Source organism: Actinoplanes sp. NBRC 101535 (genome assembly GCF_030269225.1).
GTDB lineage: Bacteria > Actinomycetota > Actinomycetes > Mycobacteriales > Micromonosporaceae > Actinoplanes > Actinoplanes rectilineatus.
The window spans coordinates 169,903-226,204 of the sequence record NZ_BSSY01000013.1 but is presented as its reverse complement, the minus strand read 5'-3'; the positions used below and the strand labels follow the sequence as shown (position 1 = coordinate 226,204).

Annotated in this window: 57 protein-coding genes and 2 riboswitches (2 of these 59 running past the window's edge); of the genes, 20 read left to right on the top strand and 37 right to left on the bottom strand. The window is 70.4% G+C overall.

Annotated elements, in window-relative coordinates; translation table 11 throughout:
* The 8 genes from QSK32_RS31360 to QSK32_RS31325 all read right to left on the bottom strand — a co-directional run.
* Positions 1 to 673 carry the 5' portion of an NADPH:quinone reductase gene (locus QSK32_RS31360; RefSeq protein WP_285473904.1) on the bottom strand. Its footprint begins 344 nt before the window's first position, so only the first 673 of its 1,017 coding nucleotides appear in the window; it begins with the start codon at positions 671 to 673; its stop codon lies off the left edge, out of view.
* Between the two features lie 30 nt (positions 674 to 703).
* Positions 704 to 1,207, bottom strand: coding sequence for a GNAT family N-acetyltransferase (locus QSK32_RS31355; protein ID WP_285473903.1), 504 nt, complete (start codon positions 1,205 to 1,207; stop codon positions 704 to 706).
* Complete coding sequence (locus QSK32_RS31350) at positions 1,204 to 1,392, bottom strand: HipA N-terminal domain-containing protein (RefSeq protein ID WP_285473902.1); 189 nt, start codon at positions 1,390 to 1,392, stop codon at positions 1,204 to 1,206. The genes QSK32_RS31355 and QSK32_RS31350 overlap by 4 nt, the downstream gene beginning before the upstream one ends.
* The gene (locus tag QSK32_RS31345) at positions 1,389 to 1,652 is read right to left on the bottom strand and encodes a helix-turn-helix domain-containing protein (protein ID WP_285473901.1); all 264 of its coding nucleotides are present in this window, start codon (positions 1,650 to 1,652) and stop codon (positions 1,389 to 1,391) included. Before QSK32_RS31345 ends, QSK32_RS31350 begins: the two co-directional genes overlap by 4 nt.
* Before the next feature lie 122 nt (positions 1,653 to 1,774).
* Positions 1,775 to 2,818, bottom strand: a complete 1,044-nt coding sequence (locus tag QSK32_RS31340) for a S66 peptidase family protein (protein ID WP_045740593.1) — start codon at positions 2,816 to 2,818, stop codon at positions 1,775 to 1,777.
* 39 nt (positions 2,819 to 2,857) lie between these two features.
* A complete protein-coding gene (locus QSK32_RS31335; protein WP_045740592.1) occupies positions 2,858 to 3,574 on the bottom strand; it encodes a zf-HC2 domain-containing protein in 717 nt (238 codons plus the stop codon).
* Positions 3,571 to 4,092 carry a sigma-70 family RNA polymerase sigma factor gene (locus QSK32_RS31330; RefSeq protein WP_045740591.1) on the bottom strand — a complete coding sequence of 174 codons (522 nt, stop codon included), beginning with the start codon at positions 4,090 to 4,092 and terminating at the stop codon, positions 3,571 to 3,573. The genes QSK32_RS31335 and QSK32_RS31330 overlap by 4 nt, the downstream gene beginning before the upstream one ends.
* 145 nt (positions 4,093 to 4,237) lie before the next feature.
* Positions 4,238 to 5,299: a neprosin family prolyl endopeptidase gene (locus QSK32_RS31325; RefSeq protein WP_245673831.1), complete on the bottom strand. Its 1,062-nt coding sequence runs from the start codon at positions 5,297 to 5,299 to the stop codon at positions 4,238 to 4,240.
* Positions 5,300 to 5,697: 398 nt separating this feature from the next.
* Here QSK32_RS31325 and QSK32_RS31320 point away from each other — a divergent pair, with 398 nt between their 5' ends.
* The gene (locus QSK32_RS31320) at positions 5,698 to 6,171 is read left to right on the top strand and encodes a cysteine dioxygenase (protein ID WP_045740590.1); all 474 of its coding nucleotides are present in this window, start codon (positions 5,698 to 5,700) and stop codon (positions 6,169 to 6,171) included.
* Here the strand turns inward: QSK32_RS31320 and QSK32_RS31315 are convergent.
* From QSK32_RS31315 to QSK32_RS31295, 5 genes are all read right to left on the bottom strand, one after another.
* A complete protein-coding gene (locus QSK32_RS31315) occupies positions 6,158 to 6,727 on the bottom strand; it encodes a hypothetical protein (protein WP_285473900.1) in 570 nt (189 codons plus the stop codon). The two genes, QSK32_RS31320 and QSK32_RS31315, sit on opposite strands and share 14 nt — an antisense overlap.
* 20 nt (positions 6,728 to 6,747) lie before the next feature.
* Positions 6,748 to 7,845, bottom strand: a complete 1,098-nt coding sequence (locus QSK32_RS31310; RefSeq protein WP_045740589.1) for an AAA family ATPase — start codon at positions 7,843 to 7,845, stop codon at positions 6,748 to 6,750.
* Complete coding sequence (pnuC, locus tag QSK32_RS31305; RefSeq protein ID WP_285473899.1) at positions 7,842 to 8,444, bottom strand: nicotinamide riboside transporter PnuC; 603 nt, start codon at positions 8,442 to 8,444, stop codon at positions 7,842 to 7,844. The genes QSK32_RS31310 and pnuC overlap by 4 nt, the downstream gene beginning before the upstream one ends.
* 45 nt (positions 8,445 to 8,489) lie before the next feature.
* Positions 8,490 to 8,852, bottom strand: coding sequence for an Atu4866 domain-containing protein (locus QSK32_RS31300; RefSeq protein WP_045740587.1), 363 nt, complete (start codon positions 8,850 to 8,852; stop codon positions 8,490 to 8,492).
* 93 nt (positions 8,853 to 8,945) lie between these two features.
* Positions 8,946 to 9,506, bottom strand: coding sequence for a TetR/AcrR family transcriptional regulator (locus QSK32_RS31295; protein WP_045740586.1), 561 nt, complete (start codon positions 9,504 to 9,506; stop codon positions 8,946 to 8,948).
* A 204-nt stretch (positions 9,507 to 9,710) separates the two neighbouring features.
* On the opposite strand from QSK32_RS31295, the gene QSK32_RS31290 reads away from it, so the two are divergent.
* Both QSK32_RS31290 and QSK32_RS31285 read left to right on the top strand, forming a co-directional pair.
* Positions 9,711 to 10,613 carry an ABC transporter permease gene (locus tag QSK32_RS31290; protein ID WP_045740585.1) on the top strand — a complete coding sequence of 301 codons (903 nt, stop codon included), beginning with the start codon at positions 9,711 to 9,713 and terminating at the stop codon, positions 10,611 to 10,613.
* Positions 10,606 to 11,376 carry an ABC transporter ATP-binding protein gene (locus QSK32_RS31285; protein WP_045740584.1) on the top strand — a complete coding sequence of 257 codons (771 nt, stop codon included), beginning with the start codon at positions 10,606 to 10,608 and terminating at the stop codon, positions 11,374 to 11,376. Before QSK32_RS31290 ends, QSK32_RS31285 begins: the two co-directional genes overlap by 8 nt.
* 31 nt (positions 11,377 to 11,407) lie before the next feature.
* On the opposite strand, the gene QSK32_RS31280 is transcribed toward QSK32_RS31285, so the two are convergent.
* Positions 11,408 to 12,427, bottom strand: a complete 1,020-nt coding sequence (locus QSK32_RS31280; RefSeq protein ID WP_045740583.1) for a coiled-coil domain-containing protein — start codon at positions 12,425 to 12,427, stop codon at positions 11,408 to 11,410.
* 4 nt (positions 12,428 to 12,431) lie between these two features.
* Positions 12,432 to 12,567, bottom strand: a riboswitch (cyclic di-AMP (ydaO/yuaA leader).
* 207 nt (positions 12,568 to 12,774) lie between these two features.
* Positions 12,775 to 12,911: riboswitch (cyclic di-AMP (ydaO/yuaA leader) on the top strand.
* Positions 12,912 to 12,916: 5 nt separating this feature from the next.
* On the opposite strand from QSK32_RS31280, the gene QSK32_RS31275 reads away from it, so the two are divergent.
* Positions 12,917 to 13,945: a coiled-coil domain-containing protein gene (locus tag QSK32_RS31275; RefSeq protein WP_045740582.1), complete on the top strand. Its 1,029-nt coding sequence runs from the start codon at positions 12,917 to 12,919 to the stop codon at positions 13,943 to 13,945.
* Between the two features lie 67 nt (positions 13,946 to 14,012).
* Here QSK32_RS31275 and QSK32_RS31270 read toward each other — a convergent pair whose 3' ends face one another.
* From QSK32_RS31270 to QSK32_RS31250, 5 genes are all read right to left on the bottom strand, one after another.
* Positions 14,013 to 16,376 (bottom strand): glycoside hydrolase family 65 protein, encoded by a 2,364-nt coding sequence (locus QSK32_RS31270; protein WP_045740581.1) that lies wholly within the window; start codon positions 16,374 to 16,376, stop codon positions 14,013 to 14,015.
* Between the two features lie 42 nt (positions 16,377 to 16,418).
* On the bottom strand, positions 16,419 to 17,153 hold the full coding sequence (locus QSK32_RS31265; RefSeq protein ID WP_045740580.1) for a beta-phosphoglucomutase family hydrolase: 735 nt from the start codon (positions 17,151 to 17,153) through the stop codon (positions 16,419 to 16,421).
* 67 nt (positions 17,154 to 17,220) lie between these two features.
* Complete coding sequence (locus QSK32_RS31260; protein WP_245673830.1) at positions 17,221 to 17,652, bottom strand: ATP-binding protein; 432 nt, start codon at positions 17,650 to 17,652, stop codon at positions 17,221 to 17,223.
* A gap of 157 nt (positions 17,653 to 17,809) precedes the next feature.
* Positions 17,810 to 19,108 (bottom strand): ABC transporter ATP-binding protein, encoded by a 1,299-nt coding sequence (locus tag QSK32_RS31255; RefSeq protein WP_045740579.1) that lies wholly within the window; start codon positions 19,106 to 19,108, stop codon positions 17,810 to 17,812.
* Positions 19,109 to 19,665: 557 nt separating this feature from the next.
* On the bottom strand, positions 19,666 to 21,525 hold the full coding sequence (locus tag QSK32_RS31250) for a DUF5941 domain-containing protein (protein WP_285473898.1): 1,860 nt from the start codon (positions 21,523 to 21,525) through the stop codon (positions 19,666 to 19,668).
* Between the two features lie 205 nt (positions 21,526 to 21,730).
* Between QSK32_RS31250 and QSK32_RS31245 the strand changes: the two genes are divergently transcribed.
* Positions 21,731 to 21,934, top strand: coding sequence for a PspC domain-containing protein (locus tag QSK32_RS31245; RefSeq protein ID WP_045740577.1), 204 nt, complete (start codon positions 21,731 to 21,733; stop codon positions 21,932 to 21,934).
* A 194-nt stretch (positions 21,935 to 22,128) separates the two neighbouring features.
* On the opposite strand, the gene QSK32_RS31240 is transcribed toward QSK32_RS31245, so the two are convergent.
* From QSK32_RS31240 to pdxH, 7 genes are read right to left on the bottom strand one after another with little or no spacing between them, the layout of a single operon-like run.
* Positions 22,129 to 22,875 carry a DUF4230 domain-containing protein gene (locus QSK32_RS31240; RefSeq protein WP_045740665.1) on the bottom strand — a complete coding sequence of 249 codons (747 nt, stop codon included), beginning with the start codon at positions 22,873 to 22,875 and terminating at the stop codon, positions 22,129 to 22,131.
* 39 nt (positions 22,876 to 22,914) lie between these two features.
* Positions 22,915 to 24,090 (bottom strand): acyl-CoA dehydrogenase family protein, encoded by a 1,176-nt coding sequence (locus QSK32_RS31235; protein ID WP_285473897.1) that lies wholly within the window; start codon positions 24,088 to 24,090, stop codon positions 22,915 to 22,917.
* Positions 24,091 to 24,110: 20 nt separating this feature from the next.
* Positions 24,111 to 24,407, bottom strand: coding sequence for a type II toxin-antitoxin system VapB family antitoxin (locus QSK32_RS31230; RefSeq protein WP_045740575.1), 297 nt, complete (start codon positions 24,405 to 24,407; stop codon positions 24,111 to 24,113).
* 55 nt (positions 24,408 to 24,462) lie between these two features.
* Positions 24,463 to 25,080, bottom strand: a complete 618-nt coding sequence (locus tag QSK32_RS31225; protein ID WP_045740664.1) for a nitroreductase family protein — start codon at positions 25,078 to 25,080, stop codon at positions 24,463 to 24,465.
* Entirely contained in the window at positions 25,080 to 26,000 is a 921-nt protein-coding gene (locus tag QSK32_RS31220) for an aldose 1-epimerase family protein (protein WP_045740574.1), read from the bottom strand. The genes QSK32_RS31225 and QSK32_RS31220 overlap by 1 nt, the downstream gene beginning before the upstream one ends.
* 9 nt (positions 26,001 to 26,009) lie before the next feature.
* On the bottom strand, positions 26,010 to 27,308 hold the full coding sequence (locus tag QSK32_RS31215) for an MFS transporter (protein ID WP_045740573.1): 1,299 nt from the start codon (positions 27,306 to 27,308) through the stop codon (positions 26,010 to 26,012).
* A complete protein-coding gene (gene pdxH, locus QSK32_RS31210; protein ID WP_045740572.1) occupies positions 27,281 to 27,913 on the bottom strand; it encodes a pyridoxamine 5'-phosphate oxidase in 633 nt (210 codons plus the stop codon). Before pdxH ends, QSK32_RS31215 begins: the two co-directional genes overlap by 28 nt.
* 189 nt (positions 27,914 to 28,102) lie before the next feature.
* On the opposite strand from pdxH, the gene QSK32_RS31205 reads away from it, so the two are divergent.
* From QSK32_RS31205 to thpR, 4 genes are all read left to right on the top strand, one after another.
* Positions 28,103 to 29,209, top strand: a complete 1,107-nt coding sequence (locus tag QSK32_RS31205; protein WP_045740571.1) for a citrate synthase 2 — start codon at positions 28,103 to 28,105, stop codon at positions 29,207 to 29,209.
* Positions 29,206 to 30,330, top strand: coding sequence for a phosphoserine transaminase (serC, locus tag QSK32_RS31200; protein WP_285473896.1), 1,125 nt, complete (start codon positions 29,206 to 29,208; stop codon positions 30,328 to 30,330). The genes QSK32_RS31205 and serC overlap by 4 nt, the downstream gene beginning before the upstream one ends.
* Before the next feature lie 347 nt (positions 30,331 to 30,677).
* Positions 30,678 to 31,748 carry a septation protein SepH gene (gene sepH, locus QSK32_RS31195; RefSeq protein ID WP_045740569.1) on the top strand — a complete coding sequence of 357 codons (1,071 nt, stop codon included), beginning with the start codon at positions 30,678 to 30,680 and terminating at the stop codon, positions 31,746 to 31,748.
* Between the two features lie 52 nt (positions 31,749 to 31,800).
* Entirely contained in the window at positions 31,801 to 32,283 is a 483-nt protein-coding gene (thpR, locus tag QSK32_RS31190; RefSeq protein WP_052720175.1) for an RNA 2',3'-cyclic phosphodiesterase, read from the top strand.
* Between the two features lie 264 nt (positions 32,284 to 32,547).
* Here thpR and QSK32_RS31185 read toward each other — a convergent pair whose 3' ends face one another.
* The 4 genes from QSK32_RS31185 to QSK32_RS31170 all read right to left on the bottom strand — a co-directional run bounded on the left by QSK32_RS31185 (position 32,548) and on the right by QSK32_RS31170 (position 37,218).
* Complete coding sequence (locus tag QSK32_RS31185; RefSeq protein ID WP_285473895.1) at positions 32,548 to 32,919, bottom strand: hypothetical protein; 372 nt, start codon at positions 32,917 to 32,919, stop codon at positions 32,548 to 32,550.
* 726 nt (positions 32,920 to 33,645) lie between these two features.
* Positions 33,646 to 35,145 (bottom strand): MFS transporter, encoded by a 1,500-nt coding sequence (locus QSK32_RS31180; RefSeq protein ID WP_083448807.1) that lies wholly within the window; start codon positions 35,143 to 35,145, stop codon positions 33,646 to 33,648.
* Positions 35,146 to 35,217: 72 nt separating this feature from the next.
* Complete coding sequence (locus QSK32_RS31175; protein WP_045740660.1) at positions 35,218 to 35,655, bottom strand: MarR family winged helix-turn-helix transcriptional regulator; 438 nt, start codon at positions 35,653 to 35,655, stop codon at positions 35,218 to 35,220.
* A gap of 123 nt (positions 35,656 to 35,778) precedes the next feature.
* The gene (locus tag QSK32_RS31170; protein ID WP_045740568.1) at positions 35,779 to 37,218 is read right to left on the bottom strand and encodes an NCS2 family permease; all 1,440 of its coding nucleotides are present in this window, start codon (positions 37,216 to 37,218) and stop codon (positions 35,779 to 35,781) included.
* Positions 37,219 to 37,419: 201 nt separating this feature from the next.
* Between QSK32_RS31170 and QSK32_RS31165 the strand changes: the two genes are divergently transcribed.
* Complete coding sequence (locus QSK32_RS31165) at positions 37,420 to 37,629, top strand: DUF2530 domain-containing protein (RefSeq protein ID WP_045740659.1); 210 nt, start codon at positions 37,420 to 37,422, stop codon at positions 37,627 to 37,629.
* Here the strand turns inward: QSK32_RS31165 and QSK32_RS31160 are convergent.
* Positions 37,626 to 38,498, bottom strand: coding sequence for a DUF3027 domain-containing protein (locus QSK32_RS31160; protein ID WP_045740567.1), 873 nt, complete (start codon positions 38,496 to 38,498; stop codon positions 37,626 to 37,628). The two genes, QSK32_RS31165 and QSK32_RS31160, sit on opposite strands and share 4 nt — an antisense overlap.
* A gap of 85 nt (positions 38,499 to 38,583) precedes the next feature.
* On the opposite strand from QSK32_RS31160, the gene QSK32_RS31155 reads away from it, so the two are divergent.
* From QSK32_RS31155 to QSK32_RS31140, 4 genes are all read left to right on the top strand, one after another.
* On the top strand, positions 38,584 to 40,407 hold the full coding sequence (locus tag QSK32_RS31155; protein WP_285473894.1) for an MFS transporter: 1,824 nt from the start codon (positions 38,584 to 38,586) through the stop codon (positions 40,405 to 40,407).
* Entirely contained in the window at positions 40,404 to 41,039 is a 636-nt protein-coding gene (locus QSK32_RS31150) for a futalosine hydrolase (protein WP_157410792.1), read from the top strand. The genes QSK32_RS31155 and QSK32_RS31150 overlap by 4 nt, the downstream gene beginning before the upstream one ends.
* A gap of 98 nt (positions 41,040 to 41,137) precedes the next feature.
* The gene (locus QSK32_RS31145; protein WP_285473893.1) at positions 41,138 to 42,331 is read left to right on the top strand and encodes an MFS transporter; all 1,194 of its coding nucleotides are present in this window, start codon (positions 41,138 to 41,140) and stop codon (positions 42,329 to 42,331) included.
* A 61-nt stretch (positions 42,332 to 42,392) separates the two neighbouring features.
* Positions 42,393 to 42,989 (top strand): TetR/AcrR family transcriptional regulator, encoded by a 597-nt coding sequence (locus QSK32_RS31140; protein ID WP_045740564.1) that lies wholly within the window; start codon positions 42,393 to 42,395, stop codon positions 42,987 to 42,989.
* Here QSK32_RS31140 and QSK32_RS31135 read toward each other — a convergent pair.
* Genes QSK32_RS31135 through QSK32_RS31125 form a run of 3 tightly spaced genes read right to left on the bottom strand, consistent with a single transcriptional unit; the run spans position 42,974 to position 47,524 of the window.
* Complete coding sequence (locus QSK32_RS31135; RefSeq protein ID WP_285473892.1) at positions 42,974 to 44,293, bottom strand: glycoside hydrolase family 1 protein; 1,320 nt, start codon at positions 44,291 to 44,293, stop codon at positions 42,974 to 42,976. The two genes, QSK32_RS31140 and QSK32_RS31135, sit on opposite strands and share 16 nt — an antisense overlap.
* Before the next feature lie 11 nt (positions 44,294 to 44,304).
* Positions 44,305 to 45,486: an MFS transporter gene (locus tag QSK32_RS31130; RefSeq protein ID WP_285473891.1), complete on the bottom strand. Its 1,182-nt coding sequence runs from the start codon at positions 45,484 to 45,486 to the stop codon at positions 44,305 to 44,307.
* Between the two features lie 25 nt (positions 45,487 to 45,511).
* Positions 45,512 to 47,524 carry an amidohydrolase family protein gene (locus QSK32_RS31125; protein ID WP_052720171.1) on the bottom strand — a complete coding sequence of 671 codons (2,013 nt, stop codon included), beginning with the start codon at positions 47,522 to 47,524 and terminating at the stop codon, positions 45,512 to 45,514.
* A gap of 173 nt (positions 47,525 to 47,697) precedes the next feature.
* Between QSK32_RS31125 and QSK32_RS31120 the strand changes: the two genes are divergently transcribed.
* Positions 47,698 to 48,507: a 1,4-dihydroxy-6-naphtoate synthase gene (locus tag QSK32_RS31120; protein ID WP_285473890.1), complete on the top strand. Its 810-nt coding sequence runs from the start codon at positions 47,698 to 47,700 to the stop codon at positions 48,505 to 48,507.
* Here QSK32_RS31120 and QSK32_RS31115 read toward each other — a convergent pair.
* The 3 genes from QSK32_RS31115 to QSK32_RS31105 all read right to left on the bottom strand — a co-directional run bounded on the left by QSK32_RS31115 (position 48,504) and on the right by QSK32_RS31105 (position 49,755).
* On the bottom strand, positions 48,504 to 48,890 hold the full coding sequence (locus QSK32_RS31115) for a cold-shock protein (protein WP_045740560.1): 387 nt from the start codon (positions 48,888 to 48,890) through the stop codon (positions 48,504 to 48,506). The two genes, QSK32_RS31120 and QSK32_RS31115, sit on opposite strands and share 4 nt — an antisense overlap.
* Positions 48,891 to 48,951: 61 nt before the next feature.
* A complete protein-coding gene (locus QSK32_RS31110) occupies positions 48,952 to 49,563 on the bottom strand; it encodes an HAD family hydrolase (RefSeq protein WP_045740559.1) in 612 nt (203 codons plus the stop codon).
* Between the two features lie 9 nt (positions 49,564 to 49,572).
* Positions 49,573 to 49,755 carry a hypothetical protein gene (locus QSK32_RS31105; protein WP_045740558.1) on the bottom strand — a complete coding sequence of 61 codons (183 nt, stop codon included), beginning with the start codon at positions 49,753 to 49,755 and terminating at the stop codon, positions 49,573 to 49,575.
* 78 nt (positions 49,756 to 49,833) lie between these two features.
* Between QSK32_RS31105 and QSK32_RS31100 the strand changes: the two genes are divergently transcribed.
* The 5 genes from QSK32_RS31100 to QSK32_RS31080 form a co-directional block, all read left to right on the top strand.
* Positions 49,834 to 52,221, top strand: a complete 2,388-nt coding sequence (locus QSK32_RS31100; RefSeq protein WP_045740557.1) for a helicase-associated domain-containing protein — start codon at positions 49,834 to 49,836, stop codon at positions 52,219 to 52,221.
* 122 nt (positions 52,222 to 52,343) lie between these two features.
* Positions 52,344 to 53,420: a type IV toxin-antitoxin system AbiEi family antitoxin gene (locus QSK32_RS31095; protein ID WP_285473889.1), complete on the top strand. Its 1,077-nt coding sequence runs from the start codon at positions 52,344 to 52,346 to the stop codon at positions 53,418 to 53,420.
* Complete coding sequence (locus QSK32_RS31090) at positions 53,398 to 54,249, top strand: hypothetical protein (RefSeq protein ID WP_045740555.1); 852 nt, start codon at positions 53,398 to 53,400, stop codon at positions 54,247 to 54,249. Before QSK32_RS31095 ends, QSK32_RS31090 begins: the two co-directional genes overlap by 23 nt.
* 149 nt (positions 54,250 to 54,398) lie before the next feature.
* Positions 54,399 to 56,060, top strand: a complete 1,662-nt coding sequence (locus tag QSK32_RS31085; RefSeq protein WP_045740554.1) for a DNA repair helicase XPB — start codon at positions 54,399 to 54,401, stop codon at positions 56,058 to 56,060.
* A 74-nt stretch (positions 56,061 to 56,134) separates the two neighbouring features.
* Positions 56,135 to 56,302 carry the start of a YcxB family protein gene (locus QSK32_RS31080; RefSeq protein ID WP_245673840.1) on the top strand. The gene runs 285 nt beyond the window's last position, so only the first 168 of its 453 coding nucleotides appear in the window; its start codon is at positions 56,135 to 56,137; the stop codon falls past the right edge of the window.

Here is a 56,302-nt window from a genome sequence, read left to right as displayed (position 1 = left end):
GGTGCGGCCCGGTCTCGCTGAGCTCGCGGATCCGGGCGGCCACGTCGTCGTCCCGATAATTGATCACCGCGTCGGCGCCGGCCGACAGCGCCAGATCGGCCTTCTCCTTCGACGAGACCGTGGCGAGCACCGTCGCCCCGGCCCACTTGGCCAGCTGGATCGCGGCGTTGCCGACCGCACCCGCACCGCCGGCGACCAGCACCGTCCGGCCGTCGAGCGCGCCCGGCCCGAGCCGCTGCGGACCGTCGGCGGCCACGGTCAGGCAGCGGTGCGCGGTCAACGCGGGGATCCCCAGCCCGGCGCCGACGGTCAGGTCGACGTCGTCCGGCATCCACACCACCTGGCGGCGGGGCAGCACGACGTATTCCTGGGCGGTGCCGTCCGCCCGGCCGAACCCGGCGTCCCACACCCAGACCCGGTCGCCCGGCTCCAGATCCGTCACGCCCTCACCGATCGCGTCCACCACGCCGACACCGTCCTGGTTCGGCACGCGCGGTGGCGCCACCCCGTCCGGCACGCCCCGCCCGGCCCTCGTCCCGGTGTCGGTCGGGTTCACCGCGGAGAGCACGATGCGGACCCGCACCTCCCCGGCGCCGGTCAACGGCAGGTCACGATCGACGATCTGGAAGACGGTGGAAGCGGGACCCGGCTCGTTGAAAACGGCAGCGCGCATGCCTCTCACCTTAGGCGAACAGCCACCGGTCTAGATCTCACGTCGCATCACCAGACGGGGCCATCGGTCCAGCCCGTGCGCGTTCTCCTCGGCCCTGATCGCCCGCAGACCAGGGGTCACCGCGTCGTCGGCCAGCCGCCGGAAACCAAGCCGCTCGTAGTAGGGCGCGTTCCAGGCGACATCGGCGAACGTGGTCAGCGTCAGCGCCGGCGAACCGTGCTCCCGTGCCCAGCCGGCGATCCGATCGATCAGGGCGGCGCCGATCCGGTGACCGGCATGATCCGGGTGGGTGGAGACCTGCTCGACATGCGCCAGGCCGTCGACCCACTTCGCGATCGCGTACGCCACCGGCCGATCCGCCGCGTCCACGGCCACCCAGGCCCGCCCGTCCCGCTGGTACTCCGACAACTCGTCGACGGGGAGCGGCTCGTCGCGGGCCACCGCGTCCATCCCGATCGCGGCGAACGCCCGTCCCGCCGCCACCTCGATCTCCTGCAGCACCACGAGATCGTCGGCCCGAGCCGCTCTGATCATGTCTCCTCCAGAACCTCACGACAGCGCGCGGCGTGCACCGCGAGTGGCATCGACAGGGAGAGCGGCAACGCGGCCGGTGAGGTGCGATATCCCTCGTCGTACGTGACGGACAACCGGCCCTGCTGCCCCCGGGTGAGCAGGCCGGCGACCCTCCCGGTGATCAGCACCGTCAGCTCGATGGTCATCGAGGACCGTCGAATCGCTTCAGGTATTCGTCGAGGTCGAGGTCGCGGGGCGGCTCGGGCTGGACGTCGACGTACAGGTCCAGGGCGGCGGTGACGCGGAACATCAGGCCGGCCTCGGCGGTGGGTTTGCCGGCCTCGAAGGCGGCGAGCCAGCGCCGGCTCACTCCGGCCCGGGTCGCCAGCTGCTCCTGGCTGAGGCCGGCGAGCCGGCGACGCTCCCGGATGTGGAGACCGAGGTCGTGGGCGTTCGAGATCCGCATCGCCACCTCCTTGTGCACGTTCGTGCACATCGTCGCGCCTGTGCACGTACGTGCACATCACGTCGAATGTGCACGTACGTTCCCACTACGAATGGCGTGCACGTACGTGCACGCCGAGGAGCTCAGAAGTGCGCCACGATCCGTTTCGCAACGGCGTCGACGGTGACCCGGCCGCCGTACGGCAGCACCCACTGCGGGTCGGTGTGCCCGAAGTCCACCCCGAAGACCACCGTCGCCTCCGGGTTGTAGACGGCCAGCGCCCGCAGCACCGCGTCCCGCTGGTCCGAGCGGTACTTCGCCCGCTCCTCCTGCGACTTCGAGTCGGCGAAGTGGCTGCCCTTGGCGGCACCGACAAGCACCACCGGGAACTGCTCCAGCAGACCGCGCTCGCCGAAGGCCACCAGCATCCGGTGCACCTGGGACGCGGACGGCATCTCCTCCGACGTCTCCAGCAGCAGCACACAACCGGCGTAGTCGGCGGACGGCCGGATCCACCGGTTCGCCGCCAGGTTCCAGTGGGTGATCTCCAGGCTGCCGCCCCAGGTCGGCGCGGTGACCACCCGTTGCGGCCCGTGCCACTCCCAGCCGGGGCTCGGGTGCATCGGCGCGGACTCGGTCAGCGACCGGGGGTCCTCCCAGCTCAGCTCCTCGTCGCCGAACTCGGCCACCGGGGTGATCTCCAGGTCACCGCCGTCGAAGAGCGCGGCCCGCAGCGAGGTCAGATGTTCCGGGGTGATCCCGGCGCCCCGGCCGAGGTGCACCATGGTCGAACCGCCGTGGTAGCCCGCAACGCCGTGGTTCCAGAGCCAGTTGAGCAGGTTGGTGTTGTCGGAGTACCCGAAGAACGGCTTGGGGTCGGCCTGGAACGGCTCGGGGTCGAGGTGCGGCAACACGGTGATCTGGTCGGCGCCACCGATGGTGGCGAACACCGCCCGGATGTCCGGGTCGGCGTAGGCCGCGGTCAGGTCGGCGGCCCGGTCCTGTGGGGAGGAGTGCTTGCGGGTGGTGGGGTACTCCACCGGGATCAGGCCGAGTTCGTCGCGGATCCGGCGCAGGCCCAGTTCGTACACCTCGGGAAAGAGCACCGGCGCGGCGAAAGCGGGTGAGAGGACCGCGACGCGGTCGCCGGAACGAAGCTTCGGGGGCAGGCTGAGATCAGGACGCATGCCCCTCATTCAACCCACCCCCGCAAGTGGAATCGACCGTCAGGTGACGCGGGCGGTGCCGAGCACCGCGCCGCCACTGTCGGTTATCACGATCTCGGCCACGTCGCCGGCCTGCAGCGAGCTGGCGCCGGTGACCTCGGCGCTGCCGTTCGGGGTGTCACCCCAGACGGCCGCCTGCTCGGTCTTGCCGTCCTTGCCCTTGACCAGGCAGAGGAACGGTCCGTCGCCGCTCATGTGGTCGACCTCCAGGGCGACCGCGACGCCCCAGCCCTTCGCGGTGAGGACCGCGTCGCCGGTGAGCTGGCTGCCCGGTCCGGCCTCGAAGGTCGCCGAGATCGGGTTGCCGCTGGGCCCGGCCACCGGTTCGGTCGGTGTGCCCCGGTTGGTGAAGATCCCGAAGCCGACCGCGGCGGCCGCGATCAGGACGACCGCGGCGGCGGCCAGCCACCGGACCCGGCTCACCCGGGTCTCCCTGGTCTTCTCCGCCCGCATCCGGCTCAGCAGGGTCTCGATGTTCTGCGGGCTGGGGCGGGCGGTCGGCGCGACCGCGAGCGGTGCGCCGCCGGCCAGGTGCCGCGCGTCCGGCAGACTCTGCAGCATTTCGGGTACGGGCGCGAGCCGGTCGAGTTCGGCCCGGCAGTCGGCGCAGTCCCGCAGGTGCTCGTCGAGCCGGTCGGTGTCGCTCTCGTCCAGGCCGCCGAGCAGATAGCCACCGAGCAGGCGATGCAGCGCGCCGTGCTCGTCGAGGTCGCTCATCGCAGCATCCCCATCTCCTCGAAGACGGTGCGCAGGGCACGAACCGCGTAGTAGGCACGGGACTTCACCGTGCCCTCGGGCACCGACAGTTTCCGCGCCGCGTCGGCCACGCTCTGCCCCTCGTAGTACATCGCCTGGATGACGGCCTTGTGTTCCGGGGAGAGGCGCTCCATCGCCTCCGCCACCAGCCAGCCTTCCACCATCTGATCCACATTGTCTGCCGACGGCGCTGAATTGACCGCGTTCTCATCGGCGACCAGGCGTGGACGGCGTTGTTCCGCCCGCCAGGCGTTGGTCGTCACGTTGCGGGCGATGGTGAGCAGGTACGACCTGGTCCGGCCCGGCTCGGGATCCAGATGGTCGATGTGCTTCCAGGCGCGCAACAACGTCTCCTGGACGAGGTCCTCCGCCTTGTGCCGGTCGGAGACGTACCGCGAGACGAAGTTGATCAGAACGGCGTAGTGCTCTGTGTAGAGCGCGGTCATCAGTTGCTCGTCGGGATTGACCCGTCGCTTCATCGGCGCCGGCTCCTCTCGGGTTCCGCCCGGCCACCCGGATGTACATCCTGGCATGAGGATCGGTTCACCGGTGTCCCGGAGATTCACGGAAAGACGGACGCCCGGCACCACCGAAGGGTGACCGGGCGTCCGGGGAACGCTTGTTTCAGCAGGCTCCGGGCCCGCCGTAGCGGAACGTGCGGCTGCTCAGTTTCGAGACCTCGTACCAGTCGCTGGTGGTGCGGACGCTGAGTTCCACGGGCGGGCCGTTCAGGTAGGCCACACTGCCGACCTTGGCGGAGGTGGTGTCGTCGGCCGCCTTGCCGTTGCCCATCTCGGTGCACGGGCGGGGCGTGGACGCGGCGACCTCTCCGAAGACCTGGACCAGGCCGCTCTTGGTGAAGGTGTTGTTCCACAGCTTGCCCGGGAAGTACCCCACCCACTCGGTGTCGTACGCGATCCACCAGGCACCGCCGAAGTACTGGATGCCGAAGCGCTTGGTGGTGTCCTGCACGAGGGTGTCGCCGGGCGTGACGTTCTTGCTGTACTGCACGAAGCCGCAGCCGTTGTAGCAGGTGGTCTGCCGGTCGATCCAGTGGTAGACGAACAGGTGCGGGTCGGCGTCGCCGTTGACGACCCGGTCCACGTTCCAGCCGACCTCGACGATCTGGGCACCGTCGGCGGACTGCACGGCCACCTCGGCGAGGGTGTGGTAGTCGGTGCGGGCCAGGTCGGGCTTGCTGATCGTCAGGTTCGCGTAGACGCCGTCGGCCTCGGCGGCCTGGGACCCGACGTTGTACAGGAAGTTCACCGTCGGACGGCTGCTCGTGCCGCTGGACGTGCCGGTCGGTGCCGGCTCCGGCGGCACGACGTCGGTCTCCTCCGACTTGAGGTACGTCGTCCGGGAGGTCCGGCCCTTGGGCGCCTCGTCACCGTCGGCGGGGACGTCGACGTCGTCCGGGGCGGCGGCGCTGAACCCGGCGGCCTTGAGCGACTTGCTGCTGGCGCCGTCCTGCCCGGTGCGCAGACGTGCGGGGCGCTCGCCCCACGGCAGGTTGGTCGGCGGCTTGAGCACCGGTGCCGCGGCGACCGGGGTGGCGGTCGTCTCGCCGGTGAGACCGGGGATCTGGTCGGCGACCGCGTTGAGGGTCGAGGACGCCACACCGATCGCGCCGATCATGACGGCGGCGAGGCCGGCGGCGAGCAGACCGCGATGCGATTTCGACACGTGTCCGTCCTCGTTGATCGACTGTCGGTGGCGCCGGCCGGTTCGGAAGCACCGGCCGGGAGTTCCACGGCCGTCGCGCTGCCGTATCCGGGCGGCGACGCTCACCATATAGCGTCCTGGATTAGGCAGGGACCGTCTGAGCTGCAATTTTCGCCGTATGGGCGGAAGGGGTCGGCCGATCCGGTGACACATCGGCCGCTTTCGACCACAGAGCGTGGCATAGCGGTTGCGGATCGCAGTTTTTCGCACCAGTTCCCGAAAGAGGCAAAGCTCGACAAGCCTCTTTCAGGGTAGTCGGTGACGACCATCCCGTCTCCGCGATTCGCGACCCGCGGCGGCCGTTCGTGTGGTAAAACCTATCGGGTCTATAGGTTTTATATGCACAGCTGGAGGTTCGCATGTCCGCCACCGGAGTCCGACTCGACCACCTCGCCATCGCCCGGGAGTACGCGGACGCCGCCCACGAGTGGCCGGTGGCACCCCGGTTCAATCCGGTGGACCGCTGGTACCACCGCCTCGCCGCCGCCGACGACCACGAGGTCTGGCTGCTCACCTGGCTGCCCGGACAGGGCACCGAGATCCACGACCACGGCGGCTCCGCCGGCGCGTTCCACATCTTCGGCGGCACGCTGACCGAGGACACCGTCTCCACCGCCGGCGGCACGCCCCGGATCGTCTCGCGGGAACTCGGCGAGGGCGCCGGACGACGGTTCGGCGGGCACCACATCCACCGGATCATCAACAACTCGATCCGGCCGGCGGTCAGCGTGCACGTCTACGGACCGGCCCTGACCAGCATGACCAAGTACCGGATCGGGCCGGACGGACTCGAGGTGCTGACCGTGGAGAAGGCCGGAGTCAGCTGGGCGTGACGATCCCGGAGCGTCCGGTGTAGAGGTGGCGGGTTCCGTCCACTTCGTACCCGGTGCCCGGGGCGTCCAGCCAGACGATGTACGGCGCGCCCGGCACCAGCCCGGTGATGGTGGTGCTGACCGTGCACGCCGTCGTGGCCGGGACGCTCTGCCAGGGCGGCACCGGTTGCGCACCGGAGACCAGCTGCTGCGGCACCGCGACCACCCGGTACGCCGAGTCGTACTGCCGCGGCCACTCGACCTTCAGCGAACCCGCACCCGGCGTCACCTCGATCGGGATGAGCACCTCCTCGGTACGCATGAACGTCTTGGTACAGCCCGGTGACGGCGCCGGGAGGCTGAGCGTGGGATACGGCGACTCCCGCCAGCTGGGCCCGGTCATCGGAGTCGCGCTCGCCAGCGGCGCGGTCCCGTTCCGCACGTCGATCCACTGACCGCCGGGTCGTGGTGTGCCGGTGGCCGTACCGGGGTCGTGCGTGTCGAGCCCCAGCGCACCACAGCCGCCGAGGGTGAGCGAGATCACCGCCAGAGCCGTGCCGGCCGTCGTGAGCCGCATGGTCACCCCCTCGATACGTCCTACCGATCGGCCGGGGCCGGCCGTTCCTTAGGGAGCTTCGGCGGCGTCAGGTCCCAGCCCGCGGCGAGCATCCGGTCCACCGCCGCGATCGCGGTACGCAGGCGGTCCGCGTACCCACCGGTGAGCTCGACGAACGGCCCGGAACCGGCCGTCAGCAGGTCGCGGAAGCGTCCGGTCATCCACTCCCGCAGGTGCTCACCGTCGCGCAGGCCGTCGTCGACGAAGGGCACCCCGGCGACGTCGGTGAGCAGGCGCAGGTCGGCCGGGCGGGCCAGCGCCGCGACCGCCGGCGACGTGTCGCCCAGGTAGCGCTCCTCCCAGACCGTGGTGGCGAACGCGTCGGTGTCGCCGAACAGCACCGGTGAGCCGTCCCGGGCCGCGGCGTCCTCGGCCGCGCACTGCCGCGTCGCGACCGTCACGAAGTCGTCCCGGTCCCAGGTCACGTCGAAGGCGGTGGCCGCCGGCCGGTCCCGGCGCAGCGCGGCCAGTTTGCGTTCGGTCAGCTCACGGCCGAACTCGGGCACCCAGCGGGTGCCCGCCCAGATCCCGCCGCGCAGCCGGTAGTGCCGGGCCAGCGCCCGGGCCATGGTGGTGGTGCCGGTCGACTCGGCGCCCACCACGATCACCCGGCGGGTGAACCAGGCGCGCGGGCCGGGACCGAGCAGGTGCCAGTGCGCGACCGGGTCGGCCCGGACCGCCGTTCCGGAGACCGGCATCCGCAGCCGGTCCTGGTCGACCAGGACCGGCTCGGCGTGGAAACGGCGGGCCAGTTCGGCGCCGTACTCCTCGGAGGAGAACACCGCGTCGAAGCGGTCGGTGCCGGCCGCCCGCCGGAACACCGCCACGTGCAGGTCCCAGACGGCCGGGTCGGCGTAGTCGATCGGGTGGTCGTCGTGCACGCCGACGAACCGGACCGACGGCCCGTGCGCCTCGCGCAGCCAGCTCAGCCGCAGGCCGAGCGGGATGCTCTCGGTGGAGGCCGGGGCGACCACCACGGTGACCCGCTCGCAGGCGGCCGCCGCGGCCTCGATCAGCGCGTGGTGCCCGGCGTGCGGCGGGTAGAACTTGCCGATGACCAGGCCGTGACCGAATCTCATCGCAGCGCCCTCCGCCAGGACCGCAGGCCCAGCATGCACAGGACCAGGAACGCGACGTAGAGGATCGCGGTCAGCCACAGGCCCTTGTAACCGTAGAGCGGGATGTAGATCAGATCCGCGGTGATCCAGATCCACCAGTTCTCCAGCAGCTTGCGGGTCTGTCCGTAGGTGGCGAGCAGTGACAACGCGGTGGTGAGCGCGTCGGCGAACGGGACCGTGGAGCCGGTCAGCCGGTCGAGGAAGAGCCAGAGGCCGCCGGTCAGCACCGCTCCGGCCACCGCCAGGCCGAGCCACTCGGCCCGACTGGTGACGCGGACCACCAGGCGGGTGCGGTCCTGCCCGCCGAACAGCCAGGCCCACCAGCCGTACAGGCCGAGGACGATGTAGACGATCTGCAGGCCGGCGTCGGCGTAGAGGCCGGCGGTCCAGAAGACGACCATCAGCAGCATGACGTTGAGGACGCCGAGCGGCCAGTTGAGGATGTGCTGCCGCACCAGCAGGCCGACGGTGAGCAGGCCGGTGGCGAAGCCGAGCACCTCGGCCCAGGAGGTCGGCACTCCGAACGCCACCACGGCCGGGCCGTTCAACCAATCGATCACGATGAACAGCATCCCGGCCGCGGGCCGGTGGTGGAAGCCGGTTTCTCAGACCGGCAGCAACCGGTGGCCGGCCATCTCCAGTTCGCCGTCGTGCACGATCACCGCGGTCTGCAGCCCGGAGGCGCCGTCGCGGAGCACCACCGAGCCGCCGTCCAGCTGGTAGGTCCCCCGGGCCGGCTGACGGCGTCCGGCCACCCCGCCGGCGTACGTGCCGTCGGTGCGCAGTTCCAGGCGGACCGTGCCGTCCGGGCTGCGCCAGGCACCGACCAGGGGCGCCCCGGCCGACACCCGGGGACGCCCGTCCAGCGGCACCGCCATGGCGCCGGCCGAGCGGCCCAGGACGATGGCCAGGATCGAGGAGGCGTCCAGGACGGTGGCGTCGACGCGGTGGTCACAAGGAGAAGTCATCTGCTCCGGCTCCGTGGTGGGACGGTGTCGGACTTCTCCTTCGGCGGGCGGACGCCGGCCGCCACGGTTTCCCCCGGTGCGATCCGGGTGCCGCTACGACGCCCTCAGAGCCGCCGTGACGGCCGCGGTGAGCTTTTCGAGATGGTCGTCACTCAGCGGCTCCCGGGCCACCGCGAGACGCCAGTACAGCGGGCCGAGGATCAGGTCCACGGCGAGGTCGGCGTCGGTCCCCTCGGGCAGCTCACCCCGGTGGATCGCCTGGCCGACCAGCTTCTCCCCGACCGCCTGCTGGTGGGTGCGCAAGGCCCGCTGCAGGGTTTCGGAGATCTGCGGATTGCGTGCCGCCTCGGCCATCAGGTCCGGGATGATCTGCGACGCGATCCGGTGCTGGAGCGCCTTGCTCACGATCATCATGAGCAACTCCAGATCACCCGCGAAGCTCCCGGTGTCCGGTAGCGGCACCTTGCGCTCGGCAACGTCCGAGATGATCTCCATGACCATCTCGAGCTTGTTGCTCCAGCGCCGGTAGATAGCGGTTTTGCCGACCCCCGCGCGGCGAGCCACGGCCTCGATGGACAATCGACCGTAGCCGACCTCCGCGAGCTCGTTCATGACCGCGTTGCGGATCGCGACGGTGATGTCGCCTCGGAGCACCGCGGCTCCGGCTGGTGCGCGTTTGACTGTCGCCACCCGTCGACTATACCGCTACGACGTAACGGTTGCGTTCCGCCGTTCGGTCGGCTAACGTCACTGCACGTCGATACGAACCCGTTCCATCGACGCCTGCGGGATCCTGCCATGCTGCTTGCTGTGTTCTCGCGCAAGTCAACGGAGCCGACGAGATCGGAGCACCACTCCATGCCAGAGACGGCGGTCGCCGAGGCCGGCGCTGGGATCTCCCTCAAGGAGCTCGCCCGGCGCAACGGCCTCACCGCGTCGGGACGGCTCCCCAGCCTCCCGGAGTACACGCGCCAGCTGTGGTCCTACCGGCACTTCATCGGGGCGCACGCCAGCGCCAAGATGACCTCATCACTGGGCAGCACCAAGCTCGGCGCCGTGTGGCAGGTCCTCACACCGATCTTCAACGCCGCGGTCTACTACGTGATCTTCGGCGTGATCATCGGCACCAGCAAGAATGTCGACAACTTCCCCGCGTACCTGTGCATCGGGGTCTTCGTCTTCCAGTTCACCCAGTCGATCGTGCAGTCCGGGATCAACGCGATCACCGGCAACCTGGGCATGATCCGGGCGCTGCACTTCCCCCGGGCCAGCCTGCCCCTGTCGGTGGCCCTGGTCGAGATCCGCAACTTCATCGTGGCACTGGGCGTGCTGATGGCCATCGTGCTGCTGACCGGTGAGCCGATCACGTGGCAGTGGCTGCTGGTGGTGCCGCTGCTGCTCCTGCAGTCGGTGTTCAACACCGGCCTGGCCCTGGCCGGCGCGCGCTTCGGCTCGAAGCTTCGCGACGTCAAGCAGCTGATCCCGTTCATCATGCGCTTCTGGATGTACGGCTCGGCCGTGCTCTACCCGGTGACCATGTTCACCGAGAACGACAAGATCGACGGCTGGATGCTCACCCTGATCGAGTCGAACCCGATGCTGATCTTCATCGAGCTGATGCGTCACTCGCTGATGGAGGACGTGCCGCTGGCCGGCACCCCCACCAGCCTCTGGATCGGCGCGACCATCTGGAGCGTCGTCGTCGGGCTCGGCGGTTACGTGTACTTCTGGCGCGGAGAGAAGGGCTACGGCCGTGGCTGACAATCGGATCCCCACCGTCGTCGCTGACGACGCACACGTCATCTACAAGGTCAACAGCTCCGCCGCCGCGGGCAGCGGCAGCCCGCTGGCCAGCTTCAAGCGACTGGTGACCGGCTCCTCCCCCGCCAACGTCCGGGAGGTGCACGCCGTCAAAGGGGTGACCTTCGTGGCGTACCGGGGTGAGGCGATCGGCCTGATCGGCAGCAACGGCTCGGGCAAGTCGACCCTGCTGCGCGCGGTGGCCGGCCTGCTGCCGGTGGCCCGCGGCTCGATCTACGCCTCCGGCCAGCCGTCGCTGCTCGGTGTGAACGCCGCCCTGATGAACGAGCTGCCCGGCGAGCGCAACGTCGAACTGGGTTGCCTGGCCATGGGCATGTCACCCGCCGAGGTGAAGGCCAAGAAGGACGGCATCATCGAGTTCTCCGGCATCAACGAGCGCGGCGACTTCGCCTCGCTGCCGATGCGGACGTACTCCTCCGGCATGGGCGCCCGGCTGCGGTTCTCGATCGCCGCGGCGAAGCAGCACGACGTGCTGCTCATCGACGAGGCGCTGGCCACCGGTGACGCGAAGTTCCGCCGCCGCAGCGAGCAGCGGGTCCGTGAGCTGCGCGCCGAGGCCGGCACGGTCTTCCTGGTCAGCCACAGCGAGCAGTCGATCCGGGACACCTGCGACCGGTGCATCTGGCTCGAGTCCGGCCAGATCCGGGCGGACGGCGCCACCGACGACGTGATGAAAGAGTACGAGGCCTTCATGCGCAAGTAGCGCACGAAGGCCTCGCCGTGGGGCCGGTCGGTCAGTTCACCGAGAGATGCACGTGGTTCGTGTGGTCGCTCGAGGGATCGCCACCGGCCCCGCTGTACGACTTCCAGCCGCTGCTCGGCAGCCAGATCCGCCGGTACCAGATGACGTAGAGCACGTCGAGGGCCTCGGCGTTCTTGATGAAGTAGTTCGCCAGGTTGTTGCCGTAGGTCTTGTCGGCACCGGTGGCGTCGCCGCCGAAGGTGCCCTTCTCCGCGGAGAAGTCACAGGCCCGGCCCTTGGGGTGCTCACCGCTGTTCTGCTCGCGGAAGCACTTGGTGTACCTGGTGAAACCGTCGCTCTTCGCCTGCTTCAGAGCGTGCAGGGTGCGCGGGGTGAGGCAACCACCGGTGGTCGGGTCGTCCTCGGTGCACCCGCTGCCGGATCCGCTGGGCGCCGGATCCGCCGTGGCACTGTCACCGCTGCCGCCGTCGCTGCTCGACGAGGCGTCGGCGCCCTGGTTGGCCTTCTTCAGCGCGGTCTCCGCCTGGACCTTCTTCTTGGCCATGACGTTGACCTGCTTCGCCTGGTCACGCACGGCGGCGTCGATCGCGGTCTTGGCCTTGGCCTGGGTGTCGCGGGTCGTCTTGAGGTCCTCGATCGCCTGGTTCTGCTTCGAGGCCACGGTGGCGAGCGATTCCGCCCGGTCGACGAATCCGCCGGTCGAGCTGGCACCGATCAGGGCGGTCAGCGGTCCGAGCCGGCCGTTCGTGTAGGCCTGCCGGGCGATCTCGTCGAGCACCGCCTGCTTCGGACCGAGTTCGGTGTCCAGGCGCTTGACCTCGGCGGTCAGCTTGACCTGCTGTTCCTTGGACTTCTTCAGGTCGGCCTTGGCCTTGACGTAGCCGCTGGAGGCGTCCTCCAGTTGCTCGATCAGCGACTTGGATCCGCCCTCGCCGTCGTCGCCGGAGTCGCCCGGGGCCGCAGAGGCCGGGGACGCGGCGAACACCAGCCCGCACACGGCGACCAGTAACGCCGTGATCGGGGCGAATCGCCGCGCAGTCGGTTGCTGCACAGGTAATTCCTTCCGTCGGCCGCCGACCGGGTTAGCTGACGGGTTCGGGACGAAGGAAATCCCTACCGCTGGCGCGGATTCACCCCGAGGAAAATGGTTCCCCGGTTCGCCGGGGGGTGGCGATTAGGCGGCGGCTCCCATACGGGAACCGCGTCCGACCATACCCACTCGGGCCAAGGATCGACAGATCTCGTACGCACCGCAATGGGGTGACGACATGAGGTGATTCGATTACCGAAAGTCATTGTGAGGTAACGCATTTCGCCGTTCTCAGAGCCTGATCCACGGCGATATCTCAGGTAAACTCGGCGCCGGTCCTGCCAGGACGGCACCGCCCCCGAGTTGCCGGCAGGCCGCCGCCCAATCGCCTCCCAGGCGAGCCGGGGACCCAGGTCACTGGGGTGAATCCGCCTGACAACGGCGGTAGGGATCGCTTCCGTCCCGAACCCGTCAGCTAACCCGGTCGGCGGTGACAAGGAAGGAATGTTGATGACCGCACGTCCCCGCCGGTGGCTGACACTCGCCCTGGCGCCGCTGATGGCGACCGCGATGTTCGTGGGCCCCGTGGCCCCGGCTTCCGCGGCACCCGGCGGCAGCACCACGGCCGAAGAGGAGGACGAGGACGCCAACCTGTCGACCGTGCTGGAGTCGACGAACCGGCGTTACGTCTCCGCCAAGGCAGCCGTGGCCAAGTCCGTCAAGAACCAGAAGGAACTCGCCTCCGGCATCAAAGCCGCCGAGGCACGCCGGGACGTCCTCATTCCCGAGGTCAACTCGATCGCGAAACAGCAGTACATGACCGGCGACGTGAGCGCCCTGGGCTTCCTGCTCAGCGCGGACACGTCGAACGATTTCCTGAGCAAGGCGGTCTCCCTGGAGGAGATCAACCGGCTGCACGACAGCAAGCTGAGTGAGCTCAACGACGCCCTCGAAGAGATCACCGCGAAGAAGACCGCGCTGGACGCCGAGCTCAAGAACGAGCAGGAACAGCTCGCCGTTCAGAAGAAGCAGAAGGAAGCGGCCGAGAAGCAGCTGACGCTCCTCGGCGGTGGCACCGGGATCAACAGCACCATCACCGACGGCTTCGTCGCCGCGAAATCGGCGACGGCCAAGGCGGCACCCCGCAACGCCCAGGGCGGCTTCTCCGCGGAGAGCTGCAACCAGGACGACCCGACCACGAGCGGCTGCATCACGAAACGCACGCTCAACATGTACAAGGAGACCAAGAAGGCCGGCTTCGACCTGTTCGTCGGATGTCACCGCACCGGTGGCCCGTTCGAGCACCCGAAGGGCCGGGCCTGCGACTGGTCGCTGCAGAAGAGCGGATTCTCGTCGGCGCACAACGACAAGATGATGAAGTACGGCAACGACCTGACGGCCTTCCTGGTCCGCAACGCCGACGCACTCGGCATCTACTACGTGATCTGGTACAAGCAGATCTGGTTCCCGGCCAGCGGCTGGAAGCAGTACCACGGGGTCAGCGACCACACCGACCACGTGCACGTCTCGATGCTCTGACAGACCCACCGAAAAGCCCCCGTCCCTCGCTGCCGGCGAGGAACGGGGGCTTTCTCGTGGTACGGGGTCAGTGCACCGCGCGGCGCACCGGGGCCCGTCCGGCCGGCTGAACCGGCGCGGGGCCGACCGGCAGGGCCGGCGGGATCGCCATCGTCACCGGGCGGACCTGGGTGACCTCGATCTCCTTGCCGTGGTGGTGCAGCGTCAGCCGAGCCGAGCCGCCGCCGTTGCGCAGGGAGTAGGTGACCTCCTCCGCGGTGACGTTCACCCGCAGCCGCAGACCGTGCCAGAGCAGCGAGAACTCCAGGTTGTTGATCCGGCTGGGCAGGCGCGGCGCGAACGACAGCTGACCGTTGAAGTCACGCATGCCGCCGAGACCGGCGACCAGCGCGATCCACGACCCGGCCAGCGACGCCACGTGCACGCCGTCCCGGGCGTTCTGGTGCAGGTCGTGCAGGTCCATCAGGGCGGCCTCGCCCAGATAGTCGTGCGCCAGCTCCAGGTGCCCGGTCTCGGCCGCCAGCACCGCCTGCACGCAGGCCGACAGCGACGAGTCCCGGACGGTCCGCGCGTCGTAGTAGGCGAAGTTGCGCGCCTTCTCCTCCGGCGTGAACGCGTCACCGCGGATGTACATCGCCATGACCAGGTCGGCCTGCTTGATCACCTGCTTGCGGTACAGGTCGAAGTACGGGAAGTTCAGCAGCAGCGGGTACGCCTCCGGCGGGGTGCCGTCGAAGTCCCACTCCGAGAGCCGGGTGAAGCCCTCGCACTGCTGGTGGACGCCGAGTTCCTTGTCGTACGGGATGTGCACGGCCGCCGCCGCGTCCCGCCACGACGCCGTCTCCTCGTCGTCCACACCCAGCTTGCGCGCCAGGTCCGGGTGCCGCTTGCAGGCCTCGACCGCGGTCATCAGGTTCTGCTGCGCCATCAGGTTGGTGTAGATGTTGTCGTTCACCACGGCCGTGTACTCGTCCGGCCCGGTGACACCGTCGATGTGGAACCGCCCGTGCCGGTCGTGGTGACCCAGCGAGCGCCACAGCCGGGCGGTCTCCACCAGCAGTTCCAGGCCGACCTCACGCTCGAAGTCGTAGTCGCCGGTGGCCTGCACGTACCGGCGGACCGCGTCGGCGATGTCGGCGCCGATGTGGAAACCGGCGGTGCCGGCCGGCCAGTACCCGGAGCACTCCTGGCCGCGGATGGTCCGCCACGGGAAGGCGGCGCCCTGCAGACCCAGGGTCTGCGCCCGCTCCCGGGCCAGGTCCAGCGTCGAGTGCCGCCAGCGCAGCACGTCCGCCGCCGCGGCGGGCTGGGTGTAGGTCAGGGCCGGCAGGACGAACGTCTCGGCGTCCCAGAAGGTGTGGCCGTCGTACCCGGGGCCGGTCAGTCCCTTGGAGCCGATCGGGCGCTTCTCCGCCCGGGCACCGGCCTGCAGCGTGTGGAACAGGCCGAAGCGGACCGCCTGCTGCACCTCGGGGTCACCCTCGACCTTGACGTCCGAGTGGTCCCAGAACGCGTCCAGGTATTCGCGCTGCTGCTGCACCAGACCGTCCCAGCCGTCCAGCCGGGCGCTGGCCAGGGCCGCACCCACCTGGTCACGCAGGGCGGGCAGGGAGCGCATGCTGGACCAGCCGTACGCCGCGATCTTGACGACGCGCAGTTTCTGGCCGGGCTCCAGGCGGCAGGCCACCGTGGTGCGCAGCCAGTCCGGGTGCCCCTCGGTGGTGATGGCGTGCCGGCCCGGCGTCTCCACCGAGTGCTCCATGGCCGCGGCCATCCGCAGGTCGCTGGCCTTGGTCCGGTGCAGCAGGATGCCACCGGTCGGCTGCTCGAGCATCTCCTCGGCCTGCAGCGGGCGGTCCAGCACCGCGGCCACCCGCGGATCCTTGCTCATCGGCGGCAGCTGCTCGTTCGCCACCAGCTCGGACTGCAGGATCAGCCGGGCGGAGGTGTCCAGCGGCTCGACCTCGTAGAGGAAGGCGACGACCGCGCGCTGGGTGAACGAGACCAGGCGCACGGTACGCACCCGCACGCCCTGACCCGACGGGGACACCCACTCGACGACCCGTTCCAGGGTGCCGGCCCGCATGTCCAGGCAGCGCTCGTGGGAGCGCAGCTCGCCGTAGCGGACGTCGAACGGCTCGTCGTTGACGAGCAGCCGCATCAGCTTGGCGTTGGTGACGTTCACCATCGTCTGGCCGGACTCCGGGAAGCCGTACCCGGCTTCGGCGTGCGGCAGCGGGCGAAGCTCGTAGAACGAGTTCAGGTAGCTGCCGGGGAGGCCGTGCGGCTCGCCCTCGTCCAGGTTCCCGCGTATCCCGATATGGCCGTTCGAGAGAGCGAACACCGACTCCGACTGGGCCAACAGGTCCAGGTCGAGCCGGGTTTCCCGGATGTGCCATGGGTCGACGGGGTAGGCCCGTTCACGGATCACGATCGTGCCTCTCGTTACTGAAAGAGGAGGTCTTGAGAAAGATTACGAAAGCTCGGAGAGGTCGGTGACGACCACGTCGGCGCCGTGCTCACGCAGCGCCTCGGCCTGGCCCACCCGGTCCACCCCGATCACGATGCCGAACCCGCCCGCCTTCCCGGCGGCGACTCCGGCCTGGGCATCCTCATACACCGCGCAGTTCTCCGGAGGAATGCCGAGTTGCTTCGCGGCGAGCAGGAAGGTGTCGGGGGCGGGCTTGCCGGGGAGGCCGAGCTCGCGGGCGACGACACCGTCCACGCGGACCTCCAGGAGGTCGGCGATGCCGGCGGCCTCCAGGACGTCCTTGCAGTTGGCGCTCGCGGAGACCACCGCGCGGCGGAGACCGGCGGCCTTGGCGGCCTTCAGGTACTCCACCGATCCGGGGTAGACCTCGACGGCGCCTTCTTTGATCTTCTGCAGCACGAGCAGGTTCTTACGGTTGCCCACGCCGTTGACGGTCTCCTGGTCGGGGCCGTCGTCCGGATCGCCCTCGGGCAGGGTGATGTCCCGTGAGGCGAGGAAGCTGCGGACACCGTCGGCCCGCTGCCGGCCGTCGACGTATCGGTGATAGTCGACGCCCGCATCGAAGGGGACGAACGGCTGGTCATGACGTTCCGACCACGATTCCAGGAACGAGTCGAACGTTTGTTTCCACGCGGCACCGTGCACCAGCGCGGTCTGCGTCAGCACGCCGTCGAGATCGAAGAGACACGCGGTCACCTGAGATGGAAGTCCGAGCACGCGCCCAATGTAGCCGGACCCCAAGACCGGTGAGTGCGGAAGGGCGGGTTCACATTTTCCCGACTGTTTACCGGTCGGCCGACCTGCTGTTTCTCGAGGAATCAGGCACGGCTTCAAGAGCCATCCGCAATCCGATCGAGGTACCGATGGGCCCTGTCGCGGTCGTCACCTCGTCGCACAGTTGGTGCGTCAACCACAGTCCGCGACCACCGATGTCCAGTCCATCGGGGGCCTGCGGCTCCTCGAGACGGTCGCCGGGGATGCCCGCGCCGGAGTCGGTCACCACACACCACACCGAGTCGTCCTCGACCCGCAGCACCAGACGGCCGGTGCCGCCGGCGTGCAGCACCACGTTCGTGATGATCTCGTTGATCGACAGGACGTAGCCGTGCACCCGGTCGCTGTCGAGTGCCACGTGGGTGAGCGCCCGGGTCACCGCGTGCCGGAGCACCGTGATGTCGGTCTGCCCGAACGGCCGGTCCAGAAGCACCGATCCCACCCGGAGGGAGGCACCGTCGGACCGCGACTGCCCATCGGCAGCCGAACGCACCCGCGGGCTGATCCTCTCCTCCACCGTCGTGCAGCCTACGCGCTGTGGCCGGCCGGTGGCAGAAGCCATCGGTGATCCCGCCCGGAAGTGGCGCGCCGCACTGTTCTCATCGCCGGCCGACATCGATTCGATCACCCGTCTCGTCGAAGAAGTGGATCGCGTCCATCCGCACCGCGACGGCGAGCGGATGCCCCGGGGAGACGGCCGGGTACGGCGCGAGCCGCACCGCCAACTCCGCCGGTCTGCGATGGTGCCGTCCCAGGTCGTTGAGGATGCTCGCGCGGGTCGCGCGGGCCTCCGTGCCCGGTTGTTCGTCCGGCCCCGGGCGGGTCAGCCGTTGCAGCCGCCCGCCGAGCCGCCTGAGCGCCCCGCCGGCGGCCGTGGCCGGCGCCGGTGCGCTCATCTCGTCCACCACGATCGCGGTGGCGCCGACGTCCAGGTACGCCAGCGATTCGTGCCCGTGGTGCTCGAGGTACCTGATGTGGCCGCGGAGGACGTGTCCGGGCGTCTCCGGGGTCACCGGGACCAGCGCCTCGGCCCGGATGCCGACGACGATCCGCTCACCGTGGTAGCGCGCCACCGCCCGGGCCCGCGGATCGTTCCACGGCAGATAGAGCGCCTGCTCGCCGAAGGCCAGCGCGATGTACTGATCCAGGTGGACGTAGACGGACGCCTCGAGCAGGTTCATCCGGGGCGAGCCGAGGAACGCCGCGACGTAGAGCGTGGCCGGCGCGCGGTAGACCTCGGTGGGCGTGCCGACGTCCTGCAGCACGCCTCTTCGCATGATCGCCACTCGGTCCGCCATGGTGAGCGCCTCGGCCTGGTCGTGGGTGACATACATGGTGGTGACGCCCAGCTCGCGGGTCATGCCGGTGATCTCGGCCCGCAGCTCGGCGCGCAGACCGCTGTCCAGGTTGGAGAGCGGCTCGTCCATCAGGAAGATACCCGGCCGACGCACTATCGCGCGGCCCATGGCGACCCGCTGGCGCTGCCCGCCGGAGAGCTGGGCGGGTTTGCGGCCCAGCACCTCGCCGATGCCGAGGGCGCCGGCGACCGAGCCGACCCGGTCCTGGCGGGGGCCGGGGTCGACGCCGGTGAGCTTGAGCGGGAAGCCGATGTTCTCCGCCACGGTCATGTGCGGATAGAGCGCGAAGTCCTGAAACACCATGGCGATGCTGCGGTCGCGGGGCGCCAGGTCGAGGACCGGATCGCCGTTGAGCAGGATATCGCCCTCGGTCGGGTCCTCCAGCCCGGCGATCATGCGCAGCACCGTCGACTTGCCGCAGCCGGACGGGCCGAGGAGCACCATGAACTCGCCGTCCTGCACGTCGAGCGTGAGGTGGTCGACGGCGTAGGTCCCGTCCGGCCAGATCTTCGTGACGTCCTTGAGCGCGACGGTGGACACCGTCAACCTCCCGCGGCGAATCCTGGGCGTTCTCCTGGTGTGCTCGGAATCCGACCACTCCCGCGACGGGCCGCGATCGGGTCATAACTCTGCGAGAGCCGTCGATGCTTTAGCCATCACCCGAAAGGTCCAATCGCGCATTGTGATCAATCAATCACTGACGGATGGTTTCGGGTGGTCGGGTGTGCACGTTCACAGCCGGAAGGCACTTTTCCGAAATAAACTCTTTATGGGCTCGGCTGCCGCCATGACGGTTTTCCCGGTGCAGGCACAAAAGAGCCATTCCCATCAGGGGTACGCGTAAAGACCCCGTGCCGTTTCGTCCGCTTTCACGTTCGCTCGTCCCGGATCGACCCAGCACCCGAGGGGTTCTGACACGATAAAAGTGGGCATGCCCGTCGAGGCTGACAAGTCGATCCTGTCGCCTTCGCACGTTTCCGGCCGAGGTACCGCCGCCAAGCTCGCGATCGCCCACCACACGGAAGGCGCGATTGTCGTTTTCCCGACACGGGACGCGCCAATTCGCGGCATGTGCCGCAGACCGGAACAGCCGCCGGTCACCGCGCCCGGGAAGCCCGCCAATCGGCGACCGTCTCATACGCGAAAACGCCACCGACCAGCGCCACGATTCCCAGCACGCCCACCGTCGCGTACCCACAGAGGGCCGCCACCAGAAGGACCAGAACGCGCCCCTCCCAGCCCATCACGGCACCGCCGGCCCCGACCGGAGCGCCCTTCTCCATCCGGGCCGTCAGGTCGTAGTGCCGCAGGGTCAGCGTGAACAGCAGCAGGAAGGTGACGGCCGTCGGCACCGAACCGTAGACCCCCACCGCGACCACCGTCAGGTATTCGGCGGCCCGCAGCGCGGACGGCACCAGCCAGTCCAGCGGGCCGTCGTGCCGCTGACGAGCCGCCGCGGCGGCCAGCACCACCGGAACCACGGTCAGCGCGAGCACCGGCCACTGAGCCGCCGCGTCGCCGGCCAGCATCAGGGCCACGGTCGCCACCGCGAAGACCGCGAACAGGGCTGCCCACACCACCGGGGCGCGCAGACCGATCCGGCTCAGCACCGACCGGGCCAGCGGGCCGTCGTCACGGTGCCGCATGGTGTCGACCGTGTTCAGCACGCCGACCCGCATGGAGAGCGCCCGCAACGAGCGCAGACCCAGCGTGTACGCCGCCGCGAACAGCCCGATCCCGACGACCGCGCCGAGCACCACCCGGCCGTTGGAGACCGCCGCAAGCACCGAGATCAGCGCCCAGCGCTCACCGATCGGGAAGACCACGATCCGCTTCGCCCAGTAGATCAGCGAGCCGCGCTGGCTCTGCGCCTTCACCGAGGCGGCGGTGAGACGGGCGCCCACCCCGCCACCGGCCGGCTGCGCCGACGGGCGGGCGGCGGCCTCGTCGTGCAGCGCGCCGTACCACGTGTCGGTCATGTGCCGGGCGGTCTGCAGAGTGATCGCGGCGATCGCCAGCGGCCACGCGTAGGGCAGGCCGATCCGCTCGGCACCGGCCGCCAGGCCCGCGTAGACCGCGTACTCCTTCGCACGGTCGGCCATCGTGTCCAGCCAGCCGCCGAACGCGTCGAACCGCCGGGTGTACCGGGCCAGCTGCCCGTCCACACAGTCGAGCACGAAACCCAGGTAGAGCAGGATCCCGCCGGCGATCATCGCGACCCGCGACGCCTGCCAGAACGACAGCGCCGCGGCGACGGCGAACAGCACCGACAGCGCGGTCACCCCGGTCGGGCTCAGACGCAACCGGGCGGCCGCCTTGGTGACGATCGGCGACCAGCTGCTCACCGCGTACGTCGTGAAGAAGTCGTCCTGTTCCTTGACGGCCAGCCGCAGCAGGGCCTTGTCCTCGTCGACCGCGTCCACCGCAGCACGGGCGGCGGCCAGCTCGGCCTCGGTGCCGACCTGCTCGGCGTGCAGCAGCCGAATCCGGGTGGCCACCGGGACCAGGCCGGCGTCGATCAGGGCGGGCAACAGGTCGGGCCGGTCCGCGACCTTCTCCAGCAGCGGCAGGTCGGCGGGGGCGATGCACATCGCGCCGAGGAACCGGACCGTGCCGGTGCCCGGCTCCGCGGCCACCACCCGGCCACGGTCCTCCTTGAGGTCGCCGGTGGTGTCCGGCGCGACCAGGACGCTGCTGCGCCCGGCCGGATCGGTGGCGAGCGTCCACAGCAGGCTGGCGTGCGCCACCAGATTGTCCGGGCAGATCAGCAGCGGCCGGCCGGTGTCCCGGGCCCGCCGCGCGAGCTCACGCAGGTGTCCGGTCAGGTCGCCGCCGGCGGCCACCCGGTCGATCTCCACGGCGCCGGCCGACCGCAGCGCGGCGGTCAGGTCGTCGGCGAGACCGAGGGTGCCACCCGAGGCGGCGCCGCCGGGGGCGTAGAGGAGGGCCAACGTCACGGATTTTCTCCTCGTCACCCACCCGGGGACTGCTCACCGGCCCGAAATCGGGTCCAGGTTAACAGCGGGCGTCAAGCGGGTACGGGTCACCCTTACGGGAGCTTGACCGCCGGTATCCACCTGGGGACCGAGGGCGGGACAGGTACCCGGGACATACCGTCGAAGTGGCCGCGGCAGAGAGCCGCAGCCACAGCTGAAGGAGTGGATGATCGTGTCCCGCACCATCACGAGCAGCACCCTCACCCGCCCCCGCGACAACCGCATGATCGCCGGCGTCTGCGCCGGCCTGGCGCGGCGCTTCGGACTCTCGGCCGGAGTCGTCCGGATCCTCTTCGTCCTGTCCTGCCTGCTGCCGGGCCCGCAGTTCATCGCCTACCTGGTCCTCTGGGCCCTGATGCCCAACGAGTGACCCGCCCCTCCCGTGGTGATTTCAGGCGCACCAGCCGCCCGAATTCCCCACACCCCCAGCAGCGTGGTGACTTTGGGCACCCACAGCGCCCGAAAACACCACACCCCCAACCGCGAGCGGCACTGCTGGGTGGAGCGGAGACGGCACGCGCCTGAACTCGGAGATGAGTTCAGGCGCGTGGACGTCGGGGCCGGTCAGGGACTGGCGAACGACACCGTGACCGTGGTGTAGCCGAGACGGGCGAAGAGGCTCTCCAGCATCCGCTGGGTGTTCTCCCTGGCCCGCTCGTCCAGCCCACTGGCCCGGGCCGCCTCGGTGATCCGCTGCTGGGCCTGCTGATAGACCTGCTGCTGCTTGCCCGCGTCGTTGCGGAACGCGTCGCCGATCCGGTTGAACAGACCGCGTTCCTCGGCGACCACATAGCTGCGTTCCATGTCCAGCGCGGCGGCGGACTGCTCCGGCGCCGGCAGGGTCAGCGTGATCGTCTTCTTCTCCTCGTCGATCACCATCGCCTCGTCCGCGAGCGAGCTGAAGTCGACATACGTCTCCACCGTGCCCGATCCGACGAACAGCGTGCGCCGGTTGACCAGGAAGTCGGGGATGTTCTCCTTGTTCTCCTGGAGGTCGACGATGACCTGGAACGTGCCGTCGGCCGCGACGTACCGGTGCAGGTCCCGCATGGACTGCAGGAGCACCGGCTGGCTGCGGTCGGTGGTCTGGTCCTCGAACGGGTTGTCGAAGGTGGGCAGCACGTTGATCGCCCGCAGGCCGAAGCAGGAGAGCACGATCAGTGCGAAGACGAAGCCGATGAAGATGAGCACCCGGGCGAAGCCGCTCGGCTTGTGCTCGGGTCGTTCCTCCACGGGAACGACAGTGTCCTCAGGAGGCGCCGGCGGGAACGCCCGCGTCGGTTCGTCCTCGCCGTCCGGTGAGTTGGCCATGCCCATACGGTAAGGAGTGGGTACGACAGTCCGCATCCGCTACCGCGCGAATGCGTTCAGTCCGGTCAATTTCTGCCCGATCGACAACTGGTGGATCTCGGACGTCCCCTCGTACGTCAGCACGCTCTCCAGATTGCCGGCGTGCCGCATCACCGGATAGTCGCGCAGGATGCCGTTGCCGCCGAGGATCGTCCGGCACTGGCGGGCGATCCTCAGCGCCTCCCGCACGTTGTTCAGCTTGCCGACGCTGATCTGCTCCGGGCGCAGCGGCCGGTCCTGACCGTCCCGCAACCGGCCCAGGTGCAGCGCCAGCAGGAAGCCCTTCTGCAGCTCGACCGCCATGTCGGCGAGTTTGGCCTGGGTGAGCTGGAAACCGGAGATCGGCCGGCCGAACTGCTCGCGCGACGCCGCATAGTCGAGCGTGGCGTCCAGGCAGTCCCGGGCCGCGCCGAGCACACCCCAGATGATGCTCAGCCGGGCCTCGGTGAGACACGACAGCGGCGCCATCAGGCTGCGGGCGCCGGGCAGCCGGGCACTCTCCGGCAGGCGTACCCCGTCGAGAAGGATCTCGCCGGTGCTGGAGGCCCGCAGCGACATCTTGGATCCCATGTCCCGGGTCCGCAGGCCGGGAGTGCCGGCCGGGACCACAAAACCGGTCACGCCCTTCTCCGCCTTGGCCCAGACGATCGACATGTCGGCGATCGCCGCGTTGAGGATCCAGGTCTTGACGCCGTCCAGGATCCAGTCGCCGCCCTCCTGGCGGGCCCGGGTGGACATGCCCGTCGGGTCGGAGCCGTGATCCGGCTCGGCCAGGCCGAAGCAGCCGATCTCCCGGCCGGCCGCCAGTTCGGGGAGCCAGCGGTCCTTCTGCTCCTCGGAGCCGTAGCGCCAGATCGCGTACATCACCAGGGAACCCTGGACGGAGACCAGCGAGCGGACGCCGGAGTCCGCCGCCTCCAGTTCCATGCAGGCCAGCCCCAGTGCGACCGACGAGGATCCGGCGAGGCCGTGGCCGGTCAGATGCATGCCGAACAGTCCGGCCTTGCCGAACGCGGCGGCCAGGTCGCGGATCGGGGCGGAGCCGTTCTCGTACCATTCGGCGACGCCCGGGCGGACGTGCTCGTCGGCCACCCGGCGGGCCAGAGCGCGAACCTCGCGCTCCTCGTCACTCAACAGTCCGTCAAGATCCAGCAGGTCAAGCGGTCGGACACCCATCCATGCAGGCTAATGGGTAATCAGTCATCCACGATGAGTACACGAGCGTGAATCTGGTTCCGCTGCTGCAACGCGGCACGGAGCGCGCGGTGCAGACCGTCCTCCAGGTAGAGCGCCCCGCGGTACTCCACGACGTGCGGGAACAGGTCGCCGTAGAACGTCGAGTCCTCGGCGAGCAGCTTGTCCAGCGCCAGCTCACGCTTGGTGGTGATCAGGTCAGCGAGCCTGATCGGCCGGGGTGGAATCTCCGCCCAGGATTTCAGCGTCGTGTTGTGGGCGGGGTACGGGGCTCCGTCCCGGACCGCTTTGAAGATCACGGCGGCTGCCCCTCTCCCTAGTCAGGTGTCGCATGCCAGCGTAGCCGCGCACCGCTCAGACCTCGCCGACCGAAGTCCATCGGCCATGATGCACCACATCCTCGACCGGCCGGTGGCCACGCTTGAGTGATGGTGACCTCTTGTCGTCACCGCGGTAGCCGACCGTCAGAACACCGATCGGCGTGAACTCCGCCGGGACGCCGAATGCCTGCTCGACGGCGTCGAGACGGTCGGCCGGCAGCCCGAAGAAGCAGGATCCGAGGCCCTCGTTGACCGCGGTCAGGTGCATGAGCAACGAGGCGAAACCGGCGTCGATGTCCCAGTACGGCACGGGCCAGCGTGACTCGTCCCGATCCGTCCAGCCTTTATCAGACTCGGCGTAACGGTCCAGATAGACCGATTTGTTCGAGAAGGCCACGATGATCAGCGGCGCGGTCCGCATCCGCCGGAGCCAGCCGCCCGCAGCACCGTCCTCGGCCGCCGTGACGGACCAGAACAGGTCCCGGTCGGCGGGCTCGGTGAGCACCAGGAAACTCCAGCCCTGCGAGAAACCCGCGGACGGGGCCCGCAGACCGTGCCGGACGATCTTGTCGACCAGCTCCGCCGGCACCGGACGGTCCGGGTCGTACCCACGGACCATCCGCCGCCGGCGGATCACCTCGTCGAACTCCATCAGGAGCGGATCCCCCACGCGGTCGTCCAGGGCCGGCCGGGCTCCAGCACGATCAGGTCGCGGCCGGTGCGGTACGCGTCCGGCGGGCAGGTCATCGGCTCGACCGCGACGGACCGGCGGAACCGGTCGCCGTGCAGGGTGTCACCGGAGAAGACCTGCCAGTACTTGAACTTGTCGTCGGCCCAGAGCACCAGCCTGGTGTCCGACGACGGGTCGGCCAGGGTCACCGAGGTGATCCCGTCCGCGTCGAAGTCGATGTCGCCGAACGTGGTGTCCAGGACCAGGTCACCGATCCGGCGCGCCTCGGAGAAGTCGAACTCGGTGCCGGTCACCTTGACGGCCCCGATCGGCAGCAGCCGGCTGTCGGCCTGGATCCGGGTCTTCGCCGGCACGTGCAGCACGGTGTCGTCCACCGAGACGCCGGGCAGCTGGAGGTACGGGTGCACCGAGAAACCCCACGGCGCGTTCGTCTCCGAGGTGTTGACGACCTCCTGCTCGCTGCGCAGGCCGTCGGCCGACACCGACCAGCGGGTCCGCAGGGTCAGCGACCACGGGTAGCCGATCTGCGCGGGCAGCTGGAACTCCAGGGTGACGGCGTCGGCGCTCTGCTCCACCGCGTGCCACCGTGCCCAGTTGACCAGGCCGTGGATGGCGTTGTGCCGGGCCGGCTCGGTCAGGGCGAGCTGGTACGCCTTCTCCTCGAACGTGTACTGCCCGTCCCGGATGCGGTTCGGCCAGGGCGCGAGGATCTGGCCGGCCGATCCCGGCGAGATCTCGTCCGTGGAGAAGCCGTCGACCAGGTCGACCCCGTTCACCGAATAGGCGCGAAGCGTGCCACCGACCTCGGCGAGGACGGCACGGTGCCCGTCCGCCTCGATGGTCCACTGGGCCCCGGACTTCGCGACTTCCTCTGCGCTCATACCGCGACACTATCGGTCCGCGGCGGCCTCCTGGACGGGCCGGTATCGGATCAGCGCCGGCGAACTCGCGGCCAGCACCACCGCGAGACCCGCCGCGACGAACCCGCCGCCCGCCCAGGACCCGGTCACCCCGGTCAGGTCGGCGGTGGCGCCGGCCCGCAGGTCACCCAGCCGTGGCCCACCGGCCACCACCACGGTGAACACACCCTGCAGCCGGCCGCGGAGCCGGTCCGGCGCGAACGTCTGCATGATCGACTGCCGGTAGACCGAGCTGACCAGGTCGGCGGCGCCGGCCACCGCGAGCAGCAGCACCATCAGCCACAGGTGGGTGGCCAGCCCGGCAAGCCCGATCGCCACGCCCCAGCCGACCACCGCCACGATCAGCGCCACGCCCTGCCGCCGGACCCGGCCGATCCAGCCCGAGGTCAGGCCGCCGAGCATCGAGCCGATCGCGATGGCGCTGTACAGCCAGCCGACCGCCGCGCCGTCACCGAACTGCTGCTCGGCCACCGCCGGGAACAGGGCCCGCGGCATCGCGAAGATCATCGCGATCAGGTCGATCGCGAAGGAGAGCAGCAGCACCGGCTGGGTGACCAGGAACCGCAGACCCTCGGCGATGCCGCGCAGCCCGGCCGTCGGACGTTCCTCGCCCTCGGCGTGCTCGGCCGGTGGAAGGGCCGGCAGCCGCCACGTCGCCCAGAAGGTGACCGTGAACAGCAGCGCGTCGACGGCGTACGCCACGTCCACGCCGGTGTCCGTGCTCCAGATTCCCATGATCACGCCGGCCGCGAGCGGTCCGAGCACACCGCCGGCCGTACTCGCGGTGAAGTTCAGCGTGTTGGCCGCCGGGACCTGCTCGGCCGGCACGATCCGCGGGACGATCGCCTGCCGGGCCGGGGAACTGATCGCGAAACCGGCCGCCTGCACGGCGGTCAGCGCCAGCAGCAGGTGCCCGCTGCGGACCCCGAGCAGCGCCTGGACCAGCAGTCCGACGGTGATCACCCAGGTCAGCAGCGAACCGGCGAGCAGCAGCCTGCGGCGGTCCACCACGTCGGCGATCGCACCGCCCCACAGCCCGAAGACGAGCAGCGGGACCAGGCCCGCCACGCCCAGCAGGCCGACCCAGGTGGTGGAACCGGTGACGGCGTACATCTGCACCGGCACGGCGACCGCGGTGAACTGGAAACCGAAGTAGGACGCCGCGTTGCCGACCCAGGTACGCCGGAACGTCGGCACCCGCAGCGGCCGGACGTCGATCATCCAGCCGGGAGAGCGGAAGCTCACGGAGCGAGCCTCTCCACGAGCCATCGCTCGGCGTCCGGGTGAAGACGGCGGAACCTCAGCCGGTCGTGCAGGCGGCTACTGCGGCCCTGCCAGAACTCCACCGTCTCCGGGACCACCCGGAACCCACCCCAGTGCGGCGGCGCCGGGACCGGGCCGGCGGCGAACCGCTCGGCGGCCGCCGTCAGCCCGCCCTCCAGCGCCTCCGGTCCGGGCAGCACCCGCGACTGCGGACTGGCCCAGGCGCCGAGCTGCGAGCCGTGCGGACGGGACGCGAAGTACTCCTCGGTCTCGGTGCGGGCGACCCGCTCGACCCGGCCGGCCACGATCACCTGGCGCTGCATCGGAAACCACGGGAAGACCAGGCTCGCGTACGGGTTCGCGGCCAGCTCGCCGCCCTTGCGGGACTCGTAGTTCGTGAAAAAGACGAAACCGCGTACGTCGTACCCCTTGAGGAGGACCGTCCGCGCGGAGGGACGCGCCCCCGCATCCGCGGTCGCCACGATCATCGCGTTGGGCTCCGGCAGGCCGAAGGCCGACGCGTCGGCGAACCACGCGGCGAACTGGCTGGTCCAGTCCGCGGCCAGCCCGGATTCCAGCAGCGGCGGCCACTCGGCATAGTCGCGCCGCATGCCGGCGGGTGACGGAGGTTCCACGGGACTCCCAATCTTTCGGCTGCGACGACGGTAAGTCGCCCGACAGGATCTCGTCGGTGAACCAGGATGGGTGTCACCGAGAGCACAATCGCCACGGGTCGACCATGCCGTCACCCGCCGGGCAAGATGAATCACTCACCGCAGTTCGGTATCCCAGGGAGCGCCGTGTCCGACTTCAAGCCCGGCCTGGACGGCGTCGTCGCGTTCGAGACCGAGATCGCCGAGCTCGACGAGTCCGGCACCTCGCTGCGCTACCGCGGCGTCGACATCGAGGACCTGATCGGACAGGTCTCCTTCGGCAACGTCTGGGGCCTGCTGGTCGACGGCCGGTTCGGCCCCGGTCTGCCGCCGGCCGAGCCGTTCCCGGTGCCGGTGCACTCCGGTGACATCCGGGTCGACGTGCAGTCCGCGGTCACCATGCTGGCGCCCTACTGGGGGCTGTCCCAGCTGCTCGACATCAACGACGAACAGGCCCGCTCCGACCTGGCACGGGTGTCGGTCACCGCGCTCTCCTTCGTCGCGCAGGCGGCCCGCGGGCTGGGCCTGCCGGCCGTGCCGCAGAAGGACATCGACAAGGCCGAGACCATCGTGGAACGGTTCATGCGCCGCTGGCGTGGCGAACCGGACCCGCGGCACGTCAAGGCGGTCGACGCCTACTTCATCGCGGCCGCCGAACACGGCCTGAACGCCTCCACCTTCACCACCCGGCTGGTCGCCTCCACCGGCGCCGACGCGGCCGCCTGCATCGCGGCCGGCATCGGCGCGCTCTCCGGCCCGCTGCACGGCGGCGCCCCCACCCGGGTGCTGCAGATGATCGAGGCGGTGGAGCGCAGCGGCGACGCCACCGGTTACGTCCGTGACGTGCTGGACCGCGGCGAGCGGCTGATGGGTTTCGGTCACCGGGTCTACCGGGCCGAGGACCCGCGGGCCCGCGTGCTGCGCCGGATCGCCAAGGACCTGGGCGCGCCGCGGTTCGAGGTGGCCGAGGCACTGGAGGCAGCCGCACTCGCCGAGCTGCGGGAACGCCGGCCCGACCAGGACCTGTTCACGAACGTGGAGTTCTGGTCCGCGGTGGTGCTCGACTTCGCCGAGGTGCCGTCGCACATGTTCACCTCGATGTTCAGCTGTGCCCGGGTGGCCGGCTGGAGCGCGCACGTCCTCGAACAGAAACGCCTCGGCCGGATCCTGCGCCCCGGACTCCACTATGTGGGACCGGAACCGCGCAAGCCGCAGGAGGTCGAAGGCTGGGTTCAGCTCACGCATAATGTGTGACCGTGGACGACATCCGGATCCCCGACGCGATCAAACCAGTGGACGGCCGGTTCGGCTCCGGCCCGAGCAAGGTCCGGCCGGAAGGCGTCGAAGCGCTCTCCGCGGTGTCCCGCACGTTCATGGGCACCTCACACCGCCAGGCCACGGTGAAGGAGCAGGTCGCCCGTCTGCGGCGCGGCCTCGCCGAGTTCTTCGCCGTCCCGGACGGCTACGAGGTCGTCCTGGCCAACGGCGGCACCAGCGCGTTCTGGGAGGTCGCCACCTTCGGCCTGATCCGCAACAAGGCGCAGTTCGCCGAGTTCGGCGAGTTCGGCGCCAAGTTCGTCAAGGCGGTCACCGACGCGCCGTTCCTCGACCGGCCCACCGTGCACCAGGCCCCCGGCGGCCAGGCGTCCTACCTGCGGGCCGAGGCCGGCGTGGACGTCTACGCCACCGTGCAGAGCGAGACGTCCACCGGCGTGGCCGTCCCGGTCCGCCGGGTCGAGGGCGCCGACGAGGGTGCGCTGCTGCTCACCGACGCCACCTCCGGCGGCGGCAGCCTCGACGTGGACGTCTCCCAGACCGACGTCTACTACCTGGCCCCGCAGAAGGCGCTCGGCTCCGACGGCGGTCTCTGGCTGGCCGTGATGTCGCCGGCCGCGATCGAGCGGGCCTTCGCGGTCAAGGCCACCGGGCGGTACATCCCGCAGTTCCTCGATCTGGTGACCGCGATCGAACAGTCCCGGCTCGACCAGACGTACAACACGCCCGCCCTGGCCACGGTCTTCCTCGCCGCCGAGCAGGTGGACTGGATGAACTCGCAGGGTGGTCTCGCCTGGGCCGTCAAGCGCAGTTCGGAGAGCGCCGCCGCGATCTACGGCTGGGCCGACCGGTCCACGTTCGCCACACCGTTCGTCACCGACCCGGCGCTGCGCTCGTCGGCGGTCGCCACCATCGACTTCGACGACAGCCTGGACGCGGCCCGGATCGCCCGGATCCTGCGGGCCAACGACATCGTCGACACCGAGCCCTACCGCAAACTCGGCCGCAACCAGTTGCGGATCGCGCTCTACCCCACGATCGAGCCGTCCGACGTCGCGGCGCTCACCGCCTGCATCGATCACGTCGCCGAGCGTCTCTGAGAACCGGTGGGGGCCGCTCTTCGCGGCCCTCTTCCGGCTTTCTCCGGTGTACGCGGTGACGACCGTCCCCACCTGCCCTTACGGTCGGTTCGCCCACCCAGCGCAACGGTCGAGTGACCCGGGTCATTGCGGAACGCCGACGTTTACCCGTACCCCTGAACAGGGTTGTTGGGTTTAAATGGTCTGCGGTCACGGAACTAGAACCTGAAGATCATCGTCGCTGGTCAGGGAGTTCGGCGGCGTGGCTTACCCCCATCGGGTGACCAAGGCGCGTACCGTGTTCCGAAACGCGCCCGGGTGACTGACTCTCGGGAGCACAGGCCAACGCGACGGGACGGAGGCAACGCATGCGGCCGGTACGCTTCGTCGCCCTCTCCGAGGACGGTCAGGCTCTGGTGCTCGCCGACGAGGTCGGCCGACTACTGGCGCTCCCCATCGACGACCGGATCTCCGGAGCCCTCCACGAGGGTCCCGCCCCGGCCGGCACGGCACTCGCCGTCATCGCCCCCGATCATGCGCCTGCCCTCTCCCCGCGCGACATCCAGGCCCGCATCCGCTCCGGCGAGTCCGCCGAGGACGTCGCCCGCGTCGCGGGTGTGCCGGTCGACCGGGTGCTCCGCTACGCCGGCCCGGTGCTGCAGGAACGCGCCATGCTGGCCCAGCACGCCCGCCGCACCCGGCTGAAGAGTTCCGACTCCGGTCAGCCGCTCGCCGAGGTGGTCGACAGCCGCCTCGCCCAGCACGGCATCGACACCGAGAAGATCTCCTGGGACGCGTTCCGGCGCGAGGACGGCACCTGGCGCATCGTCGCCACCTGGCCGTCCGGCAAAGCCACCGCCCAGGCCATCTGGGACCTCGACAAGAGCCGCCAGGCCGTGTCACCGCACGACGACATGGCGCAATACCTGTGCGCCGAACGCCCCACCCAGATCCTCGGCCAGGACCCGGCCCCGGAACGCGGCGGCCACGGCCTGCCCGGTCCGGCCCGCAGCGCCGAACCCAGCCGCGGCGGCCACGGCCTGCCCACCGCCGACCCGGCGGCCCCGTCCCGCCCGGGCCTCGGCCGCGACCCGATCCGCGCCGGCCGCGACGCCCTGCTCGCCTCCCTGGACCGCCCCCTCGAGAACAACGGCGGCGGCCGCGGCCTCGAGCCGGCCACCCGCCGCCCGGTCGCCGGCGGCGCCGCGGCCCTACTCGGCGGCGGCTCCGGCTCCGCGTTCGACGACGACGCCGACCTCCCCAAAGAGGTCCCGGCCGTGCCGTCGCTCGCGGTGCTGCGCCCCCGGCGCACGGTCGGCCAGTCCAACGCGGCCACGGCAACCACCGAGGGCGGCGACGAGGGCAAGCCGCGCAAGCGCCTCCCCAGCTGGGACGACGTGCTCTTCGGGGGCGGCCCGGCCGCCCGCGAGTCGTCCTGACCTGGTTCCACCGGCCTCATCACTTCGTGGAACCCCGCTGAGCAGCCTCTTCGTGGCCGTCCTCCCCTGTGAGGAAGCCCGCTCCCACCTGCGCAAACGGCTGCCCTCCGGCGTCCGGTACACCGCGCCGGAGAAGTGGCACATCACCCTGGCCTTCCTCGGTGACGTCCCGGCCGACCGGTTCGGCGAGGTGACGCGGGCCCTGGACGAGGTGCCCCCACCGGCCGACCTGACCCTGCACCTGGCCGAAGGCGGCAACTTCCGCGACGCCGTGTGGGCGGGCGTGGCCGGCGACGTCCCAGCCCTGGCAACCTTCCGAACCGGGATTCATACGGCCCTGAGCGAGGCGGGCTTCCCCCTGGACGAACGCCCGTTCACCCCACACCTGACGGTTTCGTACCGTTTCAGCCGCCCGCTGTTGCGCAGCTTGCAGGGCTACACGGGCCCGTCGTGGCCGGTAACGTCCTTCACCCTGCTCCACAGCGAGGCCGGCGTTCACGTCCCGATAGCCGGATACGGCCCGGTCACCGCTTAGCGCGAGTCACCGCCGCACCACGTCACGCGAGTCCCCGTCGCCGCAGCAGCCGAGTCATCTCGTGCGTCGGCGCCGTCGAGTCACTCGCGGCCTCCCGGGGCCGCCGCCGAGATCGGAACGGGTTCGGTGGCATTCCGGCCGCCCCGGCCGTCGGCTGTGGTTCGTCTGCGAGCCGAATGCGGCCGTGGGCGACGGCCGGATGGCCCCGAGCCGTCGCCAGCGGCTGAATTTCGCTTCCCGAACAGCCGTGAACGACGGCCGGGGTCAGGGGGTTCGCGGGGAGCGCAGGATCAGGCCGGCCTCTGCCAGGCAGATCTCTATGCGGTCGCGTTCCTGTTCGCGGTCGGCGCCCTGGAGGGGCTGCAGCTTCTCGGGGACTCCCAGACGGCTGCATGCCAGTTGCAGGCGGATGTCGTAGGCGCTCAGGACCGCCGCCAGCCACACCTCCGAGTAGCGGGCCGGGCCTTTTCGTCGCTCGCGGTCCAGACGGCGCAGGTCGAAGGCCAACTGTTCGATCGAAGGGGCACCCAACGCGTTCAGACGCTGGGTCATCTCCGGGCCGCGGAAGGCGCGGTCCAGGCGGCGCAGGTCGCGGCACTCCCGGCGGCTGTGATGGTCGCCGGGCCGGCTGCCCACGGGGCCCCGGGGAATGGGAGCGCCGACACCATCGACACCACCCGCGCTTCCCGTTCCATTATCGCCGCTGCCCTCGTCGTCGTTGTTGCGGCCACCGCTGCCGCCGCTGGTGCTACTGCCGCCGTGAGGACTCCCGCCGCTGTGATGCGGTTCGCCGCTGCTGTGATGAGGGTGGGCCGTGTGCTCCGAGGCACGGGAATGGCCGGCGGACCGCAGCGGGCGCAGACGACCGGACATCGAACCGGCCGAGCGGCCGGACGGCGAAGACGCCGGGCCGGAGCCGGCCTGATGACACGCCGGACAAGAGCCTGGCTGTGGACACGCCGAGCCGGGACCGGACTGGGGAGACGCCGAGCCGGGACCGGATTGTGGAGACGCCGAGCCGGGGTCGCGCGACGGGGACACCACATCAGGAACCGGCGGCGGTGATGCCGACGGCGGCCTTGACGCCTGCGGGAGAGCACGGGAAGCGGAAGAGCCGGGATGGAGCGGACGAGCAGCCGAGTCACGGGCCGCGGCGGCGCGGGCAGCGGCGCGGCGACTCAGGAACCTGCGTAGGTCGCGGGAGTCGCCGCTGAGGACCGCTGCGGCGCACGGCAATACGAGCAGCGCTGAGAGCGCCGCCGAGAGCACAGCAATGTGCGCGATCGCCACGTTCTGACGCTAGGCCCTCAGCGGGCGGGCCGGAATACCCGTTTGGTTGACGAAACCTGCCAACGTCGGAGATCAGACTCTGGCGGCGCTCTCAGGGCGCGCGAGTGCCTCCGCGTGTCCCCGGCGCACCCCACGATCCGGGCCGGGGGACGGCGCCGGAATGGGGCCGGCCGCGGGGGCGAGGGACGGGACAGCGCCGGAATCGGCCGGAACGACCGAAGCAGCCGGGGCGGCCACAGCGGACAGGGGCGAGCCAGTGGGAGCCGCGGAATCCTGGGGGGCCGCGGGCGGGGTGCTTTCCGCGTACACCTGAATCAGACGCACTGCCGGGCGCGGACGCACCCGGATCTCCAACCGGTCGCCGCTGGCCTTGAGCTGCCAGATCAGGGCACCCACCGCGGCGGCGAAACTGACCAGGCCGGCCGCCCAGATGCTCGACGGCACGCCGAACCGTTCGCCCCACCAGCCGGCGAGGGATGCGCCGATCGGGGTGGTGCCGAGGAAGACCAGGACGTAGAGGGCCATCACCCGTCCGCGGAACTCCGCGGAGACCCCCATCTGCACCCGGTGGTTGGCGCCTTGGGCCAGGTAGATCGAGAAGAAGCCGGTGGGGACCAGCAGTATCGCGGCGACGATGAAGTTCGGGGCGAAGCCGACGGCCACCTCGAAGAGGCCGAAGAGCAGAGCCGCGCCGATCACCGGGTACGCGCTGGGCCGTGCGCGACGCCCGCTGCCGGCCAGGGCTCCGCCGAGGGCGCCGATGGCGAGGGCGGTGGTGAGCAGGCCGAACGAGGACGGTCCGGCGTTGAAGTTGATCTTCGCAAGGGCGGCCAGGGTGACCGGGAAGTTGAAGCCGATCATGCCGACCACGGCCATCAGGCCGATCGGCAGGAGCAGGTCCTGGCGTTTGCCGACGTAGCGCAGGCCGTCGATCACCCGGGCGTCGCCGCGGTTCTTGCGTTCGGTGCGGTAGAGGTCGGCGGGGCGCATCCGGATGTAGGTGAACACCGGGGCGATCGCCAGTGCCGTGGAGAGCAGGAAGACGCCCGGTGTCGAGATCAGCGACAGCAGCACGCCGGCCAGGGCGGGCCCGCCGATCCGGGCCATGTTGAAGGTGGCCGCGGAGAGGGCGAGCGCGTTGGGCAGCAGGCGCATCTCCACCAGTTCGGAGACGAACGACTGGCGGACCGGCGTCTCCACCGCGTTCGCGATGCCGAACAGCAACGCGAACAGGAAGACGTGCCAGAGTACGACCACGCCGGACGCCACCAGGAGGGCGAAGACGACCGCGGTGACCGCGAAGACGGCGTTGGCCCCGATCAGCAGTTTGCGCTTGTCGTACCGGTCGGCGAGGCGCCCGCTCCACAGGGTGAGGGCCATGACCGGGACGAACTGGAACGCGGTCACCGCGCCGAGGGCGGCCGGGGAGTCGCCGGAGAGTTCCAGCACCAGCCAGTCCTGGGCGGTGAACATCATCCAGACACCGACCAGCTTGACCAGCTGGCCGACGGTGAAGAGCCGGTAGTTCGGTACGCGGAGTGAGATCAGTGTGCTGTTCAGGACTGCCCGCACGCGGTTTGCGCCCCCTTGTGGTCGTACGCGTCATCGTCGTGTGACGAAGCGGTGCGACCGGGCTGCGAACTCTCAGCCGCGGGCGACGCGCTGCAGAATCTCCGCGGCGTGCGCCAGGGTCTCCCGTTCTTCGGGGGTCAGGCGCTCCAGCTGTTGCGACAGCCAGTGATTGCGCGCCTGCTCATATTGGGCGTAGACCGCGCGGCCCTCATCGGTGGCGGCCAGGATCACCTGGCGGCCGTCGGTGGGGTGCGGCGTACGCGCCACCAGCCCGCGTTCCTCCAGTTTGCCGACGATTTTGGTCATCGTCGGCGGCTGGACCCGTTCCACGTCGGCGAGCTCACGCGGAGTCAGCGCGCCCGCCAGCTGGAGGCTGGTGAGCGCGGAGAGTTGACTGAACGTCAGGTCGCCGACCGGGCGGGCTTGGCGGACTCGCCGGTTGAGCCGGGTGATCGCATCCCGCAGCGACTTGGCCAGCGGTTGTTCCGCTGTCTCCCGCTCCGTCGTCATCACCCGCTCCATCACTCTCGTTAGCCTAGCTAATGAGCATGGCTAACGACTCGTTTTCGACGTATGACCACCGTCACCGGGCACGGTAGTCCGTGCCGGCGACGGTGACCATCAGCCACGACCTCAGAGAATCCAGGTCTCCAGCGGACCCCTGGCGAAGTAGAGGACGAACAGGACGGCGACCCCGTACAGGATGGGGTGCACCTCACGGGCCTTGCCGGTGGCGGCCTTGAGGATCACGTACGAGATGATCCCCGCCCCGATCCCGTTGGAGATCGAGTACGTGAACGGCATCAGCGTCACGGTCAGGAAGGCCGGCACCGCGATGGTGTAGTCCGACCAGTCGATCTGCCGGACCGCGGTCATCATCAGGAAGCCGACGACCACCAGCGCGGTCGACGCCGCCTCGAACGGCACCACCTTGACCAGCGGGGCGAAGAACATCGCCAGCAGGAACAGGGCACCGGTCACCAGGTTGGCCACGCCGGTACGCGCACCCTCGCCCACACCCGACGCGCTCTCCACGTACGCCGTGTTGCTCGACACGCTCGCCGCACCGCCGGCGGCCGCCGCGATCGAGTCGACCAGGAGGATCTCCTTGGTCTTCGGCGGCATGCCCTCCTCGTCGAGCAGTTCGCCCTCCTGCCCGACCGCGACCATCGTGCCCATGGTGTCGAAGAAGTCCGCCACCAGCAGGGTGAAGACGAACATCAGGACGACCAGCCAGCCGGCACGCGACCACGAGTCGAGCACGTTGAACTGACCGAGCAGGGACAGGTCCGGGGTGTCGATGATCTGCTCGGGCAGCGTCGGCACGTTCAGCGACCAGCCGTGCGGGTTGGTCACCACCGAACCGGCGCCGGCGATCGCCTCCACCACGATGGCCAGCACGGTCGTGCCGAGGATGCCGATCAGGATGGCGCCCCTGACCTTGCGGACGAAGAGCACCAGCGTGAGGATCAGGCCGATCACGAAGACCAGGGCCGGCCAGCTCACCAGCTTGCCGCCGAGGCCCAGCTCGACCGGCACGGTGGTGTTCGCGGCGTCCGGGATCCGGTGCACGAACCCGGCGTCCACCAGCCCGATGATCATCAGGAACAGGCCGATGCCGACGCCGATCGCGGTCTTCAGCTGGGTCGGGACGGCCTTGAAGACCGCGGTCCGCAGACCGGTGAGCACCAGGATGGCGATCAGCACACCCTCGATGACGACCAGGCCCATCGCGTCGGCCCAGGTCATCTGCGGGGCGATCTCGTACGCCACCAGCGCGTTCACACCCAGGCCGGCGGCCAGGGCGAGGGGGAAGCGGGCGACCACGCCCATCAGGATGGTCATCACGCCGGCGACCAGCGCCGTTCCGGCGGCCAGGGCGGCGATCGGCAGGTGGGCGCCGGTCTCGTCCGCGCCACCGGACAGGATCAGCGGGTTGAGAACCACGATGTAGGCCATCGTGAAGAAGGTGACGAATCCGCCGCGAATCTCACGGCTGAGGGTGGACCCTCGTGCGGTTATCTCGAAATATCGGTCGAAGCCGTTCTTCGCCGAAGTGGTGGAAGTTGACACGCGCGCATGTTTTCAGACGCACTTGACCACAGCAAAGCGCTGCGATGTTACAACTCTCACCTGCTCCGGCTATACCTTCCGTGAGGGCCGTACTCTGGCGGAGTGAGTGACCTGTCTCCCGCCACGAAAACCGGTGCCCCGTTGCCGGCGCTTGCCGTGGTGACCGGGACGAAACCACGCCCCGAACCACTGGACCCGCCGATGGTCCCGTTCGCGCTGGCCGGCGACGCCGCGTTCGCCGTCGCGCTCGCCGTCCTGCTGCTGACCGGTGCGCCGCAGCAGTGGGTGGAGGTCGCGTTCGCGGGCCTGGTGTGGGGCATCCCGGGCACGCTGAGCATGGTGCTGCACGACCGGAACCGCAAGCAGCGCCGGGCGCTCTCGCACCCGGAGTTCCGCGTCGACAACCCTTAGCTGTGGCCGTAATCCTCGGCCGGCTCGCCCGACTCCACCGAGCCGTGTCCGCGGCTGACCGCCACCGACTCGACCTCGCTGTCGTCGTACACCGTGGGGAGCTCGTCGACGGGCTGCGGTTCCGGTGTGCTCAGCAGCGCCTCGGAGTGCGCTCCGCAACCGTGGTCGGCGCTGACCGCGCGGCCGTCGTCGGGCGCGTAGAGGTTGCCGCAGACACCGAACATCGGGCGCATCGCCCCGGCCAGCGGAAGGTAGAAGCCACAGGTGCCGCAGCGGGCGTTGCGCGGCGCGGCGGTGGAGATCGCCGCCTCCGGGCCGGCCTCGCCGTCGTACCACCGCTGGGCGGTCTCCATCCGGCCCTCCTGGGACATCACCCGGGACCGGCCGAGGCCGAGCTCCCAGGAGACCTCCTCGACGGCGGCGTCGTCGCTGAGCACGTAGCCCGGCGTCAGACGGTCGTCGTCGGGCGCGGTCGGCATGAGGTCGCCGACGCCCAGGTCACCGGGCTGCACCCGCTCGTTCCACGGCACCCAGCCGGGGGCGAGCAGTGCGTCCGGCCCGGGCAGCAGGACGGTCTCGCAGACGGTGACGTGCCGGCTGCGGGGCACCCGCGTCACCGTCACCGCCCAGCGCCAGCCCTGGTATCCGGCGAGGAAGCTCTCGAAGAAATGCGTAACGGTGCGGTCCCCCTCGGGAACCGCTTCCAGGTGGTCACCGACGTCAGCCGGGTCCACTTCGGTGATGGCACCCCGGGCCACTCCGACGGCATCGGCACAGACCTGGTCGAGTCGGACGGCGCGGGTAGTGGTCCTGGAGGTCACCCGCCCATTGTTGCCTACCGGGCCGGGTGAGCCGCAACGACTCCCCATATACCGCATCGAGCGGGCGATCGAGGCACACATGGACGGGCGCGGAACGCGACGCGGGGTGCCCGCATCAGTCAGGATGGTTCCCATGCCGCTGCTCCCCACACTCGGACGCACCGTCGGCACCGGCGTGAAGGCCGTTCGCCTGCTGGTGCGTGGTTCGGTGCGCGGCAGCGCGTGGGCCACCCGCCAGGTCGGCTCGGCCCGGGCCCGGGGTGCCGCCAACGAGGTCGGGATGATCCGGCTCTTCGATCTGCACGCCGTCTCGTGCGCCGGTGACGCACTGATCGCCATCGGTCTGGCCGGGACGATCTTCAGCGTCCCGCTGGGTGAGGCGCGCAGCAAGGTGGCGCTCTACCTGCTCATCACGATGGTGCCGTTCGCGCTCCTGGCGCCGGTGGTCGGCCCGCTGCTCGACCACTTCCGGCACGGCCGCCGCTACGCGCTGGCCACCACCATGCTGGGCCGGGCCTTCCTGGCCTACGTGATGGCCGACAACCTGCTCGGATGGGGGCTCTATCCGGCGGCGTTCGGCGTGCTGGCGCTCTCCCGCGCCTACGGGGTGGCCCGTTCGGCGGCGGTGCCCCGGCTGTTGCCCGAGGGCGTCGGACTGTCCCAGGTGGGCGCCCGGGCCAGCGTCTATGGCACGTTCGCCGGCATCCTGGTGGCACCGATCGGGCTGCTCGCGTTCAAGTTCGGGCCACAGTGGCCGCTGCGCGTCGCCACGGTGATCTTCATGGTCGGGGTGGTGGTGTCGCTGCGCCTGCCGCCGCGCGCCGACTCCGATCCACCGGAGGAGATGCCACGGCTCTGGCGCGCGGTGTTCCGAACCGGTCAGGCCGCCGAGCGGCCGCTCGCCCGGCCACTGGTGATGGCCACCCTGATCGGCAGCAGCAGCCTGCGTCTGCTCTACGGATTCCTGCTGCTCTTCCTGACTTTTTCGATCATGGGCGGGCAACTCGGCACGACGATCCTGGGCGCCGAGGTCAGCCCCAGCGTCGCGGTCGGGGTGGTCGGTGCGGCCCTGGCGATCGGCACCTTCCTGTCCACCGCCGCCGGCACCGGCCTGCGCATCCGGCGACCGCTGGCACTGCAGTTCAGCGGCCTGGTGATCACCGCTGGGCTGGCCGTGCTCACCACCGTCTTCCTGAACCTGGTGACCGTCACGGTGCTGGCGCTGTTCACCGCGATCTTCAGCGGCATCGCCAAGCTGGCGGTCGACGCGAGCATCCAGGAGCGGGTGCCCGAGACGCAGCGTGCGACCGCTTTCGCCCACTCCGAGACGGCTCTCATGTTGGCCTGGGTGGCCGGCGGCGGCCTCGGTCTGATCCCGCTCGCCGGACGCTGGGGGCTCGCGCTCGGCGCGCTGCTCGCGGTGCTTGCCGCGGCGCGCGCCGGGTGGTCGGCGACCCGGTTGCGCAACGAGCGTCTGGCCGGCCGGGCGATCTTCGAAGACCTTTCCGAGGTACGCGCTGCCGAAAAGCCGCCGGCCGAAAGAGGCGATCCGCCTGCTCTCACCTCGGGCCCGGAGGGGTCCGGCACGGGCGCGACGGCCGGCGCAGGCGTGCCGGGCGATCCGCGGCCGGACGCTCCCGCTCCCCCGTCGCAGCGACGGGCTCCTTCCCCGGAGCGGAAGATCGAGCCGCCTTCCCCCGAGCGGAAGGTCGAGGCGCCTTCCCCGGAGCGGGCGGTCGAGGCGCCGAAATCGAAGTGGTGGCAGGGGCGCCGCAAGGACCGGCCATCCACAGAACTTCCGACAAAACGGCCGGAGCCCGCGGAGACCCTCATCGCCGACGAGCAGCCGAAACAGCCCGAGCCGCCGGTCGCACCGCCCGGATACCACGTCTATCGGCCGTCCTCCGCGAGTTCCGGGGCGCGAAACGGCGATCCTGCGAAGAACGAGGACCCGTGAACGCGTACGAGATATTGGTCGTGACCGCGGTGACCGCCGAGGCCGACGCCCTGCGCGGTGACCCGCACCTGGTCGTCGAGGCCGTCGGCGTCGGACCGGCCGCCGCGGCCGCCGGCACCGCCCGGTTGCTGGCGCAGGGCCGCTACGCCGCGGTGATCAGCGCGGGCATCGCCGGTGGCTTCACCGGCCGCGCACCGGTCGGCGCGACCGTGCTCGCCACCCGCAGCATCGCCGCCGACCTGGGCGCGGAGACACCCGACGGTTTCCTGCCGGTCGAGGATCTGGGCTTCGGCAGCAGCGTCCTGGAGTGTGACCCGCTCCTGGTCGAGTCGCTGCGGGAGGCCCTGCCCGCCGCCCGCGCCGGCGAGATCCTGACCCTGAGCACGGTCACCGGCACCGCCGCGACGACCACCGCCCTGGAGTCGCGTTTCCCGGACGCGGTGGCCGAGGCGATGGAGGGTTACGGGGTGGCCACCGCCGCCGCCGCGTTCGGTGTCCCGTTCGCCGAGCTGCGCACGATCTCCAACCCGATCGGCCCGCGCGACCGTGCCGCCTGGCGCCTCGCCGACGCCTTCGCGGCCCTGCGGGCGACCGTCCCCGCCCTGCGGGACCTCAGAAATTCCATTCGGTAACAGGGAGGGCATTGCTGTTGTCGATCGAGGGCGGCATGCTGCGCTGACAGGTCGTACATCGGCCAGTGTCAACGCCACCGACACCGAAGCGAGGCCCGATGCCAGACGTGAGCGGGACCGCCATGACGGCCGCCGCACGGGCCCGCCTGATCGGCGCCGGATACGCGGCACAGGGCCTCGGCTACGCGGCCGTCGTCACCGCCCTGCCCGCGTTCAAGGACCGTCAGGGCCTGACCGACGCGATCGTCTCGGCGATCCTGCTGCTGGTCTGTGTCGCCGCGGCGGGCGGCTCGGTGCTCGCCGACCGGATCGCCGCCCGGCACGGCAGCAGGTATGCGCTGGTCACCGGCCTGATCCTGGTCGCGGTCAGTCTGGCCGGCACCACGGTCGGCTCCCCGAACGCCGTCTTCATCACGATCATGCTGGTCTACGGTGTCGGCCTGGGCGCGGTCGACGCCTCGCTGAGCATGCAGGGTGTGCTGGTCCAGGCCCACCTCGGGCGCAGCGTGATGAGCCGCCTGTTCGCCGCCTACACCGCCGCCGCCATCGCCGCCGCGCTACTGATGTCCGGTGTGCTGGCCAGCGGCGCCGGGGCGAGCGTCGCGGTCGGCACGGCGGCGGTGTTCGCGCTGCTGGTGGGTCTGGCCGGGGGCCGTTTCTTCGAGCCGGGACGCACCGAACGTTCGAGTGTGGTGCACGCCGGCGGCGGTCGCGCGGTCCGGCCGGTGGTGGTGGTCTGCGGCATGCTGATCTTCACGGCGTTCCTGGTGGATTCCGCGGTGAGCGCCTGGAGTTCGGTGTATCTGCACGACTCGCTCGCCGCGGCGGCCTCGGTGGCGCCGCTCGGTTACGCCGCCTACCAGGCGACCGTGCTGGCCAGCCGCCTGGTCGCCGACCACGTGATGCCGCGGACCGGACGGGTGGCGGTGGCCGTCGGCTCGCTGATCGTCTCCGGGGTCGGCTGTGCCGTGGTGACCGCGCTGCCGTCGGTCGGCGCGGCCATCACCGGTTTCGCCATCGCCGGCATCGGCGTGGGTGTGCTGGTGCCGCTGGCGTTCAGCGTGGCCGGCGAGGCCGCGGCGCAGAGCAGCGACGAGGTGATCGCCAAGGTGAACCTCTTCAACTACGGCGGCGCACTGATGGGCGCGGTCCTGCTGGGGGCGCTGTCCGAGCCGGTCGGGCTGCAGATCGCGTTCCTGATCCCGGTGGTCGCGGTGGTGCTGACCCTGCCGCTGGCCCGTCGCCTGCGGGATCTGTCGGTGACCCCGGCCGGGGTACGCCCCGCGGTGTGATCCACGACCGGTACGACCGGCGTCGCCGAGAGTGTCCGGTCTTGCTGTCTAAGCTGACGGAGTGCCCAGACTGGTGGACCACGAGCTGCGACGGGCGGAGCTTCTCGCAGCCGCCTGGCGGGTGGTCCGGGCCCGGGGCGTGGAGGGCACCACCACCCGCGCCATCGCCGACGAGGCCGGCTGTTCGCTGAGTGTGCTGGCGCATTTCCTGGGCGGCAAGGACGACATACTGGTCGCCGCGCAGAAGGCGGTCTACGACCGGATCGTCGAGCGGGCCTTCCAGCTGGGCGGTGACCTGTTCGGGTTGGAGGCGTTGCGCGCCGCCCTCGATTCGGTGCTACCGCTCGACGCCGAGCGGGCCGCCGACGCCCACGTCAACGTCGCGTTCGCCGGGGCGGCCCTGTCGCATCCGCGGCTGGCCGAGTCACGCCGGGACTCGCACCGGGCGATAAGAGTCCACCTGATCACCTGCCTGCACGAGGCGCGGGAGCTCGGTGAACTGCGGGCCGGGGTGGACGACGACGCGGTGATCGACGACTTCATCATCCTGGTCGAGGGCAGTTCCCTGCTCAGCCTGGTGGACGGCTGGGCGGAGGAGGGACGCGCCGAGCGGCTGTCCCGCCTCGCCGGCCAGTTCGTCGATCAGCTGCGCCGCTGAGCCGCGATCAAGTCGCGGTACCAGTGGTAGGACTCCTTCGGGGTGCGCTCCAGCGTCGCGTAGTCGACGTGGATCAGCCCGAACCGCTCGTCGTAACCGGCGGCCCACTCGAAGTTGTCGAGCGCCGACCAGACGTAGTAGCCGTCCACCCGGACGCCCTGCTCGACGGCGTCGGCCACCGCCCGCAGATGGGAGTCCAGATAGGAGATGCGGCGCTGGTCGTCGCGGAACGAGGCGCCGTTCTCGGTGACGATCACGGGCGGCAGTGCGGGATAACGGTCCTTGAGCGTCATCAGGATCTCGGTCAGCGCCGTCGGTACGATCGCCCAGCCGAAGTCGGTACGCTCCGCGCTCTCCACCGGCACCGGTGAGAACGGCAGCCCGTCCGGGATGTCCACCTCGAGCACGCCGCTGTAGTCCTTGCCGGCCCGGGGCGCCTCGATCATCGTCGGCTCGTAGAAGTTGACCCCGTAGAAGTCCAGCCGCGCCTTGATCAGTTCCAGGTCCCGGTCGAGTTGCGCCCCGGACGTCCCCACGCCCGCTTCGATCATCTCGTTGGGGTACGCGCCGAGCAGGATCGGATCGGAGAACGTCCAGTTGGTCAGGTCCGAGAAGATCGCGGCCGCCGCGACGTCGGCCGGGTCCTCGGTCGCCGCCGACACCGGGAAGTGCTGGCTCGCCACTCCGACCGTCCCCGCGCCGTGCGTCCGCAGCACCTGCACCGCCAGCCCATGGGCGAGCAGCTGGTGGTGGGCGGACGGCAGCGCGCCCAGCCCGAGGCCGCGGGCCGGGGCGTGGTCGGTGAGCGCGTACCCGTAGAGGGTGTGCACGTTCATCTCGTTCATGGTGATCCAGTCGCGGACCCGGTCGCCGAGGCGCAGCACGAGCGTGCCGGCGTAGTCGGCCAGCCGGTACGCGGTGTCCCGGTTCATCCAGCCGCCCGCGTCCTCCAGTTCCTGCGGCAGGTCCCAGTGGTAGATCGTGGGCACCGGCCGTAGTCCGGCACCGAGGATCGCGTCGACGAGCCGGTCGTAGAAGCCCGGGTCGGCGAGCACCCGGGTCCAGGAGAACGAGAACCGGTAGTCGTGCACACCGGCGGCGGCGATCAGGGCGACGTCGTCGGCGTACCGGTGATAGTGGTCGGTGGCGACCCGGGCGTCCTGGCCGTGCCGCACCACGCCGGGCCGCGCGGTGAAGGTGTCCCAGATGCTCGGGCCCTTCCCGTTGACGTCGGCCGCACCCTCGATCTGGAACGCCGAGGTCGACATGCCGAACCGGAAACCCGGGGGGAACTGGGGATACACGGTGGTTCCTTTCAGCGCAGAGCTCTCAGTCGGGGAAGCACGGCCAGGGCCAGCAGGGCGATGGCCGCGGTGACGAGGTAGAGGGTGCGGTAGTCGCCGGGACCGGTGACGATCGGCGCGGCCAGCACCGGGGCGAGCAGCTGCGGCAGGGTGCCGGCGATGTTGGCGACGCCGAGCATGGTGGCCCGGGTCTCGGCGTCCGGCAGCACCTGGGTGATCACCGCCATGTCGACCGCGATGTACGCACCCCACCCCGCACCGACCAGCGCCGATGCGCCGATCGCCACCCAGACGACCGGGACCAGGGCCAGCATCGCGGTCCCGGCGGCCAGGGTCACGGCGGCCACCGCCACGAAGATCCGCCGGCGTTCCCAGCGGTCCGAGAGGACGCCGCCGATCGCGCCGACGATCCCGGCGAAGAGCACGTTGACGACGGTCAGGATCAGCACCCAGAGCGCGGCGTCGGTCACGCCGACCCGGTCCGACAGGTAGTAGAAGAGGTAGACCAGGACCAGCGCGTTGACCAGGTTGAGCAGGAACCGGATCAGCCAGGCCCAGGCGAACGGCGCGCTCGGCCGCGTCCATTTCCATGAGACTCTGTCCGCTTTCATCGGTACGTCTCGGTGGATGACCAGCAAGGCCGCGCCCAGTGCCGGGACCGCGATCGCCACCGCGATGTAGCCGATCATGCCCTGGCCGACCGCCACGGCCACCGCGGTGCCGAGCACCACACCGACGATCTGGGCGACCCCGAACAGCGAGCCCACCGTGCCGCGCTGCCGCTCCGGCACCACGTCGCCGATCATCGCGGCGAGCGCGGCCATCGGACCGTTCAGCCCGGCCTGCACCAGGATCCAGCCGGTCACCATCGTCGCGGTGGACCCGGCGGACGCCAGGACCAGCAGGCCGGACACCCCGACCACGGTGCCGGCCACGAAGATCGGCAGCCGGCGGGACCGGATCCGGTCGGAGAGCACGCCCCACAGCGGGTTCGCGACCATCGAGGCCGCCGCGCCCCACGCCGTGACCAGGGCGAGCAGCGCCTCCTTGCCGCCGTCGCCGGCCAGCCGGGCCGCCTGCTCCGGGAGCAGGATCTGGATCGGCCCGAACCAGCCCGCCGCCACCCCGACCATGGCCAGGCCGTAGGCGGTCATCCAACGGCGGCGGACCGGCGTGGCGGCGACCGTGGTCATGCCGGTCGCCGCTCGGTGCGGGCGGTCATGCCCTGGCCCGCTCCCACATCACCGTGTAGGCCTCAGCGCCGCTGAGCAGCTGTTTGCGGAGCACGGTGGCGTCGGAGCCGGACTGGCCGATCAGGTCGGTGATCCAGTCGGCGTAGAGGCCGTACTGGGCGACCCCGTCGGTGTTCAGGTCGAAGGTGCGGGTGCCGTAGACCTGCTTGGCGACGGTGGTGCCGTTGGTGGCGGTGAACGGATAGGTGAGCGGGCTGGACCCGGCATTCAGGCGGGGGGCGGCCTGGGGGCCCAGCCCGTTCACGTCGGTGCCGACCCCGTACCCGGTGATCTTCGAGGCGTTGGTGAGCGCCTGGTGCGCCCGCCACTCGTCCAGGAAGGTCGGCGTCTCCTGGCCGTCGTCGGTCGCCGCGAACGCGTAGCTCGCGACGAAACCACCGAGGCCGAGGACGCGGTTCACGATCGTCGGATCGGACCAGCTGTGCACCGAGGTGACGCCGGGATATCCGGCCCGCTCGGCAAGGTCGAGGACCGCGGTCGCGGTCTTCACCCCCATGTGGTCGATGTGGATGATCATGCCGCGCTCGATCATTTCTTCGATGAGGTACGTACCGAGCGCCGTCAGCCCGCGGACGTTGCAGATCGGGCCGCTCGGGTAGACCGGCAGGATGGTGCCGGCCGGCAGCGCGACGCCCAGCTCCAGCAGACGCGCGAGGTCGTCGCTGACCAGTGGCTGTTCGTTGTCGGACGGTCCGGTGCAGCTGGTCGCCTGCCACCAGTGGCCGCTGGACAGCAGCTGCCCGACGTTGATCGCGGCGCCGGTGACGCCCTCGTCGAAGCGGGTGCCGCCGAGCGCGTTGTCGAACTTGTGCACCGGGTACAACCCGCTGACGCCGAGGCTCTCCAGCTCGTCGAGTCCGGCGTCGATGTCCGCGGTGGTGCACTGCGGCACGTCGTTGATCTCGCGGCAGCCGAAGATCTCGGAGTTCTCCACCCCGATGGTGACCGCAAGTTTGCCCTGCGCGGCGATCTGCCGGACCTGCTCGGGCGTGGTGGCCAGCCGGAACCAGCCCTTGCCCGGTCCGCCACTGCGGGCGTCGACGTAGTCCTGCATCTTCGCCAGGTAGGTGGCCTGCGCCCGGATCTGGTCCATCTCGTCGCAGGAGGTGTGCTCCGGGGTGAGCTCGCAGATCACCCGGTTCGCCACCAGCAGCACGTTGAGCACCCGCTGGCCGGACTGCCAGGCCCGCTCCAGGCTGCGGAAGTAGGACGCCTCGTGCAGCAGCGTGTCGTTCTGCGGCCAGTCGCCGAAGGTGGGCCAGCCGTCCTCGGCCGAGGCGATCGGGTCGGTGCCGGCGATGATCGCCTCGAGCAGGGCACCCCAGCCGAGGGTGCCGTGCGAGGCGCAGCCCTTGAGCGCGACCGGTGCGCCGCCGGGCGCGTACGCGTCACCGCAGTGCAGTGATCCGCCGAACGCCTCCGCGGCGGTGACGTGCGCGTGGGCGTCGATCCATCCGACCAGTTCGCCGTCGGCGTCCACCCCGGCGGCGGGGGTGCCGCTGACGCCGGTGGTGATGTCCGGGATCGCGGCGCAGCCGGTCGTCGCGCCCAGCGTGAAGGTGGAGCTGCCGGCGCCGAGCCCGCCCAGGTAGGTGCCCATCTGCTGGCCGGTCGCGGTGGATACCAGCTTGTAACCGCCGTCGGCGGTGCTGACCGTCCAGTCGGCGCGGTCGCCGTAGTCCGCACCGGCCCAGATCCAGCCGAGCACGCTCTGATAGATCGGCGCTCCGGTCGAGTCCCGGATCTGGTATCGGCCGAGTTGGGTGGCCTCGAACCGGAACTTCTCGGCGCTCGTCGCGCTGCTCGAGAACCCGTATCCGACGCTGTCCTTCACGACGTACCCGGTGGAGGTCTGCAGCGTGACGCAGGAACCCTCCAGTGCGTAGGCCGGCGTCCAGGTCACCGCGGCCTCGGCGGGCGTGGGTAGCCCTCCGACGAGGCCGAGCACCAGGACGCCCGCGACCAGCGAACGTGCCACGGCAACACCCCCTTGGTCGATCACATGATCCAACAAAACGGAGTGTAGGAACATCGGACCCGCGCAAGCCAGAGGGATCCGTAAATATTTTTGAACTGGAATGATGCCAATGTGGGGAGCCAGACACCCGCTGCCGCGAGCGTTCCCGCGTTCGCGGGACTAGCGTGACGGGTGTGACGCTCTCCCTGGCGGTCTCGCCGTGCCCCAACGACACCTTCGTGTTCCACGCCCTGATCCACGGGCTGGTGCCCGGCGCGCCGCCGGTCGACCTCACGTTCGCCGACGTCGACGTCACCAACACGGCCGCCGAGAGTGGCACGTTCGACCTGGTCAAGGTGAGTTACGCGGCACTGCCCTGGCTGCTCGGCGACTACGACCTGCTGCCCTGCGGCGGCGCACTGGGCCGCGGCTGTGGCCCGCTGGTGCTGGCCCGGGAACAACGCGACCTGACCGGCGCGACGGTGGCCGTGCCCGGCGACCGCACGACCGCCTACCTGCTGTTCCGCCTCTGGGCCTCGGACCAGCCGCCGGCCCGCATCGAGGTGGTCCCGTTCCACCAGATCATGCCGGGTGTCGCCGACGGGACGTTCGATGCCGGCCTGGTCATCCACGAGGCCCGTTTCACGTACCAGCGTCATGGCCTGCACGCCCTGGCCGACCTGGGCGAGTGGTGGGAGCACGACACCGGCCTGCCGATCCCGCTCGGTGCGATCCTCGCCCGCAAGGGCGTCGTCGACCCGGCGCAGGCCACCGAGTGGATCCGCGAGTCGCTGCGCCAGGGCTGGCTCGACCCGGCCGCCAGCCAGGACTTCATCCTCGCCAACGCGCAGGAGATGGAGCCCACCGTGGTGAAGCAGCACATCGAGCTCTACGTCAACGAGTTCACCCTCGACCTGGGCAGAGACGGACTCGCCGCCGCCGACGCCCTGCTCGGGCGTGCGGCAGCGGCGGGCCTGACACCAGCGGTGAAGCCGTTCCTCTAGACCTCGAACTCCCGGGCGACGGCGTGCACCAGCTGAGCGATCTTCTGTGCGGTCTTCTTGTCCGGGTGCCGGCCCCGCTGCAACGAGGGCTGCACCTGACTCTCCAACACCTTGATCATGTCTTCGATCATGCTGGCGAGCTCGTCGGCCGGACGCCGGCGCAGCTCGGCCAGTGACGGCGGGGCGTCCAGAAGCTTGACGCCGAGCGCCTGCGCGCCCTTGCGACTGTCCACGACGCCGAACTCGATCCGCTGTCCCGTTTTCAGCTCAGTGACCCCCGCGGGCAGCGCACCCTTGGGCAGGAAGACATCGCCACCCTCATCACTGGTGACGAATCCGAACCCCTTCGTAGCGTCGTACCACTTCACTCGACCCGTGGGCACCGCTGACCTCAACTTCACTCAATGGACACAACTGCTCACGGCAAGGCTATCCAGAGAGGCGTCAGGACCCAACTGTTATCTCAGCCAGTAGTGCTGGGAACACGCTGAGATCTTCGAGCACGTGAGCGGCACCGGCAGCGCGGAGATCCGCCTCGGAACACGGTCCGGTAGCCACCCCGATGCCCGGGATCCCGGCCGTCCGGGCCGCCACCATGTCCGCCACGTGATCACCCACGTACCAGCGCACACCGTGCTCCACCAGCGCGGACGCCTTGCCCTCAGCGAACAGGTCACCGGCCAGCTCATCCACGGGCATGCCCAGGTGGTCGAGGTGCAGGCGGGCCAGACGGCCCAGTTTCGAGGTCACCACCACGGTCCGCAGACCGGCGGCACGCACCGCCGCGAGCGCCTCCACGGCGCCGGCGGTCGGCACGGACGGGGTGATCGCGTGCACCTCGTAGAGCGCGCGATAGGTGACGACCGTCTGTTCGATCTCCTCGGCGGGGAACCAGTACCCCAGCTCGGTCCGCAACGGCGGGCCGAGCCGGGACACGGCGAGGTCGGCGTCGACGTGCACACCGGTCCGCGCGGTCAACGCGCGATACGCCTCACGGATCCCCGGCCGGGAGTCGATGAGGGTCATGTCCAGGTCGAAACCGACCGCACCCGGCATCGCGGCGATTCAGTCGCCCTGAGCCATCGTCGCCCGGTACCGCAGCGAGTCCACCGGCAGGGGGAAGGTCTGGTCGTCACCGAAGGGCGACGGGGCGGCGGCACGGTCGGACACCAGCTCGGAAACCGTGTGAGCCGGGGCTGCGGGCTGCCCGCCCTTGGCCGGCTGAGTCTTCTGGGCCTTCGACGCCACGTTCGGTCCTCCTCTGATCGAGGTCCGGCCACGCCCGGACCCACCACCATCGTCCCATGAACGTTAGCGTTGAAGACGATGGCCACCACATTCGCCGATCAACTACGGTCGCTCCCCGACGAGGCGCTGGGCGCGCTCATCCAGTTGCGCCCGGACCTGGTCGTTCCGGTACCCGCTGACATCTCGGCGCTCGCGGTACGCGCACAGTCCCGCAACTCGGTCTCCCGCTGCCTGGACGCGCTGGACGAGTTCACCCTCCTGATCCTGGACGCGGCCCGCCTCAGCCGGGCCGCCGACACCGCGCTCACCTCCGTCGACGCGATCCTCGAACTGGCCACCGGCGTGGCCGGCGACGACGTCCGCGCGGCGATCGACCGGCTGCGCAGCCGGTTCCTGCTCTACGGCGCACCCGAGGGCCTGCACGTGGTCGGCACGGTCGACGAGGTCACCTCGCCGTACCCGGCCGGCCTCGGGCGTCCCGCGGACTTCCTGGACGCCCGGACCGCGGCCCTCTGCGCCGACCGGGCCAAACTGCGCCGCACGGTGCTGTCCGCCCCGCCCGGCGCCCGGGCCGTCCTGGACCGGCTCGCCGCCGGTCCCCCGATCGGGGCACTCAACCGGGAGGCGATGGCCGAACCGGTCCGCTGGCTCGTCGACCAGCACATCCTGGTCCCGGTCACCGAGGCCGGCCGGGCACCCCGGCCGGACGGTGAACTGGTCGAACTGCCCCGCGAGATCGGGATGCTGCTGCGCCGCGACACCGGGCCGATCGGCGTGCTGCGCCCGTACGCGCCGATGCCGGACGCCCCGATGCGCGACACCAAGGCCGCCGACTCGGCCGGCGCCGGACAGACCATGGAGGCGGTACGCGCCACCGAAGCCCTGCTGGAGGCGCTGGCCGCCGAACCCGGCCCGGTGCTGCGAACCGGCGGCCTCGGTGTCCGCGACCTGAAACGGCTGACCCGGGCCACCGGCCTGGACGAGTCCGGCACCGCCCTGCTGGTCGAGGTGGCGTACGCGACCGGCATGCTCGGCGAATCCGAGGTGCCCTCCAACGGACGGACCGGCACCGCGCAGGAGGTGTTCCTGCCCACCAGCGCGTACGACATGTGGCGGGCGGCCGGCGCGGCACACCGCTGGACCAGCCTGGCCCGGACGTGGCTGATGATGACCCGGCAGACCGGCCTGATCGGGCGGCGCGACGAACGGGACCGGCCGATCAACGCGCTCGCCCCGGACGCCGAACGGGCCGGGGCACCCCAGGCCCGGCGGGAGGCGCTGACCGCCCTCGCCGACCTGGCACCGGGCGCCGCCCCGACCGCCGAGGACCTGCTCGCCCTGCTCAACTGGCAGGCGCCGCGCCGGGCCCGCGGACGTGAAGGCGCCCACCGGGACGCGCTGACCGGCGCGGCCCTGCTCGGGATCACCGGGTTGGGGGCGCTCACGTCGTACGCCCGGCTGCTCCTGGCCGATCCGGAACCGGACGAGGGTGACCCGTTGGGGGTGCACCCGCAGGACGCGCCCGCCGACGCGGTCCGTGCCCTGGACGCCCTGCTGCCCGAACCAGTCGACCACGTCCTGGTCCAGGCCGACCTGAGCGTGGTCGTGCCCGGCCCGCCGGAACCGGAACTCGGGGCCGAACTGGACGTGATCGCCGAACCCGAGTCGGCCGGCGGCGCCAGCGTCTTCCGGGTCACCCCGGCCAGCCTGCGCCGGGCCCTGGACGTCGGCTACCGCGCCGACGACCTGCACACCCTGTTCCGGCGGCGGTCCCGCACCCCGGTGCCGCAGACCCTGACCTACCTGATCGACGACACCGCCCGCAAACACGGCGGCCTGCGCAGCGGATCGGCCGGCTCCTACCTGCGCAGCGACGACGAGGCGCTGCTCGCCGAGGTGCTCGGCGACAAACGCCTGCTCACCGTCGACCTGCACCGGATCGCGCCGACCGTGCTGGTCAGCCCCCGGCCGGTGGCCCGCCTGCTGGGCGCGCTCCGGGAGGCCGGTTACGCCCCGGTCGCCGAGGACGCCGGCGGGGCGACCGTCCTGACCCGGCCCAAGGCGCGACGTGCTCCGGCGCGTACACCCAGAATCGCCGACCCCGGAGGCCCCCCGACGCTGGCCGGACCCCGCCTGGCCGGGGTGGTCGAACAGTTGCGCCGCGGCGACGTCGCCACCCGCGCCGCGCGGCGGGCCCCGGTCACCGTGCGCGCCGCCCAGGGTCAGGCGGTACCCGGTCTCACCGCGGTGCAGCAGCATTCGCAGGCCATGGCGGTGCTCCAGCAGGCGGTGCGCGACAAGGTCCGGGTCTGGGTGGGGTACGTGGATTCGCACGGCGCCACCCTGTCCCGGCTGGTCCGGCCGGTCTCGCTGAGCGCGGGCTACCTGCGGGCCGAGGACGAGCGCGGCGAGAGCCTGCACACTTTCGCCCTGCACCGCATCACCGCAGCCGTCACCGAGGAGTAGCTCTGCCGCTGACGACGGGTACCCCGTTCGGGTTAATAAGGGTTTCCGTCGTCAGCGGAACAGAGGAATAATCGAGACACCGCGCGTTTTGCAAGCCTGTCTCATCTCCAGGACGGCCCGGCATGGACCCAGCCACCGAACCACCCCGCAACGAGACCGAAGTCCTCCGCCGAGCCTCAGCCATCCTCACCGAGCGACTCCCCGCGACGTGGTCCCTGCAGACGACGACATCCGGTTCGGGGCCGGACCTGCTTCTCACGGTCACCGCACCGGACGGCAACGCCGTCACCCTGGTCATCGAAGCCAGGACCACCGTCGAGGGCCGGGACGTCACCCATGTCGCTGCGCAGCTCGACGCACATGCCGGCTCGATGAGCAGGGCGCATGGTGTGCTGGCCGCCCGATACCTGTCCCCGCAGGTCCGCAGACGCCTCATCGAGAACGGCATCTCCTTCGTCGACACCACCGGGAACCTCCGCCTCGAAACCGCCTCACCCGGCCTGTTCATCGCCGATCGCGGGGCCGACGGGGACCCGTGGCGGGGACCCGGCCGGCCCCGCGGCACCCTCAAAGGCGCGCCTGCCGCACGAGTGGTCCGCGCCATCACCGACTTCGCGAGGGACTGGTCCATCCGCGATCTGATCCAGACGGCTCAGGTCTCCACCGGCTCGGTCTACCGGGTCGTCGACTTCCTGGAGAGGGAGGGACTGGCCGAGCGCACCGGCCAGGGGAAGGTCGTCATTCCGCGATGGGACGCGGTCCTGCGCCGATGGAGTGAGGACTACGGCTTCACCCGCTCCGGACGGGTCACACGCTGGATAGCGCCCCGCGGTCTGGACGACCTGCTGGCACGTGTCGCCGAGAACAGCGTGGAGACCTACGCGATGAGCGGGACGATCGCGGCCGCCGAGTGGGCGTCCTACGCCCCCGCCCGGGCCGCCATGATCCACACCGCTGACGCCGGAACGGCCGCCGCCCGATGGGGGCTCCGGCCGGCGGACGCCGGCGCCAACGTGATGCTCGCCGAACCCGACACGGACGTCCCGTTCCTGCGCAGCCTCACCAGCACCAGCCGGCTCCGCATCGCTGCGCCCGCACAGGTGACCGCCGATCTCATGACAGGTCCGGGACGCAACCCCCAAGAGGCAGAACAACTCCTGGATTGGATGACAGCCAATGAACGATCCTGGCGTCTCTGAGCGACACCAGCCGCAGGATCTGCTCGTCCAGGCACGCGGCGCGATGCTGGATGCGTTGGAGGCTCTGAACGAGCACCGCAGCGCTGTCATCGTCATCGGGGCCCAGGCCGTGTACCTCAGGACCGGCAGCGCGCGGGTCGCACTCGCCGAAGCGACCAAGGACAGCGACCTGGCGATAGATCCCCGCCTCCTGAGCGAGGATCCCCGCGTGGATGCGGCCATGCGAGCGGGTGGCTTCCTGCCCGATCCCCGGCACGGACAACCCGGTTCCTGGGTCAACGCCGCAGGCATCCCCGTGGATCTGATGGTTCCCGACGCGCTCGCCGGCCCCGGAGGCCCGTCGGCCCGAGGTGCCCGTCTCCCTCCGCACGATCGCCGGGCCATGCGGCGCGCTCGCGGCCTCGAAGCGGCTGTCGTCGACAACACGACCGAATGCATCAGTGCACTCGATCGCACGGATCCCCGCGTCTACGAGGCCAGAGTCGCGGGACCGGCCGCACTTCTGGTCTCCAAGATCCACAAGATCACCGAACGCCTCGGAACGCCGCATCGTCTCAACGACAAGGACGCCCACGACCTGTACCGGATCCTCATCGCCATCGAGACGGCCCTGCTGGTGGACGGATTCCGCCGTCTGCTCGACGACCCGGTCAGTGCCTCCGTCACCGATCACGCGCTCGACGAGATGAGGGAATTGGCGGCTTCCGGGCCGGAGGCGATGATCCCCGTCATGGCCGGCCGCGCCGAGGAGGGTCTCGGGGAGCCTCCGACGGTCGCCCTGTCGACGTCGCTCCTGACGCACGACCTGCTCGCCGAGCTCGGAAAGTGAACGCGGGGTGCCGGGTCGTGCACCCCCGCTGAGCCACGACCCGGCACCGCCCCCGCATGAGTTACACGTGTGAGTCCACCGGAATGTTGCACCCTGATTTTCGTGTCAGACTGGAGGGTCGGTTTTCGGCTCTGCGGAAGGTTTCACGGGTGAGCGGCGGACCACTGATCGTGCAGTCGGACAAGACCCTTCTCCTCGAGGTCGACCACCCGGACGCGCAGGCGTGCCGGATGGCGATCGCCCCGTTCGCGGAGCTGGAGCGGTCCCCCGAGCACGTGCACACCTATCGGCTGACCCCGCTGGGGCTCTGGAACAGCCGGGCGGCCGGCCACGACGCCGAGAGCGTGGTCGACGCGCTGATCAAGTTCTCGCGTTATCCGGTCCCGCACGCGCTGCTGGTCGACGTGGCCGAGACGATGGACCGCTACGGCCGGCTGCAGCTGCTGAACGACCCGGTGCACGGCCTGGTCCTGCGCGGGCTCGACAAGATCGTGCTGATCGAGGTGGCCAAGTCGAAGAAGATGGCCGGCATGCTCGGCGCCCGCCTCGACGACGAGACCATCGCGGTACACGCCTCCGAACGCGGGCGCCTCAAGCAGGCCCTGCTCAAGCTCGGCTGGCCGGCCGAGGACCTCGCGGGGTACGTCGACGGCGAAGCGCACGCCATCGCGTTGAAGGAGGACGGCTGGACCCTGCGGTCCTACCAGCAGGAGGCGGTCGACGGTTTCTGGGCGGGCGGTTCCGGTGTCGTGGTGCTGCCGTGCGGCGCGGGCAAGACGCTCGTCGGCGCGGCCGCGATGGCCCAGGCCTCGGCGACCACCCTGATCCTGGTGACCAACACGGTCGCCGGCCGGCAGTGGAAACGCGAACTGCTGGCCCGCACCACCCTCACCGAGGAGGAGATCGGCGAGTACAGCGGTGAGCGCAAGGAGATCCGGCCGGTCACCATCGCGACGTACCAGGTGCTCACGTCCCGCCGCGGCGGCGCCTTCACCCACCTGGACCTGTTCGGTGCCCGCGACTGGGGCCTGGTCGTCTACGACGAGGTGCACCTGCTGCCGGCCCCGATCTTCCGGTTCACCGCCGACCTGCAGGCCCGCCGCCGGCTCGGCCTCACCGCCACCCTGGTCCGCGAGGACGGCCGCGAAGGCGACGTGTTCTCGCTGATCGGCCCGAAACGCTACGACGCCCCGTGGAAGGACATCGAGTCCCAGGGCTGGATCGCCCCGGCCGAGTGCGTCGAGGTGCGGGTCACCCTCACCGAGGCGGAGCGGATGGCGTACGCGGTGACCGAAGCCGAGGAACGCTACCGGGCCGCGGCCACCGCCCGCACCAAACTCCCGGTGGTCAAGGCCCTCGTCGACAAGCACCCGAACGAGCAGGTGCTGGTCATCGGCGGTTTCCTCGACCAGCTGCACGAACTGGGCGAGTTCCTGGACGCCCCGATCGTGCAGGGTTCCACCACGAACAAGGAACGCGAGCGCCTGTTCGACGCGTTCCGGGACGGTTCGCTGCGCACCCTGGTCCTGTCGAAGGTCGGCAACTTCTCCATCGACCTGCCGGAGGCGGCGGTGGCGATCCAGGTGTCCGGCACGTTCGGTTCCCGGCAGGAGGAGGCCCAGCGTCTCGGCCGGGTGCTGCGCCCCAAGGGCGACGGGCGGCAGGCGCACTTCTACTCGGTGGTCTCCCGCGACACGATCGACACCGAGTACGCCGCGCACCGTCAGCGTTTCCTGGCCGAGCAGGGCTACGCCTACACGATCGTCGACGCCGACGACGTCCTCGGTCCGCCCCTCCCCCAGATCGACTGAGACCTCTGCCATCGGCTGCACTGTAGATGATCAACTGCAGTGCGGCCGGTGCCATACTCCCGGGCGTGAACATCATGGGGGAGTATCGATTCGACTACCGTTCGTTCCGGCGGATGGCGGTGCAGGCGCTCGGCCGCCGGGTCATCGCGGGCCGGATCGCCGTCGGCATCCTGGTGCCGCTGGTCGTCCTGCTCGGCCTGGCATCCGACTTCGACTCGCGAATCGTCAAAGTGCTGCTGGCC

Bases quoted from the DNA above. Each gene is read 5' to 3' on its own strand.
- QSK32_RS31175 (WP_045740660.1), bottom strand. From the start codon at position 35,655: ATGACGACGGAGCGGGAGACAGCGGAACAACCGCTGGCCAAGTCGCTG.
- QSK32_RS31155 (WP_285473894.1), top strand. From the start codon at position 38,584: ATGCCGCTGCTCCCCACACTCGGACGCACCGTCGGCACCGGCGTGAAG.
- QSK32_RS31245 (WP_045740577.1), top strand. From the start codon at position 21,731: ATGATCGTGTCCCGCACCATCACGAGCAGCACCCTCACCCGCCCCCGC.
- QSK32_RS31320 (WP_045740590.1), top strand. From the start codon at position 5,698: ATGTCCGCCACCGGAGTCCGACTCGACCACCTCGCCATCGCCCGGGAG.
- QSK32_RS31315 (WP_285473900.1), bottom strand. From the start codon at position 6,727: ATGCGGCTCACGACGGCCGGCACGGCTCTGGCGGTGATCTCGCTCACC.
- QSK32_RS31290 (WP_045740585.1), top strand. From the start codon at position 9,711: ATGCCAGAGACGGCGGTCGCCGAGGCCGGCGCTGGGATCTCCCTCAAG.
- QSK32_RS31310 (WP_045740589.1), bottom strand. From the start codon at position 7,845: ATGAGATTCGGTCACGGCCTGGTCATCGGCAAGTTCTACCCGCCGCAC.
- QSK32_RS31220 (WP_045740574.1), bottom strand. From the start codon at position 26,000: ATGAGCGCAGAGGAAGTCGCGAAGTCCGGGGCCCAGTGGACCATCGAG.
- pdxH (WP_045740572.1), bottom strand. From the start codon at position 27,913: ATGCGGCGCGACTATGCCGAGTGGCCGCCGCTGCTGGAATCCGGGCTG.
- QSK32_RS31145 (WP_285473893.1), top strand. From the start codon at position 41,138: ATGCCAGACGTGAGCGGGACCGCCATGACGGCCGCCGCACGGGCCCGC.
- QSK32_RS31240 (WP_045740665.1), bottom strand. From the start codon at position 22,875: ATGGCCAACTCACCGGACGGCGAGGACGAACCGACGCGGGCGTTCCCG.
- QSK32_RS31335 (WP_045740592.1), bottom strand. From the start codon at position 3,574: ATGAGCGACCTCGACGAGCACGGCGCGCTGCATCGCCTGCTCGGTGGC.
- QSK32_RS31345 (WP_285473901.1), bottom strand. From the start codon at position 1,652: ATGCGGATCTCGAACGCCCACGACCTCGGTCTCCACATCCGGGAGCGT.
- QSK32_RS31355 (WP_285473903.1), bottom strand. From the start codon at position 1,207: ATGATCAGAGCGGCTCGGGCCGACGATCTCGTGGTGCTGCAGGAGATC.
- QSK32_RS31235 (WP_285473897.1), bottom strand. From the start codon at position 24,090: ATGGGTGTCCGACCGCTTGACCTGCTGGATCTTGACGGACTGTTGAGT.
- QSK32_RS31130 (WP_285473891.1), bottom strand. From the start codon at position 45,486: ATGACCACGGTCGCCGCCACGCCGGTCCGCCGCCGTTGGATGACCGCC.
- QSK32_RS31300 (WP_045740587.1), bottom strand. From the start codon at position 8,852: ATGACTTCTCCTTGTGACCACCGCGTCGACGCCACCGTCCTGGACGCC.
- QSK32_RS31340 (WP_045740593.1), bottom strand. From the start codon at position 2,818: ATGCGTCCTGATCTCAGCCTGCCCCCGAAGCTTCGTTCCGGCGACCGC.
- QSK32_RS31090 (WP_045740555.1), top strand. From the start codon at position 53,398: ATGAACGATCCTGGCGTCTCTGAGCGACACCAGCCGCAGGATCTGCTC.
- QSK32_RS31215 (WP_045740573.1), bottom strand. From the start codon at position 27,308: ATGGCTCGTGGAGAGGCTCGCTCCGTGAGCTTCCGCTCTCCCGGCTGG.
- QSK32_RS31100 (WP_045740557.1), top strand. From the start codon at position 49,834: ATGGCCACCACATTCGCCGATCAACTACGGTCGCTCCCCGACGAGGCG.
- QSK32_RS31095 (WP_285473889.1), top strand. From the start codon at position 52,344: ATGGACCCAGCCACCGAACCACCCCGCAACGAGACCGAAGTCCTCCGC.
- QSK32_RS31275 (WP_045740582.1), top strand. From the start codon at position 12,917: ATGACCGCACGTCCCCGCCGGTGGCTGACACTCGCCCTGGCGCCGCTG.
- QSK32_RS31330 (WP_045740591.1), bottom strand. From the start codon at position 4,092: ATGAAGCGACGGGTCAATCCCGACGAGCAACTGATGACCGCGCTCTAC.
- QSK32_RS31350 (WP_285473902.1), bottom strand. From the start codon at position 1,392: ATGACCATCGAGCTGACGGTGCTGATCACCGGGAGGGTCGCCGGCCTG.
- QSK32_RS31160 (WP_045740567.1), bottom strand. From the start codon at position 38,498: ATGGGGAGTCGTTGCGGCTCACCCGGCCCGGTAGGCAACAATGGGCGG.
- QSK32_RS31225 (WP_045740664.1), bottom strand. From the start codon at position 25,080: ATGGAGTTCGACGAGGTGATCCGCCGGCGGCGGATGGTCCGTGGGTAC.
- QSK32_RS31165 (WP_045740659.1), top strand. From the start codon at position 37,420: ATGGTCCCGTTCGCGCTGGCCGGCGACGCCGCGTTCGCCGTCGCGCTC.
- sepH (WP_045740569.1), top strand. From the start codon at position 30,678: ATGCGGCCGGTACGCTTCGTCGCCCTCTCCGAGGACGGTCAGGCTCTG.
- QSK32_RS31110 (WP_045740559.1), bottom strand. From the start codon at position 49,563: ATGCCGGGTGCGGTCGGTTTCGACCTGGACATGACCCTCATCGACTCC.